Origin of the sequence: Roseovarius sp. D0-M9 (assembly GCF_037083805.1) — a bacterium.
Lineage (GTDB): Bacteria > Pseudomonadota > Alphaproteobacteria > Rhodobacterales > Rhodobacteraceae > Roseovarius.
The window spans coordinates 137,688-195,358 of the sequence record NZ_JBAPKZ010000002.1 but is presented as its reverse complement, the minus strand read 5'-3'; the positions used below and the strand labels follow the sequence as shown (position 1 = coordinate 195,358).

The following is a 57,671-nucleotide window of genomic DNA, read 5'->3' as shown; positions in this document are numbered from 1 at the left end:
CCTGCGGCGATGACCGAATCCACGGCGGCCTCGTCATCTTTGACTGCGGGGCAGCAGTCCATGTCCAATACATGGCCGCAACCGAGGAGGGGCGGCGCGATGGCGCGCTCGACCTGATCATCTCGCATTTGCTCGAAACGATTTTCACGGACCGAAAGTGGTTCAATTTCGGCATTTCGACCACGGACGGGGGCCGCACGCTCAACACCGGACTGACCCGGCAAAAAGAGATGTTCGGCGCGCGCAGCGTGCTGTTCAACCAGTATGAATGGGATCTTGCCGATTGAGAGGCGCAGCTTTTGCTTGGGGCAGTTAGCCTAGCGCTTGCGCATGTCGCGGATCATTTCCGATAGCAGCGCATGGGCCAGCCTCCCTGGTTGTGCCAGATACGGACGACACGCGGCGAGGCTGAACGCATAGTAGATCAGCCGCATTTGCAGAACCGCTGTCCGCTTTGCCAACATCACCCTTATGGGGTCGCTTTCGCCCAGCCCAAAGATCGCGGCATCCGCCTGCCGCTGTTCGAGGACCGCGATCTGGCTCTTCAACACTGCAATGCGTCTTTGCTGATTGGAAAGCTTGCTGACATGGCGCGACAGGTTGCTCGAGATGCCGACTCCCTCCTTGTAGGTGACCAGATCCTTTTCGATGTAATGGGTGCTGCCCTCCAGCGCGGCTCGAAAACCAAGGACAAGGTCTTCGAACGCATCCTTGCGGGGAAAGCCACCGTATTTGCGGTAAAGTTCCCTGTGCCAGGCGGCTGTCGCGCCAAGGTAGAGCTCAAATGACAGCGCAGTATCCTGAAGGGTGTGGGACCGGTAAAATAGGGCATTCTTGTATCCGTCACGCCCCGGCCTCCCATCGCTGGCGACCGTCCGGGCATCGGAAAAGATGAGTTTCGCAGACGTCTGGCGGTAGGCGTCGATGACGCACTGCGCGCGCGTCGGATCGTTTGTGTCGTCTCCTGCGGTCCAGATCATCAGATCCGACGCGGCAAGCTCGATTGCATACTCGATATGGCGGTTCGTGCCGAGGTTCACGTCGTTGCGCCGGGCGACGACGCGGTGAGGTCCGTCATACGCCTTGGCCAAAGCGTCGATGATGTCGAAGGTGCTGTCCGTCGAGGCATCGTCGGACAGAATGATCTCGATCGGCTCGCATGCCTGCGAGAGAACCGATTGAACAGCGCCGCGAATGGTGTCCTCCTGATTGTAGGACAGCAGAATGAAACTGGCTGCGACCCCGTCTTGCGTCTCGATTACCACAACACCCTCTCCTCATGCGCTCGCGGCATTCACACCGATGCGGCCGGTATGGGGCTTCGGCAGCCGTCACTCTTTCCAGCGCGCGGCGCCGACCCCGGTGCGCCCCATATCATTGCCGTTGTAAAAGAGGTAGCGCGTGCCATCCGGCGCAGTGAGATGCGCGGGATAGCAGGTCATCTCGCCATCCCAACTGCCGGGCGCGCCGCGCGGGATCTCGGTCTCGTCTGTCCGGGTGAAGCTGACGCCGTCGGGCGAGGTGAATCGAAAGGCGGCGTATTGCTTGGACAGAGTGTCGGACGTGGCGCGCAGCTCCCAAGTTCCGTCGGGCAGCTGGTTCGCGCGGGGGCGGCCAATCCGGTACTCATCCTCATTCGGCGTGATGATCCGGGTTGCCGAGGCATTCTCGAACCGCAGCCCATCCGCACTGGTCAGCGTCCAGCTGTCGTATTGCGGATACTTCCTTCCGCCCAGCTCCTGCCATCCGCGCCCCCGTGCGATCCACGCGCGATACCCACCCTCGGGCAGCGGCGCGATAGAATGAAGCGCACCGATGAAGCTGCCCTCCGGACAGCGATCCAGAATAGGGGTCGGCGCATATCTTTGAAACGTATCGCCGCGGTCGCGGCTGATCGCAACGCCGGTAAAGGCGAGAAACTTGGCCTTTTCGACCAGTTGAAAGCCAACGTAGTAAAGGCGCAACTCGTCCTGCGACACCTCCAGCACATCACCCAGGATCACGCCATTGTCGTCGAACATGCCCGGCGCGCCCAGATCCAGCACAGGCTGCGCTGACACCCCCTTGATGCGGGCCGGGTTCGAGGCATCGACATCGACCCAGCCGATGCGGCTGATCCCCAGATCATCCCGGACGCCGCCAAAGAGGCGGATCGTGTCACCGTTGCGCAGCCAGGGGGTGGGCGTCATGAAGGAGTGTCGCGCCCATCCCGTATCTGACTGCGGGCAATAAATCAGACCGATCTTGTGCCAGCTCATGCGGGCGGCTTCAGCTTGTAGTAGCGGTAGGACGACACGCGCGACGGCTCTGCCGGGTGGCCATTCAGGATCAAACCGTTATCCGGGAACGACTTGTTGATCACGGCTGCCATCCCGACGAGGCTATCGGCGCCAATCGTGACGCCGTCGGCAAAGGTGGCGTTCACACCCAGAAAGCTGCGCGGGCCGATCGTGCAGTAGCCGGATACCACGACATGAGATGACATGAAGGAAAAGTCGCCAATCCGGCTCTGGTGCCCGATATGGTTGCCGGACCACAGCACGCATCCATCCCCGATGTGCACCCCGTGCTGGACCACGTTGTTTTCAAAGATGAAGACGTTGTCACCAAGGGTTGCGGTGCGCCACACCATCGCGCGAGGGCTTATGAAATTGGCGAGTGTATATCCATGCTCGCGCGCCACGCCGACAAGCCGCTGGCGCACCCGGTTCAACTGCGTCGATGTGATTGCGACATGCGCCTCGGTCGTCGCAGGATCGAAGCGCGCCACCGCATCCTCCAGCGCCACGACGGGCAGCCCGAACTTCTCGTCCTCAGCCAGATGCGCGCGCTCGACGGCAAAGCCAACGACCGTGTAGGGGCTATCGACGGTAAAATACTCGTAAGCGATATCTGCGAATTCGCCCGCGCCGATTATCAATAGCTCTTGTGGCATCGATTGCCTTGCTCCTCTGAACGGAAACGCGGGGGGGGGGGGGGCGCAGACCGATTTTAATGGCACATTAATGCGTTCGAACGGCGAGAGGCAATGGCCGCAACAATGGCCCCCTGGCGTTTTCGATGGGGTTGCAGGCGGGGGCAAGCCCAGGCGCATGCCTTGCGGGATTGAGGGTCGCCTGCTGTCAGAGCATGAAAGCCGCAAGGCCGTCGCCCTCTGCGTGGTCGATTGTCCGTTTACAGGATACGTGCGCCAAGTTGCGAAGAATCGGAAACGTCTGCAACGCGAATGAGTGCTGAAAGCGAACGGGACGCGAAGTCAAATCCCGATAGCGAAATCATTATCATGTTTTTGGGAATTCAAGTGGTGCCCAGGAGAGGACTCGAACCTCCACACCGTTGCCAGTACTAGCACCTGAAGCTAGCGCGTCTACCATTCCGCCACCTGGGCAGGTCACGTGAGGGGCCGTTTAGACGGGGGGCGGGGGCGTGTCAACGGGCTTTTTGATGCGGGTCGCGATGCCGCCTTGCCCGCAAGGCGCAGCGCAGGTAGGACAGTAGGCGCAACAAAACACAGCAATGCGCGCCGGAGGCTGCTCTTATGTCGAAACTGGTCACAATCTTTGGCGGATCGGGCTTTGTCGGTCGGTATGTTGCGTACCGGATGGCGCAGGCCGGATGGCGCGTGCGCGTCGCGTGCCGCCGCCCTGAGGCGGCCGGTTTCGTGCGCACCTACGGCGTCGTTGGCCAGGTCGAGCCGGTGATCTGCAATATCCGCAATGATGAGAGCGTTCGCAGCGTCACGCGCGAGGCAGATGCTGTGGTCAACTGCGTCGGCACCTTCGACCGCAAGGGCAAGAACAACTTCGACGCCGTGCAGGACGACGGTGCGACACGTATTTCGCGGATTGCTGCCGAAGAGGGAGTCGCGCATCTGGTCCACCTTTCGGCGATCGGTGCGGATACGGATGGTGCCAGCCTTTATGCCAAGAGCAAGGGCCGCGGCGAAAAGGGCATTCTCGAGCACTTCCCGAACGCCGTTATCCTGCGCCCGTCGATTGTCTTTGGGCCCGAGGACCAGTTCTTTAACCGTTTTGCCGCGATGACCAAGATGGGCCCTGTGCTGCCCGTGGTCGGCGCCGATACGCGGTTTCAGCCGGTGTATGTGGGCGATGTCGCCGATGCGGCTGCCATGGCGGCGCAGGGCAAGGCGGCGCCCGGCATCTACGAACTGGGCGGGCCAGACGTGCATACCTTCCGCGAGCTGATGCAGATGATGCTCGATATCATTCGGCGCCGCCGCCTTATTATCAACATCCCCTTCCTGCCCGCCAGCGGGCTGGGCGCCGTGATGGAGGCGGGCCAGACGCTGACGCTGGGCCTTGCACCCGCGCAAATCACGCGCGATCAGGTCACGTCGTTGAAGTCTGACAACGTGGTGCCCGAGGGCGCCAAGGGTTTTGCCGAACTGGGACTCGAGCCGACGGCGCTGGAGGCGGTTCTGCCCGATTACCTTTGGCGCTTCCGGCCCTCGGGTCAGTATGCGGCGATGAAGGAGTCGGCCAAGGATGTGTCCGGCAAGCTGGACACGCACTAAAATAGAAGATCGGCCCAGCCGGCGCAGATCGGCGAGCCATGACCACACGAGGCTTCCGCCAGCGCGCGGGCATTTGAAACAGGCAAGAGCGGTGCAGTCATGTCGGACACCACGCTGGTCGCGGCCGCCCTCGGGCTGATCGAGGGCCTGACCGAGTTTATCCCCGTCTCGTCCACGGGGCACTTGCTGCTGATCGGGCACTTCATCGGATTTGATAACCCCGGACGCAGTTTCGAGGTGGTGATCCAGTTAGGTGCGGTGCTGGCCCTTCTGAGTGTCTATTTCACCCGGCTTGCGCAGGTTATCATCGACGCACCCCACAGCCCCGGCGCGCGGCGCTTTCTGGCGACGGTGATCGTCGCCTTTCTGCCCGCGCTGGTCGTGGGCGTTCTGGCACATGACTTCATCAAGATGGTTCTCTTCGAGACGCCCATTCTGGTTGCGGTCATGCTGATCCTGGGGGGCATTGTCCTTATCTTTGTCGACAGGTTCGCACCCGAGCCGCGCTATGACGATGCGGCGCATCTGCCGATATGGGTGACATTCCGCATCGGCCTGTTTCAGTGCCTTGCCATGATTCCGGGCACCAGCCGGTCCGGGGCCACGATTGTTGGCGCGCTGCTTATGGGGGTCAACAAGCGTGCGGCGGCGGAATTCTCGTTCTTTCTGTCGATGCCGACGATGACCGGGGCCGTCGCCTATGACCTCTACCAGAACCGCGCCGTGCTGGATCTGAGCGCCATGAGCGATATCGCCGTCGGCTTTGCCATGGCCTTTGTCAGCGGACTATTCGTGGTTAAATGGCTGCTCGGCTTTGTGTCGCGTAATGGATACGCGCTGTTCGGATGGTGGCGAATCATCGCCGGAACGATTGCATTGGGGCTCCTGCTCGCTGGGTTTTGACATAAAGGTCATAATTATTGACTTAAATTGAGATGAATAGCCTGCCGTATTTCGCCGCACCACCTTATTTCTCATATATAGGACAGTAGTGCTGTCTTTTATACCGTCGCCAGTCGGTCTATCCATCATGCTCTGCTTGGATAGGTGTTCTGATGGCTGACAATGCGATGCTGAAATTCACGACCGTGATGCGCGACATGCCCGAGAAGCGTCCGCCGGACCTTCGCGCACAGGACTTCCGCGAGATCTATGCCGAATACGCATCCGAAAAGGCGCGCGAGCAGTCCAGCCGGTGCAGCCAATGCGGCGTGCCGTACTGTCAGAGCCATTGCCCTCTGCACAACAATATCCCCGACTGGCTGCGCCTGATGGCCGAGGGGCGCTTGCAAGAGGCATATGAGATCAGTCAGGCCACCAATACCTTTCCCGAGATCTGTGGCCGCATCTGCCCGCAGGATCGCCTGTGCGAGGGCAATTGCGTGATCGAGAAATCGGGTCATGGCACCGTCACCATCGGTCAGGTCGAGAAATACATCACCGACACCGCGTGGGAAAAAGGCTGGGTCACGCCCGCCGCGCCCGCGCAGGAGCGCCCCGAGAGTGTCGGCATCATCGGCGCGGGCCCCGGCGGCCTCGCGGCGGCAGATGTATTGCGCCGCGCGGGCGTGCAGGTCACCGTCTATGATCGCTATGACCGTGGCGGCGGCCTGATGACCTACGGCATCCCCGGCTTCAAGCTGGAAAAGGATGTGGTCATGCGCCGCATGGAACAGCTTGAGGCGGGCGGCGTGACCTTCCGGCTCAATTGCAATGTGGGCGAGGACATTACCTTTGCCCAGATGCGGGCCGAGCATGACGCGCTGATCATCGCCACAGGTGTCTATAAATCGCGCGAGTTGCAGGGGCCGGGCGCGGGCGCCAAGGGCATCGTGCGCGCCATCGACTTCCTGACCACCAGCAACCGGCAATCCTTTGGCGATGCGGTGCCCGAATTCGATGACGGCACCCTGAATGCCAAGGGCAAGCGCGTCGTCGTCATCGGCGGCGGCGATACAGCGATGGATTGCGTGCGCACCGCCGTCCGGCAGGGCGCGACCTCGGTGAAATGCCTCTACCGCCGCGACCGCGCCAACATGCCGGGCAGCCAGCGCGAGGTTGCCAATGCCGAGGAAGAGGGTGTGGAGTTTGCATGGCTCAGCCTGCCCAAGGGCTTTTCCGGCGATCCCGTCACCTCTGTCCGCGTCCAGCAGATGCGCCTTGGCGCCCCCGATGCGACGGGCCGCCAAAGCCCCGAGGAAATCGACGGCGCGGTCCATGACGAGCCCGCCGATCTGGTCATCAAGGCGCTCGGCTTCGAGGCCGAAGAGCTGCCGGTGCTCTGGGATCAGCCAGAACTCGCCGTCACGCGCTGGGGCACGATCAAGGCCGAATTCACAACCGGGCGCACATCCCTGCCGGGCGTCTATGCCGTCGGCGATATCGTGCGCGGCGCATCGCTCGTCGTCTGGGCCATCCGCGATGGGCGCGACTGCGCCGATGCGATCCTCAGCGATCTGGCCGCACAGCAGGCTGTCGCCGCAGAATAACAGCCGGGCGCCACTGCTGCCCGGCCCTTCAAGCCTAGCCATTTTACGCCAAGCCGAGGAATTCAGATATGACCAAGTTCGATGATACATGGGCCGCGCAGGAACAGGCCAAGCGTGACTGGCTGGCCGAAAATGGCATGTATGCCCATGACGAGGAACATTCCTCCTGCGGTGTTGGCCTTGTCGTCGCGGTCAGTGGCAAGCGGTCGCGCCGTGTCGTGCAGGCGGGCATCAACGCGCTCAAGGCGATCTGGCATCGCGGCGCCGTGGATGCGGATGGCAAGACGGGCGATGGCGCAGGCATCCACCTGCAAATCCCCGTGCCTTTCTTTTACGATCAGATTCGCCGCACCGGGCATGAGCCGCGCGAAGATCAATTGGTTGCCGTTGGTCAGGTCTTTCTGCCGCGCACCGATTTTGCCGCGCAAGAGGCGTGCCGCACGATTGTCGAGACCGAAGTGCTGCGTTTGGGCCACACGATCTATGGCTGGCGCCACGTGCCGGTCAATGTCGACTGCCTTGGGGAGAAGGCCAACGCGACCCGTCCCGAAATCGAGCAGATCCTGATCTCGAATGCGCGCGGCATCGAGGAGGAGGCGTTCGAGCGCGAGCTATACGTCATCCGCCGCCGCATCGAAAAGGCGGTGATCGCCGCAGGCATCAACAACTTCTATATCGCGTCCCTGTCGTGCCGCAGCATCATCTACAAAGGCATGATGCTGGCCGAAGAGGTCGCGGTCTTCTACCCTGATCTGATGGACGAGCGGTTCAAATCCGCCTTCGCCATCTATCACCAGCGCTATTCGACCAACACCTTTCCGCAGTGGTGGCTGGCGCAGCCGTTTCGCATGCTGGCCCATAACGGCGAGGTCAACACTCTCAAGGGCAACCGCAACTGGATGAAGAGCCACGAGATCCGCATGGCCTCCAGCGCCTTTGGGGATCTGGCCGAGGATATCAAGCCAATCATCCCCGGCGGCGCGTCCGATAGTGCCGCGCTCGATTCGGTGTTCGAGGTGCTGGTGCGCGCCGGTCGCTCGGCCCCGATGGCGAAAACCATGCTGGTGCCCGAGTCCTGGTCGAACCTCGCGCAGGAGTTGCCGCAGGCATGGCGCGACATGTATTCCTACTGCAACTCCGTGATGGAGCCGTGGGATGGCCCCGCCGCGCTGGCCATGACCGATGGCCGCTGGGTCTGCGCGGGCCTCGACCGCAACGGCCTGCGCCCGATGCGCTACGTCGTGACCGGCGACGGCCTGGTCATCGCTGGCAGTGAGGCCGGAATGGTGCCGATCGACGAGGCCACCGTGCGCGAGAAGGGCGCATTGGGTCCGGGCCAGATGCTGGCCATTGACATGAAAGAGGGCAAACTCTTTCATGATGTCGAAATCAAGGACAAGCTTGCCGCGTCGCTGCCCTTTGGGGAGTGGGTTGGCAAGATCAACGAGCTGGACGATGCGCTGGGCGTCGTCAGCGAGGCGCCGATGCACACTGGCACCGATTTGCGCCGCCGCCAGATCGCGGCAGGTTATACCATCGAAGAGCTGGAACAGATCCTTGCGCCCATGGGTGAGGACGGCAAGGAATCCATCGCCTCCATGGGCGACGATACGCCCAGCGCCGTTCTCAGCAAGCAATACCGCCCACTGAGCCATTACTTCCGGCAGAACTTCAGCCAGGTGACGAACCCGCCCATCGACAGTTTGCGCGAATACCGCGTGATGAGCCTCAAGACACGCTTTGGCAACCTGCGCAACGTGCTGGACGAAAGCGGCGCGCAGACGCAGATCCTCGTGCTGGACAGCCCATTTGTCGGCAACGCGCAATGGACCATGCTGATGGAGCAGTTCAACGCCGATGTGGGGCACATCGACTGCACCTTTGCGCCCGGCCCGAACGCCTTGCAAGAGGGGCTGACGCGCATCCGGGCCGAGGCCGAGGATGCCGTGCGCAGCGGCGCGGGCCATCTGGTGCTGACCGATCAGGCCGCGGGCGAAAAGCGCATCGGGATGCCGATGATCTTGGCCACCTCTGCGGTGCACAGCCATCTGACGCAAAAGGGGCTGCGCACATTCTGCTCGCTCAACGTGCGCTCGGCCGAGTGCATCGACCCGCATTATTTCGCCGTGCTGATCGGCGCGGGCGCGACCGTGGTCAACGCCTATCTTGCCGAGGACAGCCTTGCCGACCGGATCGAGCGGAACCTGCTGGACGGCACCCTGACCGAGGCGGTCGCGCGTTACCGCAAGGCCATCGACCAGGGCCTGCTCAAGATCATGTCCAAGATGGGCATCTCCGTCATCTCCTCCTATCGCGGCGGCCTGAACTTCGAGGCCATCGGTCTGTCACGGGCGATGTGCGCCGAGTATTTCCCCGGCCTCGTCAGCCGTATCAGCGGCATCGGTGTCACCGGCATCCAGACCAAGCTGGAGGAAATCCACGCCAAGGCCTATGCCACTGCCGATAACGTTCTGCCCATCGGCGGCTTTTACAAGGCGCGCAAGACGGGCGAGAGCCACGCCTGGGGCGCGCAGAATATGCACATGCTGCAAACCGCCTGCAATACCGCCAGCTTCGATCTGTGGAAGCGGTATTCGGCGGCGATGCAATCGGCCCCGCCCATTCATCTGCGCGACCTCATGGCGATCAAGCCGATGGGCAAGGCGATCCCTCTGGATGAGGTGGAATCCGTCACGGCGATCCGCAAACGCTTTGTCACGCCGGGGATGAGCCTTGGCGCGCTGTCCCCCGAGGCGCACAAAACGCTCAACGTCGCGATGAACCGCATCGGCGCACGCAGTGACAGTGGCGAGGGCGGCGAAGATCCGGCGCATTTCACCCCTGAGTCGAATGGCGATAACCCCTCGGCCAAGATCAAGCAGGTCGCTTCGGGCCGCTTTGGCGTGACAGCCGAGTATTTGAACCAATGTGAAGAGCTGGAGATCAAAGTCGCCCAAGGCGCCAAGCCCGGTGAGGGCGGCCAGTTGCCGGGCATGAAGGTGACCGCGCTGATCGCGCGGCTGCGCCACTCGACCAAGGGTGTGAGCCTGATTTCGCCACCACCGCATCACGACATCTATTCGATCGAGGATCTCGCGCAGCTGATCTACGACCTCAAGCAGATCAATCCGAAGGCGAAGGTCACGGTCAAGCTGGTGGCGCAATCGGGCGTCGGCACCATCGCCGCCGGCGTGGCCAAGGCGAAGGCCGATGTCATCCTCATCTCGGGCCACAACGGCGGCACCGGGGCCAGCCCCGCAACCTCGATAAAATACGCCGGGCTGCCGTGGGAAATGGGCCTGACCGAGGCGCATCAGGTTCTGTCGATGAACAACCTGCGTGGCCGCGTGACCCTGCGCACGGATGGCGGCCTGCGCACCGGGCGCGACATCGTCATGGCCGCCATGATGGGCGCCGAGGAATACGGCATCGGCACGGCGGCGCTGATCGCCATGGGCTGCATCATGGTGCGCCAATGCCAGAGCAATACCTGCCCCGTCGGCGTCTGCACGCAGGACGAGGCGCTGCGCGAGAAGTTCACCGGCAACGCGGACAAGGTCGTGAACCTCATCACATTCTATGCGCAGGAAGTGCGCGAGGTGCTGGCCAGCATCGGCGCGCGCAGCCTCGACGAGGTGATCGGGCGCGCGGACCTTCTGACTCAGGTCAGCCGTGGCTCGGCGCACCTTGATGATCTGGATCTGAACCCGATGCTGATAACTGTCGCCAATCAGAAGATCCCGCTCGACCGTTTGCGCCCGCGCAATGAAGTGCCCGATACGCTGGATGCCGAGATCGTGCGCGATGCCGCCCGTTTCCTCGATGACGGGGAAAAGATGCAGCTGCACTACGCGGTCCAGAACACGCATCGCACCGTCGGCACGCGCCTCAGCAGCCATATCGTGCGCAAGTTCGGCATGCGAAACTCGCTTCAGCCCGATCACCTGACGGTCAAGCTTTCGGGGAGCGCGGGTCAGAGCCTTGGCGCCTTTGCCGCCCCGGGTCTGAAGCTGGAAGTGCAGGGCGATGCCAATGACTACGTGGGCAAGGGCCTCTCGGGCGGTATCATCGTGGTGCGCCCGCCCATGTCGAGCCCGCTGGAGGCCAGCGAGAACACCATCATCGGCAACACGGTCCTTTATGGTGCGACCGCGGGGTATCTCTTTGCCGCCGGGCGCGCGGGCGAGCGGTTTGCGGTGCGCAACTCGGGCGCGCATGTGGTTGTCGAGGGCTGCGGCAGCAACGGGTGCGAGTATATGACCGGCGGCGTCGCTGTCATCCTGGGCCGTCTGGGTGCCAATTTCGGCGCGGGCATGACCGGCGGCATGGCCTATCTCTATGACCCGAACGGCGATGCGGCCCCGTTGATGAACCGCGAGACGATTGTTACCTGCGCGGTCCAGCATCCCCATTGGGAGGCGCAGCTGAAGGGTCTGATCGAGCGCCACGCGGCGGAAACCGGCAGCCTCAAGGCTCAGGACATCCTGCAACATTGGGCCACTGAGCGCGGTCACTTCCTTCAGGTGTGCCCGCGCGAGATGCTCGACAAGTTGCCCCATCCGCTGGGTGACGAGGATATTGCCGTTCCCGCCGAGTAGGGCGCGGCCAGTAACGGAAATCCCCCGGATGCCGTATGCGGGCATCCGGGGGATTTTTGAGTATTGAAAGCGCCGTGCCAAAAGCTGTGACCACGCTTTCGGCGGAACGCCTTAAAGCACAACGAAAGCCCTAGAGGCTGGCCTCGAACATCGCGCGCAGGTTTTCCTTGGTCAGCTTGACGGGGTTGCCACCGCAGCTGGGGTCTTGAACCGCCTCATCGACCAGATCGTCGATGCGCTCGGCTTTGACGCCCAGCTCCGACAGCTTGCGAGGGATGCCGAGCGAATCGTTGAAGTCCTGCACGAAGGCGCAGAAGCCGTCGAAGCCACCTTCTATGTCCAGATATGCCGCCGCGCTGCGGAAGCGGTCCCGGATTTCGGGCGCGTTCAGCTGAAGCACGGCAGGCATGCAGACAGCATTGGTCGTGCCATGGTGCGTGCCAAAGACTGCGCCGATCGGATGGCTCATCGCGTGGATGGCGCCCAGGCCCTTCTGAAAGGCGGTCGCGCCCATCATCGCAGCACTCATCATATGCGCGCGCGCCTCAAGGTCATTGCCGTCCGCATAGGCACGCGGCAGATATTCCTTGACGAGGCGCATCCCCTCAAGCGCCATGCCCTGACTCATCGGGTGGTAATGCGGGCTGCTGAAGGCTTCGACGCAATGAGCGAAGGCATCAAGCCCGGTGCCCGCCGTGATGAACTTGGGCATGCCGGCGGTCAGTTCCGGATCGCAGATGACGACCTCGGGCATGACCTTGGGGTGAAAGATGATCTTCTTCACATGCGTGACCGAGTTGGTGATGACGCTTGCGCGCCCCACTTCGGAGCCGGTGCCGGCGGTGGTGGGCACCGCGATGATCGGCGCAATCGCGTCCGCATCGGCGCGCGTCCACCAGTCATCCACATCCTCATAATCCCAGACGGGCCGCGTCTGATGCGCCATGAAGGCGACCATCTTGCCCAGATCCAGCCCCGAGCCGCCGCCAAAGGCGATCACGCCATCATGCCCGCCTTCGAGGTAGGCGGTGACACCGGCGGCCAGATTGATCTCGTTCGGGTTGGGGTCGACGTCCGAGAACATGCCGCGGCCAAAACCGGAGTTCTCCATGATGTCGAGCACCTGCTTGGTAATCGGCAGGTCGGCCAGCCCCTTGTCGGTGACCAAAAGAGGGCGCGTCATCCCGGCCTGTGCGCAGGCGGCCGGAAGCTCTGCGATGCGGCCCGCGCCGAATTTGATAGCGGTCGGATAGGACCAGTTTCCAATGAGGTTCATTTTGTCACCTTCTTGAGATGGTAGGATTTGGGGCGCGTCAGATTGTGATAGCCGATGATCGACAGCCCGCCGCCCTTACCAGTGTCCTTGCAGCCGGTCCAGCACAGCCCGGGGTCGAGGTAATCGGCGCGGTTCATGAAGACGGTGCCCGTTTCGATCCGGTCGCCTATGGATTGCGCGCGCGCCACGTCAGCTGTCCAAAGGCTGGCAGTGAGGCCAAAGTTGCTGTCGTTCATCAGATCGACAGCCTCTTCGTCCGACGCGACCTTCATGATGCCGACGACGGGGCCAAAGCTTTCGTCGCGCATCACACGCATGTCATGGGTGACATCGGTCAGGATCTGGGGCGTCAGATATGCGCCGCCATCATCCGCGGGCATCGTGGCGATATGCGCCTTGGCCCCGGCGGCGATCGCCTCGTCTATCTGGTCGCGCACCTCGCGGGCAAAGCGCACATGCGCCATCGGCCCGATCGTGGTTTCCGCATCCAAGGGATTGCCCAGGACGTAACCTTCCACGATCTTGACTGCTTTCTCGACGAATTCGTCGTAAAGGTTCTCATGCACATAGATCCGCTCGATCCCGCAGCAGCACTGGCCCGAGTTGAACATCGCGCCGTCGATCAGCGTATCGACTGCGGCGTCCAGATCGGCATCCTCCATGACATAACCGGGATCCTTGCCGCCCAGCTCGGTCGCCACTGGCGTAAAGGTGCCCGCCGCCGCGCGCTCCATCTCGCGGCCCCCGCCGACCGACCCGGTGAAGTTGACAAAATCCACCGCGCCCGCGGCAATCAGGCCCGATGTGGTGTCATGTCCCATGAACACGTTCTGGAAAACATCCTCCGGCACACCCGCCGAATGAAACGCCCGTGCCATCCGCTCGCCCACCAGCAGCGTCTGCGTGGCATGCTTGAGCAGCACCGCGTTTCCCGCGATCAGCGCAGGCGCGACGGTATTGATCGCGGTCATGTAAGGGTAATTCCACGGTGCCACGACCAGGACCACATCATGCGGCAGCCGCTTTATATAGCGCGTGAACGTGGCGTCCTCGCCCACCTCTATATCGGCCAGCGCGTCCTCGGCGATCTTCGCCATATACGACGCGCGTTCGTTGAAGCCGCCGAATTCGCCGCCATAGCGCACGGGCCGCCCCATCATGTGGGCCAGTTCGGGCACGACTTCGTCGTTCATCGCGCCAACGGCGTCTACCCCGTCCATGACCAGCCGGATGCGCTCTGCCAGGGGCCGCGCCGCCCAGTTCACTTGCGCGCTGCGCGCCCGCGCTGCCGCTGCCTGTGCGCCGCCAATGTCAAGCGCCGTGCGCGTGGCATAGACCGATCCGTCGATCGGCGATATGCAGGTAAGTGTCTCGCTCATTCCAAATCCATCCAATTCGTCGCCCAAGGGCATGTCTTTCTTTTTGCCCCAAATATCCCCGCCGGAGGCTCCGGCGCTCTCAACACGCTCCAGCCATCGGCAGCGGCCTAAAGCGTTTCGCAAAACGCTTTAGCAGCGCTCGAACCCGCGCGCGATTTCGTAATCGGTGACGGCGGCCTCGAAATCCTCGATTTCGACTTCGGCGGCGCGGGCGTAGTGATCGACCACATCATCGCCCAGCGTCTTGCGCAGCATGGCCGACCCTTTCAGCGACGTGTAGGCATCGCGCAGGTTCGTCGGGATCATGCCCTCGTTGCCCGAATACGCATCGCCCTTGAAAGGCGCGCCCAACTCCAGCTTTTCTTCGATGCCGGCGATTCCGGCGGCCAGTTGCACGGCCATGGCAAGATATGGGTTGATGTCCGATCCGCCGACACGGCACTCGACGCGCACGGCCTTCGTGCTTTCGCCGCAGAGGCGGAAACCGGCCGTGCGGTTGTCCACCGACCAGATCGTGCGCGTGGGCGCGAATGTGCCCTTCACGAACCGTTTGTAGCTGTTGATGTAGGGCGCGAGGAAATAGGTGTAATCGGGCGCGTATTTCAGCATCCCGGCCATGTAATGCTTCATCAGCTCTGACATGCCCAGATCGTCGGACGCGTCGTGAAACGCGTTCTCGCCATCTTTCCACAGCGACTGATGGACATGGCTCGAACTGCCGACGCGGTGCCGGTTCCATTTCGGCAGGAAGGACACGGCATGGCCCTGCTGCCATGCGATTTCCTTGGTCGCATGCTTGGCGATGGTATGGAAATCGGCCGTGTCGAGGGCTGCGGCGTATTTGATGTTCAGCTCTTCCTGGCCCGCTTCGGCCTCGCCCTTGGTGCATTCGATGGGCAGGCCCGCAGTGCGAAGGTGATTGCGCAAGGGGCGCATCACATGCTCTTCCTTGGTCGTCTGAAAGAGGTTGTAATCCTCGTTGTACCCCGAGATCGGGGCAAGGTCGCGGTAGCCACCCTTGCGGATCTCGTCGAAACTTTTCTCGAAGAGGAAAAACTCCAGTTCGGTCGCCATCATCGCTGTCATGCCCATCTCTTCCAGGCGCGCCAGCTGCTTTTTCAGCATTGCGCGCGGTGAGTGCGGCACAGGTTCGTGGGTGTGGTGGTCCAGCACGTCACACAGCACCAGAACCGTCCCCTCCAGCCACGGCATCGGGCGCAGCGTGTCCAGATCGGGGCGCATGACATAGTCGCCGTATCCTGACGCCCACGATGTGCTTGCAAAGCCCTCGGGCGTTGCCATCTCGAGGTCGGTGGCCAGCAGGTAGTTGCAGCAATGCGTCTCTTCCCAGGCGCTTTCCACAAAATGCTCTGCGTGAAAACGCTTGCCCATGAGGCGGCCCTGCATGTCGACGAGGGCGGCCAGGACGGTGTCGACGGTGCCCTCCTTTACCTGTTTTTTCAGATCGTCAAAGGTAAGAGCGGGAGTTTGGGCAGGCATGGCGCACCTCGGAAATGGGGCAGGGATGAAATAGGGGGCCCGCCCCCGCGCAGTGCGCCGGGACGGGCCAGATGTTCAGCGGATCACTCGAAGGTGTAGGGAGGGCCCGCCTGGCTGATGACGTCGTTGTAGTCGCGGAAGATCTGCACGACTTTGGCGTGGATCTCGCCCTCTTCGGCGATCTCGTCCCAGAATACCACGGCGGCGTCTTCGACCTGCTTCCAATCCGACTGCGGGATGGTGCGCAGCTTCAGTTTGTCGCCCTGCGCACGCAGGCGTGCCTCGCCGCCCCAGTACCACTGGTTGCGGTAGGTGTGGCTGGCCTCGATCCCGGCCATGACGATTTCTTTGAGGTGGTCCGGCAGGTCCGACCACTGCTGCGGATTGACAAAGAACGACCCGATCCACGCACCCGAGATGTTGTTGGTCAGGAAGTAGTCGGTGACATCGGCCCAGCCCACCGTGTAGTCCTCGGTGATGCCCGACCATGCCATGCCGTCCAGCTCGCCGGTCTGCACGGCAACTTCGGCATCCTCGTAGGGGATGCTGACCGGCACGACGCCGAACTGCGACAGGAAGCGGCCCGCCGTCGGGAAGGTATAGAGGCGCAGGCCATCCAAATCGGCAACCGACGTGATCTCCTTGGTGGTGTTGAAGTTGCAAGGATCCTGCCCCGCAGCCGACAGCCACTTGACGCCGACCTTCTCGTATTCTTCCGTCCAGATGTCGGCTAGACCGTATTGGTTGAACAGGACCGGCACGTCGAGGATGTGCTTGGTCGCCAGCGGGAAATATCCGCCAAAGCGTTGGAGCGGCGTGGGCGAGGCCATCGAGTCGTCGTCCGAATGGACGCCGTCGATCGTGCCGCGCTGAAGCGCCTGAAACATCTCGCCGGTGGGAACGATCTGATCCGCGTAGAACAGCTCGATCTCCATTTCGCCGTTGGCGGCGGTGTTGATGTAATCAATGGCGGGCTTGGTCACATGCTCGCCCAGTGCGGCGCCAGCATAGGTCTGAAAACGCCATTTGATCGGCGCCTGTGCGCGCACGATGCTGGGGGCGCCCAGCGCGGTCGCCGCGGTGCCGAGACCGGCGGAGGCCAGAAACTTTCTGCGTGTCGTCATCTTTTCTCTCCTTGATTGGATCATATGTCGCCCCGGTTCCGCCGGGATCGTGATTGGGCCTAGTTATAGACCAGATTTGGCAGCCACAGGGCGATTTGCGGAAAGGCCATGACAGCAGCCAGCGCCACTACCATGACTGCCACGAACGGAATGATCGAGCGATAGATGTCGCGGATCGTAATTTCGGGCGGGGCCATTGCGCGCATCAGGAACAGGTTATAGCCGAAGGGCGGCGTCATATAGGCAATCTGGCAGGTGATCGTGTAAAGCACACCATACCAGATCAGATCGAAGCCCAGCGCGCCGACCAGCGGCACGTAGAGCGGCGCGACGATGACCAGCATGGCCGTGTCATCGAGGAATGTGCCCATCACGATAAAGCTGAGCTGCATCAGGATCAGGATCACCCAAGGGGAAAGGCCCCATTGCGTGGTGAAAAGATCCGAGATCGCCTTGACTGCGCCCAGCCCGTCAAAGATCGCGCCAAAGCCAAGGGCTGCGAGGATTATCCACATGAACATGCACGAGATTCCCAGCGTCTTGCGCACCGAGTTCTCGAACACCTCGCGCGTCATCCGCCCCTTGAGCACGGCGGCAAGGAAGGCCGCCATCGCGCCGATGGCGCTGCTTTCGACCAGCGACGTCCAGCCTTTGACGAAAGGCACCATCATCACCGCAAAGATGAGCAGCGGCAGGAGCCCGGCGGTCAGCAGGCGCAGCTTTTCGCCGGTGCTGACGTTGCGCTCTTCCGGTGGCAGGGGCGGGCCGAGGTGGGGCTGCATCCGGCAGCGCACATAGATGTAGATGATGAACATCGTCGCCATCATCAGGCCGGGGATCACGCCCGCCAGCCACAACTGCCCGACAGGCTGCCGCGCGATCATCGCATAAAGGACCAGCACCACAGAGGGCGGCACCAGAATCCCAAGCGATGAGCCGGCCTGAATGACGCCGGTCACCATGATCTTGTCATAGCCGCGCTTCAGCAGCTCGGGCAGGGCGATGGTCGCACCGATGGCCATGCCCGCGACGCTCAGCCCGTTCATGGCGGAAATCAGCACCATCAAGCCGATCGTCCCGATGGCGAGGCCGCCGCGCACCGGCCCCATCCAGACGTGGAACATCTTGTAGAGGTCGTCGGCGATGCGGCTCTCGCTCAGGACATAGCCCATGAAGATGAACATTGGCAGCGTCAGCAGCGGATACCACTTCATCAGCTTCATCGCGGCCGAAAACGGCATGTCGGCCCCGCCCGTGCCCCACAGCAGCATACCGCCCGCCGCGGCGACAAAGCCGATGGCGCCGAACACGCGCTGGCCCGTCAGCAGCATCAGCATCATCGAGCTGAACATCAGGATGGCGATCATCTCATAGGACATCAGAGCTCCACTCCGCGAATGCGGCCAATATCGCGGAAAAACTCGGCCAGAACCTGCAACAGCATGAGCGTAACCCCGAGTATCATGATTGCCTTGACGGGCCAGACATAGGGCCGCCACGAGGTCGGGCTGCGCTCCATGTAGCCCATCTGCTCCTTGGCCGCGGCGGCGCCTTCGGTGATGAACGTGGTGAACAGCCCCCAGAAGAAACTGAACGGCTCGCCGGTGAAATGCCCCAGCGAATAGGCGGCCGATCCGATTGCGCCGTAAAGGAGCACGCCAAGATAGAACATCAGGAAGAGCACGGTGAAGGCGTCCATCCACGCCTTTCTCTTGACGCTCCAGTCCCCATAAAAGAGGTCCATCCGCACGTTCGATCCCATCTGGATCGCATACGGCCCGCCAAGGACGTAATAGGCGACCATCACGAATTGCGCCGTCTCAAGGGTCCAGAGCGACGGGTCAAAGAACGTTTTGGAGATCGACGACCACATCAGCACGCCGATCAGCGCAAAAATCAGATACATCGTGATCCGCCCGATAAAGCGGTTCATCGCGTCGATCCCGCGCACATAGCCGCGAATGATGCTAGGCATGGGCTGCCCCTTGGGTTTCGAGGCCCAGATGGATCAGCGCCGGGCGGATCATCCCGCACAGCTCGTCGCCAATGGCCGCAATCTGATCGGGCGTTTGCAGCAGATCGTTGCGCACCTCTATCATCACGTTGGGCAGGCCGTGGGCCAGCCCGTGGATTTTCAGGGAATGCGTCACGCCATCCTCTGGGCCGTAGGGACGATTGCGGTGAATGGCGCGGTGGGGCAGCTTCGCCCCCGCCTTCAGCATCGCATCGGCCAGCGCGGTATCGGCATCATGCAGCACGCCGATTTCCGTCTCGCGCGGGGCGCCGTAATAGACCGGGGTAAAGCTGTGGACGGTGATGAGCGCGGTCGGCTGCGTCCGCGCCGCGCGTGCCGTGACCTGCGCTGTCACCGCCTCGCAGAACGGGCGATAGATGGCATCGGTGCGTGCCGCGCGCTGCGCCGCGCTCAGCCCCGCGTTGCCCGGCACTTCGATCATTTCGGATTTGGCAGGCATGGCCGATGCGGCCTCGGGCGGACGATTGCAGTCATAGACCAGCCGCGAAACGGTGCTGGCGACCAGCGTGCCATCGAGGCAGTCCATCAGGTGCAGGGCCAGCGCGCGCGCGCCCGGATCCCATGCCGCATGGCTGATCGCGGCCTCATCGGTCAGGCCAAGGCCGCCGTATTCTGCCGGAACACGGTGGGACGCATGCTCGCACAGGATCAGCGCGGGGCCGGCGGCATCCGGGCCCAACACTTCGACCACGTCCTCATCCTGCGGCAGGCTTGGCATGACATCCCCCAATGCGCTTTGGGCCTCAACGCGCTTCTGGAAAATTGTTTTCACGGGCGTGATTTTCTGTCAATATCTTTCCAGTCACTATTTTGCATCCAGCCCCCTTTTGCCCATTTCCTATGCAAGGCCCGGCACATGAGCGATCCGGCCCCCAGCGGTCCCAAGGCGACGCACAAGACCGTCCGCGAGGCGATCCGCAGCCATTACGCGACCCTTACCGCGTCCGAGCGTAAGTTCGCGCAGGCGCTGCTGGACAATTATCCGGCTGCGGGCCTCGCCTCGATCACCATAGCGGCGACAAATGCGGATGTATCGACGCCAACGCTGGCGCGGCTGGTGCAGAAACTGGGCTTCAAGGGCTATCCCCAGTTCCAGCAGGCACTTCTGTCCGAGCTTGAGGCCAAGGCATCGGGGCCCACGCAGCGGCGCGATCAATGGGCCAGCGAGGTGCCGGCGGCACATCTGCTCAATCGTTTTGCCACGGCCATCGGCAACAATATCCAGCAGACGCTAGCCAATCTCGACAGCGCGCAATTTGACGCTGCCACCGGCCTGCTGGCCGATCCCGAGAGGCGTCTTTACGTCGTTGGCGGGCGGATCAGCCGCGCGCTGGCCGATTATGCCTTTACCCATTTTCAAGCCGTGCGCCGGCGCATCACGCATATGACGTCGAGTTCCGCCACATGGCCGCACTACGTGCTGGACATGGCCGAGGGCGATGTCCTCTTGCTGTTCGATATGCGCCGATACGAGACAAACCTTCTGCGCCTTGCGGAGCTGGCCAGCGCGCGGGGCGTGCATGTGATCCTGATGACCGACCAATGGGAAAGCCCGGCTGCGGCTCATGCCACGCATACGTTTCACTGCTGGACGCAGATCCCCTCGGCCTGGGACAGCAACACGTCCACGATGATGCTGCTCGAAGGGCTGATCGCCGCCGTTCAAGAGGCCAACTGGCCGGAAACGCGGCAAAGGTACGAGCAGCTCGATGCCATCTTTGACGCAGCACGCCTTTTTGAGAAATAGCGCGCCAGCTTGACGTATAAGGGCACGTGACGCGTCGCTTGTGCATGTGCGTTCTGTCTGGCGCCCGGTGGCAAGCAATACCCTCCGCGTCGCATCTGGGCAGTCTCGCCTCACGTGGAGTGGCAAAACCGGCGCATGCGGCATTTGCTCCGATGGCCCGTGCCCATGGAAACGATCCGCCCGGCGCGCGCGTTGTCAGGGCAAACACAAGGAATTTTCATCATGAGCACTTATGACGTCGACGTTGCCATTCTGGGTGCAGGAACCGCTGGCATGGCTGCCTACCGGGCTGCGGCCCAGCATACCGACCGCATTGCATTGCTGGATGGCGGCCCGCTTGGCACCACGTGCGCGCGGGTCGGCTGCATGCCGTCCAAGCTTCTGATCGCGGCGGCGGGCACAGCGCAAGCGGCCCGTGGCACGGATCGGTTTGGCATATATGTGGACGCCCCCCGCATCGACGGCGCCGCAGTGATGCAGCGGCTGCGGGACGAGCGGGACCGCTTTGTCGGTTTTGTCATGGATGCGGTTGAGAGTTTTCCCGACCGGCACGTCATCCGCGAGAAGGCGGTTTTCGTGGACGATCACACGCTCAAGCTGACGTCCGGGCGGACACTCACCGCGCGGGCCGTCGTCATTGCCACAGGCGCGCGCCCGAACATCGTGGCCCCGCTTCAGGGCTTGGGCGACCGTCTCTACACCAGCGAGGGGTTGTTCGACTGGCACGATCTGCCAGCATCTGCCGCCGTCTTTGGCGCTGGTCTCGTCGGGCTGGAACTGGGCCAGGCGCTGCACCGCCTTGGCGTGCGCATGCGCCTCTTTGGCCGCGATCACGCCGTCGGCCCGATCAGCGACCCCGAGGTGCGCCGCCATGCCGCCAAGCTGTTCGAGGCTGAATTTCCGGTGCATTGGCACGCAGATAGCGAGGTGACGCGAGGCGAGGCTGGCGTGACCGTGCGCTGGTCGGATGCAGATGACGACGATGCGCCGCAGCACGAGGAAGAGTTCGACTGCGTTGTGGCCGCGACAGGGCGCACGCCCAACGTCGATCGTCTTGGGCTGGAGGCCACGTCGCTGCCGCTGGATGACAGGGGCGCACCGATCTTCGATGCGCTGTCGATGCGCGTCGCGCAGACCCATGTGTTCATGGCGGGGGATGCCAGCGCCGATTTGCCGCTGCTGCACGAGGCGGCGGATGAGGGCCGCATTGCGGGCGAGAACGCCGCGCTATTGCCGGATGCCTACCGCAAGGCGCGCCGCACGCCGCTGAGTATCGTGTTCAGCGACCCGCAGATCGCCATGGTCGGCGCCAGCCACGCGGAATTGACCGAGGCGGGCACGGATTTCGTGACTGGCGCGGTTGATTTTGCCGATCAGGGACGCGCGCGCGTGATGGGGCAGAATGCTGGATTGCTCCGGCTCTACGCTCAGCGGGACACGGGCTGCCTTCTGGGCGCCGAGATGGCTTGCCCTGCTGCCGAGCATATCGGGCATCTTCTGGCGTGGTCCATCAGCGATGGCGCAACCGTCGATCAGATGCTGGAACGGCCCTTTTATCATCCGACGCTCGAGGAAGGGCTGCGCACCGCACTGCGCAATACGTCTCATGCACTGGGCATGGCGCCAACGCCGCCCCTACGCAGCATTGATTGCGGCCCAGGGGCGTGACGTTTCGTGCCCGGCCCCCTCAACACCGGGGGGACGGGCGATCGTCTTCAGTCGTCTTCTTGGTCCAGACTGACCGCAACGAAGGTGTAGCTGCCCGCGCGATAGACACGCAGCAGAAGGGGCGAACTTGCCTCTGCTGCCGAGGCGACAGCGCTGCGCAGAGCCTCCAGATCGGCTATTTCCTCGCCAGATCCCGCAGTGATGACATCGCCCGGCCGCAGACCGGCCTCTGCCGCAGGGCTGCCGGGCTGAACGCCGGCGATGGCGATACCGCTCAGCTCTTCGGGCAGGTCCAACTGCGCGCGCACCGCAGGATCCAGCGGCGCGATCGACACGCCGAGGCGCGGGGTATTCTCATCCGCAGGGTCGGCGTTCTCGGTTTCAGAGACGCTCTGGCTGGGATGAAGCCCGATCTCGAAGGTCAGATCCTGCGCCTCGCCATCCCTCATGATGGACAGCGTCGCTTCTGATCCGACCTCCAGATCGGCAACGGCAAGAGACAGGGCACGGGGGCCTTCAACCGGCTCGCCGTTCAGCGACACGATCACGTCGCCGGGGGCAAGGCCCGCCTGCGCTGCCGGGCTCTCTCTTGTGACGGACGAGACCAGCGTGCCCTCGGCTTCGTCGAGGCCAAGTGCGGTCGCGATATCCTCGGTGACCGGCTGAATACCGACGCCCAGCCAGCCCCGCTCGACCGTGCCATCCTCTCGCAGGTCGGCCACGATGCGCTGCGCCACAGCCGAGGGCACGGCAAAGCCGATGCCGACGCTGCCGCCTGTAGGTGATGCAATGGCGGTATTCACACCCACCACGTCGCCGTCGATGTTGAACAGCGGCCCGCCTGAGTTGCCCCGGTTGATCGCGGCGTCCGTCTGAAGGAAATCGTCATAAGGCCCCGCATTGATATTGCGCGAGCGCGCCGAAAGGATCCCCGCCGTGACAGTGCCGCCAAGGCCGAAGGGATTGCCGATCGCGATGGTCCAGTCGCCGATCTCCAGATCGTCGGACTCGCCCCATTCGACATGCGGCAGGTCCTCATCACTTTCGATCTTGAGCAGGGCGATGTCGGTCGCGGGGTCGGAGCCGACCAGCGTGGCGTCAAACCGGCGCTCGTCCTCCAGCACGACCTCGATGCCGGAGGCATCTGCAATCACGTGGTTGTTGGTGACGACATACCCGTCGCCTGTGATGATAAAGCCCGAGCCTTGGGCCTGTGCCTGTCGCTGCTCCGGTGCCTCCTGCCCGCGCGGCGCGCCAAACAGATCACCCATGCCGGGCGGCAGTTGTGGCTGCGCGCCGCTCTGGGGGGTCGGTGCGTTTACCGTGCTGACAATGCCGACGACCGCCGGGAGCTTTTGCTTGACGATCTCGGAAAAACTGACGGGCGCGCCCGCGATGGGTGCGAGGGATGTTGTAGGCGTCTCTTGCTGTGCGATGCCGACCATTGGCACCGACATTGCAAGCCCGATGGCGGTGGCAGCGCCGATCAAGGCACGCGGTTTGCCGGGGAGTCGAGAGCGAGTGGTCATGGATCATGTTCCTTTGTTGGTGATGAGCCGCAAATGTGAAGTGCTGCGTGCCTATTCAACCGCGTCAAGAGTGCGGGCCGGTCACATCTGCATCTCATTCGCGTGACTACTGCGGCACGACGACGGGACCCAGTGGGCGCCTTGCCGGGGAACATTGAGTGCCCAAAGGTTGTTGGGTCGATGACTACCGCGCGACGACTACGAGCCGCGCCTTGAACTCGAAAGGAGACGCAGATGCCACAGACTGGCAATGAAACCTCCACACCAAAGCACTCAAATAATGGCCCCGAGATCGCGCCACATGGCCGTGAACAGATGATGGAGTCGCACAAGGACCGGCGTCGGGGAGAGCCTGCTGCCGCCTCTCTCGAGACGGACGCCGAGAGTGGCGGCGCCTCTGCCGTGGCGGGCCTGCCCGAAGACGAAGCGCCGCGTGATCCGGCCAAGCCTTACCTCGATGGGGGCGCCACGACATACGAGAACGCGGATGGATCCGGAGGCGGTGCATGGATCAAATGGGCAATAGCCGCACTCTTGGCGCTGGCGCTTTTCTATGCGGCACTGACAATCTAGGGCTTGGCCAATCTAGGGCTTGGCACGGGGCGCGTAGCCCGGCGTTGAGGTCAGATCATCGCGCAGCAATCTGGCATTGCGCAGATTTGCTTTGAAACCGATATCGAAAATATCCCCCACCAGCGGAATTGCACCGATGATCAAATCAATTCCGCTGTTGGTCGTCATGCGCACCAAGGTGCGTTTGCGCGCCCCAAGGTGCCATCCCCGCTGGAGCATCCAGACCGATGGCAGGAATGTGACCGCATCGCCTATTCCGGGGATTAGGCCTATCAACCCGTCAAGGCCGATGCGTACCGGGATCAAAGGCAAGCGAAACTGCGCATCGAGCAAGCGTGCCACGCTGTCGATGCGGTCCAACTCCCGTTCGACCGGGGTCGCACCCGCAGAGGGTGCGGCGGGCGAAGTATCACCCGCCAGTTCGTCAGGTTCACGCACGGCCGGGGCCTCGTGATGCGATGATGTAGACAGCATGAACGATACCGGGGATGTATCCCAGGATCGTCAGCAGGATGTTCAGCCAGAAATGCTTGCCGATGCCCACCTGAAGGAAAACACCAAGGGGCGGCAGAAGGATGGCGATGAGAATGCGTAGCAGGTCCATGGGGGGTTCCTTTTGCTCTGGGCGCGCCGAAAGCGCGGGCGCGCACAAGGTTTTAAACGCAGGCGCTGCCAAGATTGTTCCCGAATAGTGCTGCGGACCACCTCGCATCGGGGGTGGTCCCTCAGGATCGGCCATATGACTCGACGGGGGTGCATGGTGTCCGCAGCCGCCTGCACGACAGTGATCAACGTCACGATCCGCTCTGAAGTTCCTGAAAGAATTTGCCTCAATCTTTGCAACGAAAACCACTGGCGACGAATTGTCTCACCATGAAGTAGGCACGACCTGCCGGAACGAAACAAGGAGCAATTCACATGAAACGCTTTATGATGACCACAGCCCTCGTAATGGCAACCGCAACCCCCGCAGCCGTCTTGGCTGCCAGCGACGACAACGCGTCGATGTTCGAGGCGCAGTCGCCCGCAGGTGAGACGATGGAGATGAAGGCGTCCAACCTGATTGGTCACCGTGTCTACATCCCCGAAGGCGGCGAAGACATCAGCGCAATGGGCGAGATCACCGATGCGCCGGACAACTGGGAAATGGCGGGCGAAATCGATGACGTCGTGATCGGCCAGGACGGACAGGTCAAGGATGTGCTGATTGACGCCGGTGGCTTCCTCGGGATGGGTGAAACTCAGCGCCGCGTCGCACTCGACACCATCCGCTTTCAGCCCGATGCCGATGACGAAGGCGAATTCTTTGCCGTCTACACCGGCGACCGAGCGATGCTGGAAGAGACCGAGAACTATGATGAGGCAACCTCGACTGAGGCTGGCGAAACGCTGGGCACCAACAACTGGGACGGCTACAGCAACAGAGATGCCGACATGCAGACCGTCTCTTATGACGAGCTGACAACCGAAGAGCTGCTGGGCACCACAGTCTACGGCTCGAACGACGAATGGGTCGGCGAAGTCAGTGAGCTGGCACTGGGTGACGACGGCAACGTGACGGCCGTCATCCTCGACATCGGCGGTTTCCTCGGAATTGGTGAACGCCCCGTTTCCATGCCGATGGATCAGGTCGAACTGCGCCGCATGGGCGACACCAGCGACATTTCCGCCCATGTCTCGGCGACCGAAGAAGAGCTTGAGAATATGGAAGAGTGGACCGGCGAACAGTCGTAACCCGCGGATACCACGCGAGAAAACGGGGGCGGGCCATTTGGCCCGCTCTACGCGTGTCTGGGGGCGCTTCGCCAAACTATCGGGCGCGGCTCGGGCAACACCCCGCCCTCAAACCATTGCGTGCGGAATGCCCGGCAAGCGCCGGCCGAACTTCTCGGCGGGGCGCACGTCATAGGGCACGAGGAAGCCGCGCCGCTTGTCGGGAGCGACTTCGGCGTTGCGGTGCGCGCGCTCGGCCCAGAGGGCAACGGCGCTATCAGCGGCAAAGAATTCCGGCCCCGCGTCCTTGCCCAGCCAATGGTGAAAGATGCGCTCGCGCAGATTGCTGACCTGGTCCTTGTCGCTCAGCATGACACCGGCCTCGGTATCCCATTGCAGGGAGCGCCCGTTCAGGTTTGCCGACGATACAATGGCCCGGTCGCAGTCAAAGATCGAGACCTTGGAATGAACATAGATGATGGGTGACCCGCAGAGCGTGTCGCGCCCGCCTGTATCCAGTGACTTGGGCCGCACCGGCGAGCAGATCACCATGCGCTCGCCAAAGGCGGCGCGCAGTGTCTTGACGCATTTGGCTTGCAGGAACTCGCCGAACCGCGCGTCCGACCCTGTCTCTCCGTCAAAGGCGACGGATTCGGGGGCGCCGGGCACCACGACGATCAGCGACAGCGATGAATTGTCATGTGCTGCATGGGCCAGACGGTTGCACAAGGGCAGGTCACGCAGAAACTGTGTTTCAAGGTAAATGAGGCCGCGCGCGCGCTGCACCAGCTGATGATGATCGTCGGCAATCGTCTGCACCAGCGGTTTGGGCCCCAGAAAGGGCCAGTCGTGCTTGCGCCGCCGCGACAGCGTGCGCAGCAGGCGGCCCTCGGCGGTGGGCGCACGCACCCCCGCGACGACGTCCAGAAACTCTTCCAGATGGGTGTGAACATCTTGGGCGATCGGCCCGGTGCAGAGCAACTGCACATCCTGCCACGTTTCGCTGCGTTCACGGTCGTGGCGCTTGGTATCATAGCGCCGCTCATCCAGATCAAGGCCGCCGACAAAGGCGACGCGCCGGTCGATCACGCAGACCTTCTGGTGATGCGTGCCGGGAATGAGGGTTGGAATGGGCCAGCGGCGGGCGGCATATTCGCCCGTCTTGGTCTGGCGCAACATCAACCGCACACCCGGACTGCATTCAAGGACGCTCTCGGCCTCATCGCGGCTCATCTGGTTCAGCTTGTCCGCAGTCTTGCCCAACCGCTTAACGAGGCGTGGCCAGAGCACGATGCGTGGCAGGATGCCGACCCTTGCTGAATGGGCCGCATTCATGACGGTCAGATCCGCCTCCGATCCTGCAAGTTCGCGCGCGGCGACGAAGGCGCGGCGCGCCTTCCAAGAGTGCCAGTGCAACTCGGGCGCCATGACCGCATCGAAATCAGAGATGATGAAATTTACCTTCACGCCGCGCCGCAGGACATGCACGATCAGGTCAAACCAATCGACACCGATGGCGCGGCCCTCGTCGCTGCGCAGTTTGGTGGCAAGGTCAAAGACGCGATATCCGGCCGAAATCTCGCGCTCGGCCGCAAGGAACGCGCGCTCCATCTCGGGATAGACTTCCTGCGCCGTCAACAGAACCTTGACGGTATCGGGGGTGTCGGAGGTATTCTGAGGTTCGGTCAAATGGGTCACCGCCTGAAAATAATCGCGGCGCATGTTAACAGCGCCGACGAACAGCAACCCCCAGACCGCGCGGCTGGTTCCAACAAAACGGGACAGGGCTGCATTAGATCTGTTGCCGCCACTATCGTTTCACTCGGCCGGCGGCCTGTCCTGTTCCTGTAGCTTGCGCAAAAGCTCCGCCATCTCGGGCGGCATATCTTGCGGTGCGGATTCGCGGTAGGCGCGTTTCAGATTTTTGATTACAGGATTCATCACAGGATCACTCGCTATTTTGGGTTTTGAGGCCCCACTCCGTCGTTTAGGATGGATGTTTTGCCCACCGGCACGCGGTCGACACGTATTCAACAGCGCCAAGCGCACTTCGGTTCCCGGCGCGGTTCCGCAAGGGCCGCGCATGTTGTATAAATATCAAGGTGCTCATTTCGGAACCCGCCTGATTGGGCTGCGTTGTCAGGCTATCGCGCGTGATAGCTGGGCGCGCGTGATGGCCGGGCCGAGGAGAGTGACGCAGAATGACCGAACGCCCTGCCGTCCCCCCCAAGACCGAGGGCACCGCGGGCAACAGCCGTCCCGGCTGGACAGATCGTCTGTCGCGCAGCAAGATCGGGCTTGCCCTGCTGTCCTTTGCCGAAAGCACGGCGTTACCCATCCCGCTGGAGGCTGTTGTGGTGCCCCTGATGGTGGGCCATCCCAAACGGGCGCTGCGCATCGCGCTGATCATCTGGCTGGGATGCATCTTGGGGGCCTCTCTCTTCTACATTGTGGGCTTCGCGCTGGCCGATCCGGTGGTAGAGCCGGTGATACGGATGCTGGGCCTTGAGGCGAATTTCAATGACATGGCCAATCGGCTGGAAGGCGATGGCCTCTTCTGGTCGGTCTTTCTGGTGTCGCTCCTGCCGGCGCCGCTTCAGCTGGCCACGCTGGGTGCGGGGGCAGTCGGTGGCAATTTTCTGGTATTTCTTGCCGCCGTCGTCCTGTCGCGCGGGCTACGCTATTTCGGGATGGCGATCCTCGCGCAATTCATCGGCGAACGGATCGCGCATCTGAACATTCCGAGGCGCTACCTCGTCCTTGGGCTGGCCGCGATGTTGCTGACCGTCTGGGGGATCGCGCAGCTCTTTGTGGGGTCTTAGCCGCGTCATCTCAGCGCTATACATTCACGCGCCGAGGGTATAGACGGCGCAGATTGTTGTGCTGCCATATGTTTGGCGCGCGCACCTCCCCTGATACAGCAGAAAATCGAGATCCGTGAAACAAGCTCTTGTCGACGCCATCGCCGCACGTGGATACGCCACACTCACCCCCGTCCAGGAGGCCGTGACAAATCCGGACCTCATCGGCGCCGACATGCTCGTGTCGGCCCAGACCGGATCGGGCAAGACGCTGGGCTTTGGCCTGGCCATCGCACCGACGCTGCTGGACGAGGCCGAGAGCTTTGGCAATGCCGCCGCACCGCTTGCCCTGATCATCGCACCCACGCGCGAATTGGCACTCCAGGTGAAACGCGAATTGTCGTGGCTTTATGCCGGGGCCAATGCCGTTCTGGCCTCTTGCGTCGGCGGCATGGACATGCGCGATGAAAAGCGCGCCTTGGCACGCGGCGCGCATATTGTCGTCGCAACGCCCGGCCGCCTGCGCGATCATATCATGCGCGGCTCGATCAACCTTGGCTCGATTCGCGCCGTGGTGCTGGACGAGGCCGACGAGATGCTCGACCTCGGCTTCCGCGAGGATCTGGAATTCATCCTCGGCGATGCGCCCGAGACGCGCCAGACGCTGCTGTTTTCGGCCACAGTGCCAGCCGCCATCGCCAAGCTGGCAGAGGGCTATCAGCAGGATGCCGTGCGCGTGAGCACGGCAAGCGCCGAAAAGGGCCAGCACGCCGACATCGAATACCGCGCGATGAACGTATCGCCCCGCGATGGCGACAACGCGATCATCAATGTGCTGCGCTATTACGAGGCGCCCAACGCCATCGTTTTCTGCAACACGCGCGCGATGGTTGCCCGCCTGACCACGCGCCTGTCCAACCGGGGCTTTGCCGTCGTGGCGCTGTCGGGCGAGCTATCGCAATCCGAGCGGACCCATGCCTTGCAGGCGATGCGCGATGGCCGCGCCCGCGTGTGCGTGGCCACCGATGTGGCCGCGCGCGGGATCGACCTGCCCAACCTTGATCTGGTCGTCCATGCCGAACTGCCGGGCAGTCACGAGACGTTGCTGCACCGGTCGGGCCGCACGGGCCGCGCGGGCCGCAAGGGGGTCAGTGCCCTCATCGTGCCCCCCGCCGCCCGCAAAAAGGCCGTGCGCATTCTCAACTGGGCCAAGCTGCGCGCCGAATGGGGCCCGGCCCCTTCCGCTGACGAGGTAACGGCCCGCGACGAAGAGCGGATGCTGGGCGACGAGGCATGGTCCGAGGCGATCACCGAAAGCGAAGCGCCCGCCGTGGCCAAGCTGCTCGAGCGGTTCAACCCCGAGCAGATCGCCGCCGCCTACCTGCGCTTCTACCATGCGCGCCATTCCGCGCCCGAGGATCTGGGCGATCCGGGCGAGAAGCCCGCGCCCCGTGCCGCATTCGGCCCATCGGTGTGGTTCTCGATTTCGGGCGGCCGCGCCAAGGGCGCCGAGCCACGGCGCCTCTTGCCGATGCTCTGTAAGGCGGGCGGCGTCACCCGCGAAGATATCGGGGCGATCCGCGTCGGTGATGACGAAAGCTATGTGGAGCTGCGCCAAAGCGCCGTTGCAGGCTTCAAGGCGTCCGTCGGTGATGCCATGCGTGTCGAGGAAGGCGCCGAGGTCAAGGAACTCAGCCAGCCGCCCGCCATCGCGCAGCGCCAAGGCGGCAAGCCCGGCGGGCCGGGCGGTAAGCCGCGCAGCGGACCCAAGCCGGAGTGGAAGAAACCGGTCCCCAAGGGGCCGCCCCCGGCCAGCCAGATGGATGATCTGCCCCCCATCCTGCCGCAGGCCGACGCGCCCAAACCCGCGCCCCGTGCGCCGTCCAGCAAACCGGTGCAGTTCGATGACGCCCCCGCGCCGCGCCACAAGAAGCCCAAGAGCGACGCTCCCTCCAAACCCCACCGCAAAGGGCCAAAGCCCGATTATACCCGTGACGGTGCGGTGACCGGTGCCGGTGACAAGCCGAAATACAAGGGCAAGACCGGCGGCTTTGCCAAGCCCACCGGCCCCGGCGGCGCCCCTGCCGTGGGCAAGCCCAGCAGCAAGAAGAACCGCGCGCGCACGGCTGCCAAGGCCGCCGAGGGATATGCTGGAAAATCCGCCAAGCCCGGTGGCAAGCCGGGCGGCAAACCCGCGGGCAAGCCCTTTGGCAAACCGCGCAGCGGCGGCCCCAAGGGTGGCAAGGACTAGTCAGGGTAGAAAAGGTCGGGCCAGAGTTAGTCTGGCCCGATGCACTCAGGCAGGGATCAGGCTGGCATGGATGCGACTGGAACTGCCGCCTTGACCGTCTCGCGCCAGCCGGGATGCATCCACGGCTTTTGGTTCGAGGCGGGCAGGGGGTCTTTGCCCAGGATATGATCGGCGGCCTTTTCGCCGGTCATGATGCTGGGTCCGTTCAGATTGCCGTTGGGGATGCGCGGAAAGATCGAGCTGTCGGCAACGCGCAGCCCCTCCACTCCGATCACCCGGCACTCCGGATCGACCACGGCATCCGGATCATGCGCCGCGCCCATCTTGCAGGTGCCGCAGGGGTGATAGGCACTTTCGGCGTGTTCGGCGATGAAGGCATCCAGATCAGCGTCGCTCTGCACTGCCTCACCCGGCTGGATCTCCTTGCCGCGATAGGGATCGAACGCGGCCTGTCCAAAAATCTCGCGCGTAAGGCGGATGCAGCGGCGGAAATCCTCCCAGTCGCTGGCTTTTGACATGTAGTTAAACGCGATCTCAGGTGCCGCCAGCGGATCGGCGGACGCCAGGCTGACACGCCCCCGCGAGGCCGAGCGCATCGGCCCCACATGCGCCTGATAGCCATGACCTTCGGCTGCGGCCTGCCCGTCATACCGCACTGCCATGGGCAGGAAGTGATACTGGATATCGGGGTATTCGACACCCGGCTTGGAGCGTAGAAACGCCGCGCTTTCGAATTGGTTTGACGCGCCGAGGCCGGTCTTGCCAAAGAGCCATTGCGCGCCGATCATACCCTTGGACCAGATGTTCCAATGCTTGAAAAGCGTGATCGGCTGCGTGCAGGCCTGCTGGATATAGAGTTCCAGATGGTCCTGCAGATTGCCGCCCACGCCGGGGCGGTCCGCCACGACGTCGATGCCGTGCTCGGCCAGATGCGCGGCAGGGCCGATACCCGAGTGCATCAGGATCTTGGGTGAATTGAACGCGGATGCCGCCAGAATCACCTCACGGTTGGCCTTCACGACCTCGATCCGGCCCCCACGCTCGATCTCGACGCCGGTCGCGCGGCCCTCTTCGATGATGACGCGCCGAACGTAGCAGCGCAGCATGTCGCAATTGGGACGCTTCAGCGCAGGTTTCAGATAGGCATTGGCGGCGGACCAGCGGCGGCCCTTGTAAACCGTCTGCTCCATCGGGCCAAATCCCTCCTGCTTTTCGCCGTTGTAATCCTCGGTCAGCTCATAGCCCGCTTGCCGCCCCCCCTGCACAAAGGCGTCAAAGAGCGGGTTGTGGCGCGGCCCGCGCGTCACATGCAATGGCCCGTCCGTGCCGCGCCACGCGGGATCGCCGCCATGGCCGCCATCGGTCCAATTCTCCATCCGCTTGTAATAGGGCAGCACGTGGCGAAAGCCCCAGCCGGTCGCGCCGCTCTCTTCCCAATGGTCGAAATCGCCCGCATGGCCGCGCACATAGACCATCCCGTTGATCGAGGATGACCCGCCCACCACCTTGCCGCGCGGCGCAGCAAGACGGCGATTGTTCAGATGCGGCTCGGGCTGGGTTTTGTAGCCCCAGTCATAGCGCTTCATGTTCATCGGATAGCTCAGCGCGGCAGGCATCTGGATGAACGGCCCCGCATCGGTGCCGCCATATTCCAGCACCAGAACACTGTGCTTGCCATCCTCGGACAGCCGATAGGCCATGGCCGACCCTGCCGAACCCGACCCGATAATCACGAAATCCGCCTGCATGATCTACCTCCATACCTTCATCTTGGCTAGAATACTTACCAATGGTCAGTTTATAAGTCAAAAGGTAAATATTGTGGCGCTGCGCTGGCCACGCTAGGGTTTCCGCGCAGCAGATCGGCAGGCATATGGCACGCAAGAGCATTGGGGATATCAGGCGCGCGGAGTTGTCTCAGGCCGCTTTCGACGCATTGGTCCAGCATGGAATCCGGGGCACCACGCTCGAGCGTGTGGCGCGCATCGCAGGCGTGTCCAAGGGCGTTGTCCTGCACCATTTCAAGGATAAGGACGTTCTCTTCGAGGGGGTCCAGCGCAAGGCCAACACCGTCCTGCGCGAATGCGTCACCGAGCTGCTGCGCCACGCGGACACCCCTCTTGAGCGGCTCTATGCGATCATCGTCGGAAATTTCGCCGCGCCCGTCTTTCAGCAGGAGATTTGCCACGCGTGGATTTCGCTCTGCTCGGACGTGCCGCACAACCGGCAGAGCCAGCGGATCCAGACGGCGGTGCATGCGCGTATGCGCAGCAATCTGCTCAGCGCGCTCCGACCCCTCGGGGCCGAGGACGCGCCGCGCATCGCGTTTCAGCTGCGCACGGTGATGGACGGCATCTGGCTGCGCGCCAGCTTCCAGATCGCCCCGATGACCGGAGAAGAGGGTGTGGCCGAGGTGGATTACGCTGCGCGCAGCCTGCTGGCCGGATCGGGCATCGCGCCGGACGAGATGGATGCGGCGCTGGCCAAGATGCAGACGCTTGCCAGCCTCATCCTGACCACCCGCGCCTTTCGGGATCGCGCCCTGATGACCAGCTGAGGCAGCCTGCTATTTGTAGACCGCGCGCCGGTCCGCAGGACCCGCGCGACTTCGCGCAGCACCTTGTCCAGATCTTCCACATGCTCCAGCACGTCGACGCAGACCACCGCATCGAAGGCGGCGTCCTCGTATGGCAGCGCCTCGGCCATGAAACCACCGGCGCAGCCCAGATTCAGCACCTACCCCAAACCTCTCGCTGAAACTAAAATACATGGCGACGACTATGGACAGGACTGCAACGGCAAAGACCGCAGGGCCGCCGCCATCAGTGTGATGAGGTGCGCGATGTGCGCATCATGGATCATCCCAGACGCTCCAGCAGATCCTCGGCAATGGCCGTGCCGCTGGTCCAGGCCGCCTCGACGCGCGCGCCAAGGCACCAGTCACCGCCCAAGTAGAGCGTGCCACCCTCGCCCCGCGCAAAGGGCTGTCCCAGCGGCGTCGTCACCCGTGCATAGAGCCAGCGATGCGCGGCGGCGTGCTGGACGCGATCCTGCGAGACGCCAAGGCGCTCGCACAAAAGGGGCAGCATCCGCTCGGCCAACTGGGGGCGGTCCTCCTCCAAGTGCGCGCGTGTGAACTCCAGACTAGCCTGCGCGACCCACGCGGTCGCTGTGCCCTCGGGTCTGCCGGGTTTGCTGCTGTCCTGAATGATCGACGCGAACGGGCCATAATCATCGCGCTGGCTGACGAAGGGCGCAGGCGCGTCGATGGCCGCCATCAGCGTCAGGCAGGGCGCCATCCGCACGTCCGTGATCTGCTGCACCAGAGGATGCTCTGCACCGATCAGCTCGGCCACCTGCGGCGCGGGCACGGTGATGACCACATGCCCGGAGCGGTGCACCTCGCCCTCCGTATGGATGGACCAGCCGCCATTATCGCGCATGATGGATGTCACGCGCTGCCCCTGCCGGATGTCCAGACCGGCTCCCAGCGCCTTGGGGATCGACGACATGCCGGGCGTGCCGACGAAGTGGGTGCGCGCTGCGCCGTCATCCCATTTTGCGGCGGCGCCTGCCTTGGCAAGATCGCTCAGCACGGCGGCAAAACCCGCCTGCTTGGCTGTCACATATTGCGCGCCATGGTCAAATCGCAGCGCGCCGGCCCGGCGCGTTGCCATGCGACCGCCGATCCCGCGCCCCTTGTCGAAAAGGATGGGCTGGTGCCCGGCCTCGGCAAGACGCCTCGCGCAAGCCAGCCCGGCCATGCCCGCGCCAATGATCGCAACCCGGCTCATGCCATCACCATCTGGTCGAGGATCCGGGGGATCTGCTTTTTCACCTTGAAAAAGCCCGCCGTCGCATGGGGCCAGATCGCTTCGTCCCACTCGCGGTGCAACTCGCAGAATGCGATGCTGTTCTGCGCCAGATAGGGCGCGGCCTCGTTCAGCCAGTCACGCAGCGGCCCGCGCGGAACAAAGGGCGTGACGATCTGCGCAGCGCCCGTCGCAGCCGCCCATTTGGCCAGCGTGTCCGGGTGATCGGCGCTCAGGGCGGTGGCGGCCAGCTTCATCCGCATGGCGGCATCAGCCAGCGCGCCCTTCTCGAAGGCCGTCACGCACCCGGCCACCGGCAGGGGTGAGCGCAGGTGACTGCCGCGCAGTGTTGCGGCGCCGCAGATGTCATGGCCTGTCAGATCAAACGCCTCCATGCTGCAATCGTCCTCGGTCAGCAGCAGCGCGGTGGCTGCGCCCGCCTGCGGCGCGCGCACCTTGCGGACGGGCTGAACGGACGGCAGGCCGTCCGGCTCGGTCGTCTCCAGCCCCTCGGTCACCTCGGCCAGATCGCTCTGGCGGGGTGCAAACCTGCCGCCGGTAAAGGCGTTGATATTCTGGGCCGTTGCGGGATAGGCCTTGCCGCGCGTGTGCAGCCCCGCAACCCAGCGCCAGCCCAGAGTGTTAGAGGCAGCATCGCCATCCAGCAGATGACGGTAGAAGAAATCAGCGCCCAGACGCCAAGGCAGCTCGAGCGTGAAGATCCAGATCGAGGCGAACCACATGCGCGCGTGGTTGTGCAGATATCCGGTCTCGACCAGCTCCTCGGCCCATGCGTCAAAGCAGGCCATGCCGGTCTGCCCATCCTGGGCGCGCGTCACGCCGCGGCGCAGGCGCCTGTCCCGCTCCAGCGTTTCCAGATCTTCTTGCAGCCCGGCGACGTAGCTGTCCCAGACCTGCGGACGCCGTTCCAGCCAGCCCTTGAAGTAGCCGCGCCAGATGACTTCCTGCACAAATTTTTCCGCGTTCTCGAACCCATGCGCGTCAATCGCGGCCGTCACCACCTCTCGCTCGGTCACGAGGCGGCGGCGCAAATAGGGCGAGAGGGTGGATACCGCCTTGTGATGGCCCGGCCCGCGATCATGGTTGCGCCCATTGGCATAGCGGCGCCCCATGGCGGGGATGAAATCACGCATGACCGCAAGGCCAGCAGCACGGGTCGGGGTAAATGGGCTCATCTTGGCACGCCTTTGAAACTTTGGCGCTTGAAGGTGGTCCGCAACGGCATGATTTCAACGACATGCGGCGTATTGTTCGCCGCGTTTGCGGCAGGGCCCGGCCCCGGCGCGTCAGATCACGCGGATCACATCCTTGTCGATGGCCAGAACATAGCCCTGCCGCGCGATGTTTCGCACCAGCAGTTCACTGACCATCTGGTTGCCCAGCGTGTCACGCAGGCGCTTGATGCGGGTGGCGCCCGCCGCCTCTTCGCAGTCGGACGCGTCGCGGCCCGAAACGATCCCCTCGATCTCGGCCCCGGTCAGGATGTCGCCATCCATGCGCGCCTCGGCCAGCACCGAAAGCGTCTCCATCGCTGCATCGGTCAGCTTGAACCCCATGTTGTTCAGATAGACCGACTTCTCGGCCCGGCTGATCAAAAGCGAGCTGACCTGAATGCCCGACTGCTCGATCTGTGCCATGCGGCGGTTGAGCAACGTCAGCATCACCAAAAAGGTAAGCGCCGCGATCAGCAGGGCGGTGCTGAAGACCAGCAGAACGAAGATTACCATCCGGTAGCTGACCAGCGTTTCGCTGAAGGCGGTGCCCGACAGGGCGAGTATCTCGAGCAGCTTGATCTCGGCGTCGCTGGTCAGCGCATCATTCTCGACAAAGATCTGTTCGACCCGCGCGTTGAACGCGCCCGCATCGGGCAGCGAGACGAACAGGAGGATCGCCGCCAGCGACAGGATCGCGACGATAGCCGCGACGCCGAACAACACCACGCGGCTGCCGGACCGGCGCGCATCGGCGGCAAGAATGATATCGCCCTTCATTTCTCGTGCCCCCTCATTGCTGGCGCACCGAAAGCACCTTGAGCAAGGTCAGGCCCTGCGCGGCCAATTGGTCGCGCAGTTGCGCATTGGCCTCGGCCATGGTGCAGGCGCCGCTGATCTGCGCCGTCCCGTAGAACAGCTCCAGCGGATTGTCTCGCTTGGCCTTGTATTCGGCAAGGCAGGCGGCGCTGGCGGGCGCCGCGATCAGGGTCGCAAGGACCAGGGGGAGGAGCGTTTTCATCATGGAGCCGACCATGGCGAAGCGCCGAGCGCTATACAATATCCCATGCGCCTGCGCCCGGTGGTTATCCGATAGCAGCGGCGTGTTATTGCGATGGGGCAGGGTCGGCGGCCATTATGAAAGGGTATTTCACCTCAGCCATCCCGAAAGGATTTCACAATGGCACGCAAATTCATGTCCCTCGTCATCGCGGCCTCGATTGCCGTCACCGGCCTGACCGCCGCCCCCGCGCAGGCCTTGGACCGCGATCTGGCCCGCGCTTTGGCCGCCATCGCGGGTGTCGCCATAGTCGGTGCCGCCATCAACGAAGCGCAAAAGGACAAGCGCCGGTCCATCCAGCGCAACTCGGTGCAGCGCCAATACCATCAGCCGCAGTATCAGCAGCGGTATCAGCCAAAGCGCCACGTCTATCAGCAGCCTGGCTACCGCTTTCAAAAACCCCGGCACCGCAAGGTCGAGCGCGTCCATCGCCACGGTCATCCCCAACGCCACATACAGCGCCACGGATATGGTCAGCAGCGCTATAGCGCGCGCCCCTATTACTAAGACGCGCCGCGCGCGGCGTGACCCAAGATGTAGCAGGGCCCCCACCGCGGGGCCCTTTGCCGTCGTGGCTGGTCATTTTACGCGCGGCGTGCTTTGCCTTTTGTCATGAGCAACCCCGACTACTCTTTCGAGACGGCGGCACTGGCGGGCGGCGCGCGCATCATCGCGGGTGTCGATGAGGTCGGGCGCGGTCCGCTTGCCGGGCCGGTAACGGCGGCGGCCGTCGTGCTGGATGCCGCGAACATCCCCGAGGGGCTGAACGACTCCAAGAAACTGACCAGGGTGCGCCGCCTCGCGCTGCGCGATCTTATCGTCGCCACCGCCGAGGTCAGCATCGCCCACGCGAGCGTGGAGGAGATCGACGCGCTGAACATCCTGCGCGCCTCGCATCTGGCGATGGAGCGCGCCATCGCCGGCCTGCCGCGCCAGCCCGATCTGGCCCTGATTGACGGCAACATGATCCCGCGCGGTCTGACCGTCCCGGCGCGGGCGATTATCGGCGGCGATGCCCTGTCGGTTTCGATTTCGGCGGCCTCAATCGTGGCCAAAATATGTCGAGATCATGTCATGTGGGATTTGGCGCAACACTGCCCCGGATATGGCTGGGAAACGAACGCAGGATATCCGTCAAAGAGCCACAAACAGGCCCTCCGAGATATGGGCGTGACCCCACACCATAGACGTTCGTTCAAGCCAGTGCACAATATCTTGTATCAAGATAAATAACTAACCTCCTGATTCAAAAAAGAAATTGACCGCGAATCGCCTTTAGAGCAACTTTGTCCACAAGCAGACAGAGCGCAAAAACGCGCCGGGACAGAGGCAAGACATGACAAAGATGACGAAAATCGAGGGCGCACCCGCGCTTCCTCTCAACACGATTATGCCGGGCGATTGCATCGAGGTGATGAACGCGCTCCCGGCCAATTCGGTCGATCTGATCTTTGCCGATCCACCCTATAACTTGCAGCTGCGCGGCGATCTGCATCGCCCCGACAACAGCCAGGTCGATGCGGTCGATGACGCCTGGGACCAGTTCGACAGCTTTGCCGTCTATGACAAGTTCACGCGCGAATGGCTGGCTGCCGCGCGCCGCTTGCTGAAACCGAGTGGCGCGATCTGGGTCATCGGCTCTTATCACAACATCTTTCGCGTCGGTGCTGCGCTTCAGGATGCAGGCTACTGGATCCTCAATGACGTGGTCTGGCGCAAATCCAACCCGATGCCCAACTTTCGCGGCAAACGCCTGACCAACGCGCATGAGACGATGATCTGGGCCTCGAAATCCGAAGGCGCGAAATACACGTTCAACTACGAAGCGCTCAAATCGCTCAATGATGGCGTGCAGATGCGCAGCGACTGGGTGCTGCCGATCTGCACCGGGCACGAGCGGCTCAAGGACGAGGCGGGCGACAAGGCCCATCCAACACAAAAACCGCAAAGCCTGCTGCACCGCGTCATCGTGGGCAGCACCAATCCCGGCGACGTGGTGCTCGACCCGTTCTTTGGCACTGGCACCACCGGCGCCGTGGCCAAGATGCTGGGCCGCGACTACATCGGGATCGAGCGTGACGAGGGCTATCGCACCGTCGCGGAAAAGCGCCTCAAGGGTATTCGCAAATTCGACCGCGAGGCGCTACAGGTCAGCACCTCCAAACGCGCCGAGCCGCGCGTGCCCTTCGGCCAGCTGGTAGAACGCGGAATGCTGCGCCCCGGCGAGGAGCTCTATTCGCTCAACCAACGCCACAAGGCCAAGGTGCGCGCCGATGGCACGCTGATCGGCGACGACATCAAGGGCTCGATCCATCAGGTCGGCGCCCATCTCGAAGGCGCGCCCAGCTGCAATGGCTGGACCTATTGGCACTTCAAGAAGGACGGCAAGCGCGTGCCCATCGACCTTCTGCGCCAGCAGATCCGCGCCGAGATGGCCGAGCGCCCGAACTAAGGGCCTCCCAGAGATAAACAAGAATACCGCCGGTGCCTGTGGTCTGACGCTAGGCACCACCTCAACTGCGCCCTGCCGAGGTTTCGGTGGGGTGTTTTTTTTTTCGTGAAACGCGGCGCTGGTGGCGCGCGTGAGAATGAGTATTTTTACCAAGATGAAGCAGCGGCGGCAGGGCTTCATCTTGGCGGAAATACTCAATCTTCGCTATGTCTCGTCAGACCGCCCAAGCCGCTTTCAGCCCGTCCAGCACGGCTTCTTCGGCGGTGCGCGGTGCCATGCAGTCGCCGATGCCGATGACCTGCCCGGCATAGCTGTCCAGCGTGTTCAGCAGGCCATCGCGGCTGGACGTGCCTTGGGCCAGCACCAGCGTTTCGGTCTCTTCTACCAGGATCGGCTCGCCGTTTGCCGTATTGAGGAAATATGCGGTGCTTTCGTCAGCGCCAAAGAGCTGCGCGTAGGGGATGATCTCGACCCCCAGTTTCTGGATGCGGCCCACCATGCTGTCGCGCACATAGCTTTGCAGCATCTCGCCCGCATGGGTTCCATTGACGCAAAGGCGCACGCGGCGGCCCGCGCTGGCCAGCAGTTCGGCCACGCCGAGGCCGACCCAATCGGCCCGCCAGTCGGCAATCGTGACGCTGCCGCCGACATTCGCGTGGCTGCGCAGGACATCCCAAGCGGTAACGATATGGGCGTCCTCGCCGAATTCCATCCCTTGGGGCAGGCGGGCGGTGCCGCCGGTGGCGACGATGACAGCGCCCGGCGCGGCGCGTGTGACGCTTTCGGCCGTCACTTCGCTGTTGAGATGCACCGATACGCCCGCGCGCTCCATCTCGGAGCGCAGGTTCGTGACGATGCCGCCGAACTCGGCCCGGCCCGGCAGCATCTGTGCCAGAAGCGCCTGACCGCCCAGCTGTGCGGTGGCCTCGTGCAGCTCGACGTGGTGGCCCATGGCCGCGGCGGTCGCGGCGGCTTTCATGCCTGCAGGGCCGCCGCCGATCACCATGATGCGTTTCGGCGTCTCGGCGCGGCGCAGCGCGCCATAGATCAGCTCCCGGCCCGATTCGGGATACTGGATGCAGGAGATCGGCACGCCCTTGTGAAAATGCCCGATGCACGCCTGATTGCATCCGATGCAGGCGCGGATGTCGTCTGCCTGCCCATCCCGCGCCTTGGCCGGCATCATCGGGTCGCAGATCATCGCGCGCGTCATGCCGCACATGTCGGCCTGGCGCGAGGCGATGATGCCTTCGGCCTCCTGCGGCTGGTTGATGCGTCCCGCGACCATGACGGGAATGTCCACGCTCTGCTTGACCGCATGGGCGAAGGGGGCGACGTACCCCGTCTCCTGAGACATGGGCGGCACGATATGGATGGAGCCGCCAAGGCTGGCTGAGGTGCCGGCGATGACGTTGACGTAATTCAGCAGCGGCGCCAGCGCCTGGATCACCTCGAGGCTGTCGGCATCGCGCATCCCGCCCTCGACATGCTCATCGCCAGAAATGCGCAGGCCGATCGCGAAATCCTCTCCGGTGGCTGCGCGGACGGCCTTGATCGCCTCGAGCGCAAAGCGGATGCGGTTCTCGAAGCTGCCGCCGTAGGCGTCCTCGCGCTGGTTGATCTGCGGGCTGAGGAATTGCGCGGGCAGGTAGCCGTGGCTGGCCACGATCTCGACCCCGTCCATGCCCGCCTCCTGCATCCGGCGGGCGGCCGCGCCGTAGCCCTCGACGACTTCGCCGATCATGGCCACGCTCATCGCGCGCGGGATCACGTGAAAGCGGTCGGATGGCGTGGCGGAGGACGAATAGGCCACCGGCGCGGTGCCGTCCGCGACCTCCATGATCTCGCGCCCCGGATGGAAAAGCTGGGCAAAGATGCGCGTGCCATGCGCGTGGACGGTTTCGGCCAACCGGCGAAATCCCGGTAGGCAGCTGTCGTCGGTGCCCATCAGCACATGCGAGGTATAGCGCGCCGTTTCATGCACCCCGACGACCTGGCTGACGATCAAGCCCGCGCCGCCGCGCGCCCGCGCCTCGTGATAGGCGATCATCGCGTCCGTGACATGGCCCGCATGGGCCATCGACGTGTCGTGCCCGGTCGACAGGATCCTGTTCGACACCTCGACACCGCCGATTCTGAGCGGAGTAAAGAGATGCGGGAAGGGCTGCGATGTATCTGGCATGACGGTCTCCGGTCTGAGGTTTGCGCCACGCTAGCCGCGCGCCCGTCCCGCTTCAAGCGGGGGGCGGATTGGTTGCCTTGTTGTAGGGCTGCCAGTCGGTGATGCCGGGGTAATTAGCGCGGCGCCACGCCCGAACGCGCGGGTTCATCGCGCGCCGCCAGAGGGGCGGCACCATCGCGGCCATGGTCATGATCGGATAGCCATAGGGCAGTTGCGGCGCCTCGTCCTCGGTATAGTTTTGCAGCAGGGGAAACCGGCGGTCGGGTTTGTAATGGTGATCGGAGTGGCGTTGCAGGTTGATCAGCAGCCAGTTCGAGGCCTTATGCGCCGCATTCCAGCTGTGGCGCGGTTTGACATGCTCGTATTTGCCCCCTCCCAGATGCTCGCGCGTCAGGCCGTAATGTTCGACGTAGTTGACCAGCTCAAGTTGCCAGATCGCGATCAGCGCCTGCCAGAGGAAGAGCGCAAGGCCCGTCCAGCCGCCCAGGACCAGCGCCAGCGCCAGCATCGCTGCCTGCAGCGCCCAGTAGCGCCAGAAGGGGTTGGTGCGGTGTGTCCACCGCTTTCCGCGCCGGGCCAGCATCGCCGCCTCGGCGCGAAAGGCCGAGGTCAGGCTGCCGCGCAGGACGCGCGCGAAAAAGCGATGAAACCCCTCGTTGTAGCGCGCCGTCACCGTGTCGCGCGGGGTGGCGACATGGCGGTGGTGAACCTGCAAATGCTCGGACCGGAAATGCGAGTAAAGGACCATGGCCAAGAGCAGATCGGCCATCATGCGCTCGGATTTCGGTTTCTGGTGCATCAACTCATGCGCGTAGTTGATGCCGACCGTGCCGGTGATGACGCCGACGCCAAAGAAAAGGACGATCTTTTCCAGCGCCCCCAGATGCGCCGCTTGGGGAACATACCAGATCAGCCAGAAGAGAAGAGCGAACTGCACCGGCGCCCAGATCAGCGTGATGGCGCGATACCAGCTTGTATCGCTGTCCTCGGGATCGAGATTCTCGAGGTTGAGGCCCAGAAACGCGTCCAGCAGGGAAAAGAAATACCAGGTGAAGATCGGCAGCAGGACCACCGTCCAGCCCCCGTGAAGCGCGCCCAGCACCGCAATGGGGACGAGCAGAAGCGACATCCAAAAGGGGATGGCGCGGCGGATCTGGGCGAGGGTGGACATCGGGGGGGCTCCGGAATGATCTCGGCGCAATCTAGCCGATTTTGCGCAGAACGCCACGCGACAGATCATACACTTTGCGCATGACTGTGGGCAGCTGCGCGGGCTGAAATTCGGCCAATGGGGCAAAGGTGCCTCGGGCGGGCGCGGCATCCATCGGCACATGCGCGACCATGATGGTCAGCCGCAGATGAAAGTGCGTGAAGGTGTGGCGGGCCTCCTCGCCGACGGGCTGCCAATCGGCCTCGAGCGGCGGTGCTGGCGCGGGCGCTTCCTCGGACCAGTCACTGCCGGGCCAGCCCAGCATTCCGCCCAGAAGGCCGCGGCCCTCGCGCCGCTCCAGAAGGAGCGCGCCGTCGCTGCGCTGCGCGACATAGGCGATGCCGAGGCGCGTCGGCTTGGTCTTTTTCGGTGTCTTTTTCGGCAGCTCGCTGGCGGTGCCGCTGGCGCGCGCCGCGCAAGGATCGCGCCACGGGCAGATGCCGCAAGCAGGGCTGCGCGGTGTGCAGATTGTCGCGCCCAGATCCATCACCGCCTGCGCATAGTCGCCGGGGCGCCGGGCGGGCGTCAGCGCGGTCGCGGCTGCGACCAGCTCGGGCTTGGCGGCGGGCAAGGGGGTATGGATGTCGTGCAGGCGCGCCATCACACGCTCGACATTGCCGTCGACGACGACATTGGGCTGATCGAAGGCGATGGCCGAGATCGCGGCGGCTGTATAGGGGCCGATGCCGGGCAGCCCGAGCAACTGGGCGTGATCGCACGGAAACTGCCCGTCATGCTCGGCCACGACTGCGCGCGCGCATTTCAGCAGGTTGCGCGCGCGGGCGTAATACCCAAGTCCCGCCCATGCGCCCATCACCTCGCCGTCTTCGGCAGCGGCCAGATCCGCGACGGTGGGCCAGCGGGTAGTAAACCGGTTGAAATACTGCGTGGCGGCGGCAACGGTCGTCTGCTGGAGCATCACCTCGGACAGCCAGATGCGATAGGGGTCGGGCGCCGCACCGGCCAGACGCGCGGCGGGCGGCACACGCCACGGCATTGCGCGGGCATGGCGGTCATACCAGTCCAGCAGATCGGCGGCGCGCGGCAGGCTTGTCTCACGCATTGTTTATAACGCCCTTCGTGTTTTCTGCGGGTTATCTGCTGGCATGCCCAGCACCATGCCCTAGAATGGCGCGCACCGACAGGAGGTCAACGCATGTCGCCCCGCCGTCCCACCACCAAGGGTTTCGCCCGCTCCAGCACACTTTTGCAGGAGCGCATCCGCAAGGTGTCGGAAAGTCGCGGGTTTGCCGAATCGCGCCTTTTGACCCAATGGGCCGAGATCGTCGGCGAGGACATCGCCGCCATTGCGCGCCCGGTCAAGGTGGGCCATGGGCGCGGCGGCATGGGCGCGACACTGACCTTGCTGACAACCGGCGCGCAGGCGCCGGTGCTGGAGATGCAAAAGGAGGGGCTGCGCGCCCGCGTCAACGCCGTCTACGGCTATAACGCGATCAGTCGCATCACAATCACGCAGACCGCGCCCACCGGCTTTGCCGAGGGGCAGGTGAGCTTTCAGCACCGCGCGGCCAAACCCGCACCGCGCGCACCCGATCCCGCCGCCATCGAAGAGGCGCGCCGGATGGCCGCGCCCGTGGTCGACGATGGCCTGAGGGCCGCGCTTGAAGCTCTTGCGCAAAACGTATTATCCAAGTCAAAACGCTGATCCGAAAAGGAATAACGCAATGAACCGCAAAATACTCATCGGGGCGGCCATTCTGGCCATCGTCGGAGGCGTGCTCTGGTGGCAACTGGGCGGTCGTCAGGGGCCCGATGTCACCACCGTGCCCGAGACCACCGAGACCACTGACGCCCCCGAAGTCGCGGATGTCGACACCTCCTCGATCTCTGAGATGACCATGGGTCCCGAGGATGCCGCGGTGACGATTACCGAATACGCGTCCTTTACCTGCCCACATTGCGCGACGTTCCACCAGACGACATTCCAAGAGCTCAAGCGTGATTACATCGACACTGGCAAGGTCCATTTCATCTATCGCGATGTCTATTTTGATCGTCCCGGCCTCTGGGCGTCGATGCTGGCGCGTTGCGCGGGGCCGGTCCGGTTCTTTGGCATTTCCGACATGCTCTACGAGCAGCAGAGTGACTGGCTCAATGCCGACGACGCCGTTGCCATCTCGAACAATCTGCGCCGCATCGGCAAGGTCGCGGGACTGGAAGAGGATCAGATCAACGCCTGCCTCGAGGATGCGGACAAGGCCGAGACGTTGCTGGCGTGGTTCAATCAGAATGCCGAAGCCGACGACATCTCGTCGACGCCGACCCTGATGATCAACGGCGAGCAATACGGCAACATGCCCTACGCCGAACTGCAGGAAATCATCGAAGAGAAGCTGGCCGAATGAGCGGCGCGCCTCTTGCTGGTCTGAAGGTTGTCGAACTGGCACGCATCCTGGCCGGCCCCTGGGCTGGCCAGACGCTGGCCGATCTGGGCGCCGAAGTCATCAAGGTGGAAAGCCCAGAAGGCGACGACACACGCCGCTGGGGCCCGCCCTTTGTCGAGCGCGAGGGCGACCGGAGCGCGGCCTATTTTCATGGCTGCAACCGGGGCAAGACGAGCGTTGCCATTGACTTCCGCACGCCGGAGGGGCAGGCAGAGGTGCGGGCGCTGGTTGCGGACGCCGACATCGTGATCGAGAATTTCAAGGTCGGCGGGCTTGCCAAATACGGGCTGGATTATGCCAGCCTCGCAGCGCTGAACCCCGGCCTGATCTATTGCTCGGTCACCGGGTTCGGTCAGGATGGTCCCTATGCGCATCGCGCGGGCTATGACTACATCATTCAGGGCATGTCGGGCCTGATGTCGATCACCGGCGCGCCCGAGGGCCAGCCGCAGCGCGTGGGCGTTGCCATCACCGATCTTTTCACTGGCGTTTATGCAACCACCGCGATCCTCGCGGCGGTGCACCAGCGCAGCGTGACAGGCAAGGGTCAGCAGATCGACATGGCGCTTTTGGATGTGGCGGTCGCCGTTACGGCCAACCAGTCGATGAACTACCTGACCACGGGCGAGGCACCGGGGCGCATCGGGAATTTCCATCCCAATCTGGCGCCCTATCAGGTCTTTGACTGCTCGGACGGGTATATCATCATCGCGGTCGGCAACGACGCGCAATACCAGCGCCTTTGCGCTGCGCTGGGCGCGCCCGAACTGGCGACAGCCCCCGAATATGCAACCAACGAGAGCCGCGTAGCGCTGCGGGACCAGCTGAGCGCCCTTTTGACGGCGCGCACGGCGGGCTTCACCAAGGAGGGGCTGCTGGCGGCTTGCGAGGCGGCGGGCGTGCCTGCCGGTCCGATCAACACGCTGGACGAGGTCTATGCCGATCCGCAGATCATCGCGCGCGGTATGCAGATCGCGCCGGATGGTGTGCCGGGGGTCAGAACTCCGATCCGTTTTTCGGACGCCGAGCTATCGCTGGCAAAGGCGTCGCCGAAACTGCCTGCCAAGGGCTGAGGCAGACGCGGTGCGGTGACTCACAGACCCAAGGCGTTCAGCCGCGCATCCACTTCGGTCCAATCCTCGATCTCGAGGCGGACTGGAACCGTCAGCACCTTGCCGCGGAATGCAGCTGGCAGGCGCACCGCGTCCTTTTCGGTGGTGACCATTTGCGCGCCCAACTTTGTGGCTTCGGCCTCGAGCCGGCTCAGGAGGGCGGGGGTGAAGGGCTGGTGATCGTCCAACGCCTCGGTCGCGGCCAGATCAGCCCCCAGACCGCGCAACGTGGCAAAGAATTTCTCGGGGTGCCCGATCCCGGCAAAGGCCAGACACCGCGTGCCGTGCCAGTCCATTCCGGTCTGCAAGGGCGCCAGCGCGCCGCGCAAGCGCGGCACCGCCAGAGCATCGCCCCACGTCTCGGAGAAGGCGCGCTGCGCCCCCGCGCCCCCGATCGAGAGCAGCAGATCCGCGCGGGCAAGGCCCACGTCCACCGGCTCGCGCAGCGGCCCGGCGGGCAGGCAGCGGCCATTGCCGAAACCTGCCACCGCATCGACCACGATCAGCGACATATCCTTGTGCACGCCGGGGTTCTGAAACCCGTCGTCCATCACGATGACCTCGGCGCCCGCCGCGCTTGCAGCCAGCGCCCCCAGTGCCCGGTCACGCGCCACCCATGCCGGCGCAAAGGCCGCGATGAGCAGCGGCTCGTCCCCGACATCGGCGGCGTCATGCGTCGTGGGGTCGACCTGCACAGGCCCCTCCAGCCGCCCGCCGTGACCGCGGCTGACCACATGCACAGCGCGCCCGCGCGCCGTCAGGTGCTGAACCAGCGCGATCACGGTGGGCGTCTTGCCCGTGCCGCCCGCGTTGAGATTGCCGACGCAGATCACCGGCACCGGCGCGTGCACCGCCGTGCCGCCTGACAGCCGCCGAGCGGTGGCGTGGGCATAGAGCGCGCCCAGCGGCGCAAGTAGGCGCGCGCGCAGGCCCGGCGCCTCGGGCGGGTTCAGCCAGAAGGCGGGCGCGCGCATCAGCGCGCCTCCAGATCGTCGAGCATATCCTGCAGCATGTCGAGGATATGGTCTGTCACCTCAGCGCCTGCCGTTGCGACCTCCCACGCGGCATGGGCCATGGTCGCGCTGCGGTCGGCGGCAATCAGATGCGCCAGCGCGCCCGCCAGCGTGCCTGCATCACGCACGATCCGCGCGCCGCCCGCGCCCGCGTAGCGCTTGTAGCTGGGCAGGTAGCGCGGGACGTTGGGGCCATAGACGATCGCGGTGCCATGCGCGGCAGGTTCGTTCGGGTCGCTGCCCGTCATGCCGGGCAGCAGCGAATTGCCCATGAACGCAATCGTGGCAAGGCGATACCACAGCCCCATTTCGCCGCGCGTATCGGCCAGCAAGACTTGCGTCGCCTCGCCGGGCATTCCGCCCTGCGACCAGACGGCATGGCGCCAGTTGCCCTTGCGCAGGGTCGCGCGAAAGGCCTCGGTTTCGGTTTCATCCTCGGGCACGAGGATCAGGAACAAGCGGTGCGCCAGACGGCTGGCCTGCCTGTGCGCGGTCAGGATCACCTCAAGCTCCGAGTGGCACACCATCGCGGCCAGCCAGATGGGCCGCCCGCGCAGGGAAGTCGCCATTTCCTCGCGCAGGGGCTCGTCATATGGCAGGGCGATGGCACCCTCCTGAAAGAGGCCCGTGACGCTGAGTTTGTCCTCGGGCACACCGAGGCTGCGCAAATGGCGCGCGGCCCCGTCCGAGCGTGCCATGATGCGGCGAAACCGCGTCAGAAGGGCAGGCGTCATATCGGGCAGCCAACGCCAGCTCGACCGCTCGAGCATCGTGGCATCGGCATCAACAAGGATCAGGGGCACGCCCGCCGTATCCGCAGAGGTCAGCAGCGCCGGCATCAGATCACCGCCGGTCCAGAGGCAGATATCGGGCCGCCAATGGGCCAGAAACGCCGCGGCGTTGGCGGCAGTGTCGGCGCGCAGCGTTTGGTGGCAAGTCAGCGCGCGCTTGTGATGGGGCAGCTCGACGCCCTGCGCAGTCGTCAGCAGCAGATGCAGGCCGCCACCCGCGACCCCCGCTGCGCCGCCGCGTGCCACCGCAAGGCGCTGGATCATCTGCACCAGCGCATTCGCGTGCTCAAGGCTGGTCGCATGGCCCCAGATCACCGCGCCCTCGGGGCGCGGCTCGCTCGGCTCGAACGCGTCATCGGGCGCGGCCGAACCGCGCCGGGCCAGCGCCATATAGGCCGCAAGGCTGAGCGACCGGGCCATGAGGTATGCCTCAGCCCAGCTCTTCGGTCGGCGAGGCAGGCGCCTCTTCGTCGCGCAGGCGGTGCAGATGGGCGATGAAATAGCGCATATGCGCGTTGTCCACCGTGCGCTGCGCCTCGCCCTTCCAGGCGTTATGTGCGCTTTGGTAATCTGGGAAAATGCCGACGATGTGCAGATCGTCCACGTTCTTGAACACGTTCTTGGACGGGTCGATCAATTCGCCGCCAAAAACGAGGTGAAGACGTTGGGTCATGGAATGGCTCCTTGGTGGATGTCTGTCCTCGGGTAAGTAAACCTTGGTCACAGGCCAAATGATATGGCTTATAGCTATGGGTTGGGGCGCGTAGGGGCAAGGGCGCAGCGGCCCTAGACCTTCTTGTCATAGCCCTGTTTCTGCGCGCTGTAGAGCTGCGCATAAAGCCGGTTTTGCTCCAGCAACTGCTCATGCCGCCCCTCTTCGACCAGCTGTCCGGCCTCCAGCACGAATATCCGGTCGGCATCCGCGATGGACGACAGCCGGTGCGCGACGATGATCGTCGTCTTGCCGCGCGTCAGGCGGTCCAGCGCGCTTTTGATCCGTGCCTCGGTCGCCTGATCCAGCGCGCTTGTTGCCTCGTCCAGCAGGATGATGGGCGCGTCGCTGAGAAAGGCGCGGGCGATGGCGATGCGCTGCTTCTGGCCGCCCGACAACTGCGCGCCCTTGGGGCCGACCGCCGCGCCGCCCCGCGCGCGGATCACATCGGCGATTTCCGCATTCTCGGCGGCTTGCCAGACCTCTGCATCGCTGGCGCCGGGTTTGACGTAGCGGATATTCTCCCAGATCGAGTTGTTGAAGATCACGATGTCCTGCGCGACCACCGAATAGGCGCTGCGCAGGGCGGTTACCTTCAGTTGGTCGATGGGTTGGCCGCCGATGGTGATGCGCCCGCCCTTGGTGTCATAAAGCCGCGTCAGCAGCGACAGCACCGTCGTCTTGCCCGACCCGGTCGAGCCGACGATGGCCGAGACTTCGCCGCCCTTGAATGTCATGTCGAGGCCGGCAAAGAGGGGCTGATCCTCGGAATAGGAGAAATGCACATCCTCCAGCACGATGTCGCCGCGCGTGTCGAATTCGGCGACGGCGCCCTCCTTGTCGGTGATGCTGGGCACCTCGTCATGCAGGCGGCGGATGCGGTCCAGCAGAACGAGGTTCGAGGGCAGATTGCCAAAGAAGAGCGCAAGCAGGCGCGCGGGGTCAAAGACCATGACCATCCCCAGAAGGAAGGTGATGATGCCCGCGCCGTCCATGTCAAACTCGGGCGACAGCACCATGTAGCCGCCACCACCGATGACCAGCACATAGACGAACGCCGAACTGAGATCGATCGACGGCATGGACAACGCCTGCGTGATCTGGACCCGGTTCATCAGATCGCGGATCGACCCGGTGCCTTTCATCAGGCGGTCCGTCTCGACGCCCTCCTGGCCCGCGATCTTGACCGTGCGCATCCCGGCCGTCGTTTCCTCGATGCCGTTCATATACTCGCCCAGCGCAGTCTCGGCCTCGCCCTGCACGATTTTCACGCGGTCCGAGACGTAATTCATCACCCAGATGATGAAGGGCAGGACGACGACGGCCGTCGAAAAGAGGATCGGGTTTTTCCAGATCAGATAGCCCGACACGATCATGACAGTCACCGCGTCGCGCACCGCATTGGCTGTGGCCTGCCCGACGAAGACGCCCAAGGCCTGGGTCTGCGTCACCAGCCGCTGGATGATCTCGCCCGACTTGGTCCGCTCGAAATAGGCCAGATCGAGGCGCATCATGTGCTCGATCAGGTCGCGCCGCATCTGGAATATGGCGTCATTGCTGATCCAGACCGTGACGCGCGGCACGAGGTAGGACATCAGCGCGCGCACCGCAAAAAGCACAAAGACCACAATGCACACCTGCACCAGGTCCGCCACGCTGCCGCTCTCAAAGATCACGCGCAGGCCGCTTTCGGTCATCGACAGGAACTGCTGATAGACGACGCCCTGCACCAGGATCATGCCCAGCACCACAAAGAGCCACGGCGCCTTCTGGCGCAGATACCGCACCCAGAGCCAGCGCAGATTATCGCGGTCCCGCTCGGAATAGAGGGGCGCGCGCTTGGATTTCGGGGGCTTGCTCATCAGGGGGCGGGCCTTTGGAGTTTTGACGGTTGGCCCGTTCCTTACAGTGTCTCGGCGGCAAGGTCACCTGCCGCCGATTGCCTTTTCAGGGCCCGTATGTTCCCGGCGGGCTATTCCCAGCAGCTGACCAGCACGGTCATGCCCGCCGCGCGGTCCGACATTTGCGCCGGTGCCAGCGGGCTGCCGGGGGCAGCTGTGGCGGTCGTGGTGCCCGCCTCGCTCAGCAGCCGTGACAGGGCCTGTGCATCTGCGGCGAAGGCGACATCCTCGGGTAACATGCGGCCACCCTGCTGGCGCGGCAGCAGCATCCCCAGAACGGCGCCGCCTGCATCCATCACCGGGCCGCCCACATCGCCCTCAAGCGTATTGAGCGCGAGGCGCGCGACATTGTCCTGCCCGTCGAGCCCGCGAATATCCGACACTGTGCCGAAGGTCAGCGAAGGCGCGCCCAGAACGCCGCCATAGGAATAGCCCGCAACGGTCACTTCCGATTGCAGGCGCGGCTCGCCTTGGGCCAGTGACGCCACCCCGATCGGAGCGATGCTGCCCTTGGGGCGCAGGACAGCCACGCCAAGCGCCGCGTCCGAGGTGGCGATCTCGGCTTCCTGACCGTTCTCGATGGTGATCTGTCCGCACGCGTCGACCAGCTCGGACGTGGTGACGACCGTGCCGCGCTCATCGACGTAAAAGCCCGAGCGCGTAAAGAGCGGCTTGCGGATCTCGAGCCCCGAGACCAGATCAATGCTCTGCGCGTCATTGGCCCCTGCGGCGGGGTCGAGCACGCCGTCCGTGCGGGTAAAGCTGTCCTGCATGAGCCCGAGAACGCGCGCGCGCCGATCCTCATCGCCGGCCGGCCATATCAGGGTGAAACCCTTGATCTGGCCATCTTGCAACTGCGCCTCGGTGTGCGAGATCATGCGGGCGTTTTCCCCGACGAGCGTAAAGCCGTCGCCGCGCCGCTCCCGCGGGCCATCCTGCGGCACGATTTCAAGCGTCTGCATGATGTCATAAAGGCCATAGAGCGTATCTTGCGTGCCCTCCTGGCTGATCATAAGGACGCGCGCGGGCAGATCACCTGAGGCGTCGAACTGTACGAAAGGCGGCTCATAGCGGGCAAAGCTGACCACACGCAGCGGCACCTGCATCTCGATCCCGGCCTTGGCCTCGACGACGCGCTCCATGCCCATGCCATCGAGCACGGCGTTGTATTGGCGCAACAGCTCTTCGCGCTGCATCGTGGTCAGAACGCCTGTCATCTCGTATCCGTTGGCATCCTGCCAGTTCGACATCGACCTGCGCGTGCCCGGTCCAAAGGCGGCATCAATCCGCCCATCGTAGTAGCCAGCCCATTGCAGGGCGACCTGCAAATCGGCCCGCGCTTCGCGGCTGAGCGTCGCCTCGCTTGCGCGCGCTTCGCGTGGGGTCTCGTCCCGGATTTCGGGCTCGGGCTCGACCAGAGGTATTGTGTCAGGCTCGCTGATCGGGTCTGCCAATGCGGCAATCCCGTCAATCGCCTCCCGGAGGGCCTCTGGCTGCGGCTGGGGCTCGGGGGCGGGTGCGGCGCGCTCGGTCAGCAGATTGGTGCCCACGGGCCAGATCTGGCGCGCGTAATCGCTGCTTTCGGCGATATAGCTGTCGCGGGGGATGCGCCCTTCGCGGCGCAGACGGTTCAGGATTTCGGTTGCATTTTCCGCCTCATAGGGCCCCAACGCCACGACATACCAGCCCGATCCACCAAGATCGAAGCCGTTCACGTCGTTCAGCACGGCGCTGCGACGGCGCAGCGCCTCGTTGATGGCAGCAAGGTTCGGCTGCGCCTCGATCTGGACCCAGACCAGTGGTGCAGCGCCATCGCCAACATCGCCTGATTGTTGCGCGAGCGCCCCAGTGGTGCCTGCAACCAAGATGGCGACAGCCGCCAGAAAACTCCGTATCATTTCGTATCTAACCCTTGAGCCAATCGCGCTTTCCAGCGTGTTACTGGGCTTCTATCAAAAAACCAGCCTCATGCATCTAAAATATACACGACACCGCCTGTTCTGCGCCACCTGTTCGGCCCCGCCGCGCCCGCGTCAAATTACCTCCCGGCGCGTGATTGACCCCTCGCACGGCGCGCCGTAGGTAGAGGGCGCGATTTCAGGGGCCATACGTGCCCCGATGCCGTCCTAGAGGGGCCTCCATGACCGATTTGCCAGCCAAGCCGCGCAGTTTTCAGGAGATCATCCTGAGGCTTCAGACCTATTGGGCCACCCAAGGGTGCGCCGTGATGCAACCCTACGACATGGAGGTCGGGGCTGGCACGTTTCACCCCGCAACCACGCTGCGCAGCCTCGGCACGCGCCCTTGGGCGGCCGCCTATGTGCAACCCTCGCGCCGGCCCACGGATGGGCGCTATGGCGAAAATCCGAACCGTTTGCAGCATTATTACCAGTATCAGGTGCTGATCAAGCCAAGCCCGCCCAACTTGCAAGATCTCTATCTGGGCAGCCTTGAGGCGATCGGCGTCGACGCTGGCCTGCACGACATCCGTTTTGTCGAGGACGACTGGGAGTCGCCCACCTTGGGCGCCTGGGGTCTCGGCTGGGAGGTCTGGTGCGACGGGATGGAAGTCAGCCAGTTCACATATTTCCAGCAGGTCGGCGGCCATGACTGCGTGCCCGTCTCGGGCGAGCTGACTTACGGGCTGGAGCGTCTCGCGATGTATGTCCTGGGCGTGGATCACGTGATGGACATGCCCTACAACGATCCCGCCGCGCCCATCCCGCTGAGCTATGGCGATGTCTTTCGCCAGACCGAAGAGGAATACTCGCGCTGGAATTTCGACGTGGCCAATACTGAAACCCTCCTGCGTCATTTCGAAGAGGCCGAGGCCGAGTGCCGCGCAATTCTGGATGCGCCGCAGGATGACCCCAAGACGGGCAAGCGGATCGTCATGGCCCATCCCGCCTATGACCAGTGCATCAAGGCCAGCCACATCTTCAACCTTCTGGATGCGCGCGGGGTGATCTCCGTGACCGAGCGTCAGGCCTACATCGGCCGCGTGCGGGCGCTGGCCAAGCAATGCGCCGATGCCTTCGTGCAGACCACTGCCGGCGGCTGGGCTGCCTGAGCATGGGGAAATTCCTGACAGTGCTTTTGGTCGTGTGCGCGCTGGGCGGCGGCGCCCTCATGTATTACCAGCAGGTCTATGCCTACTACGACGAGGTTGTGCCCAACGGCGAGACGGATGTGCAGATCACCTCACTCATCACCGATGCGCCCGAGCCTGTGGTCTATGATGATTTCCGGGCGATTGATGCCGACAGCTCGCCCATCCGCTATCGCGCCTGCTTTGCGACCACGATGAGCCACGCGACGCTGACCGAAACCTACGTGCTGGACGAAGAGGCCGAACCGTTGACCGCGCCCGGCTGGTTCGACTGCTTTGACGCGCAAGAGATTGGCGAGGCGATCGAGGACGGCCGCGCGCTGGCCTTTACGGGCACCAAGAATGTCGAATACGGCATCGACCGCATCGTCGCCATTCACGAGGATGGGCGCGGCTGGGTCTGGGACCAGCTCAACCGCTGCGGCGAGATCGTCTTTGACGGCAATGCGGCGCCCGAGGATTGCCCCGCCCCGCCCGAAGGCTACTGAGGCGCACGGCGTCTGAAAACGTCCCCGGTACCATTCCCTGCGGAACGAAACTCACTGCAAAACGCTTTCTTCCTCAGAGCAAAGGGAGAAAGCGGATGGCAGACAAAGCACCCGGATGGGTCGTGCCGGTGATGCGCGCGGGATATGGCGCACGCGCGCTGGTTTATCTGGTGGTGGGCGGCCTGGCCCTCTCGGCGGTGTTTTGGGGCGGCGCGGCGCAAGGCACCCAGAACGCGCTTGCCGATCTCAAGCAGGTCGCGTTCGGTGATCTTCTGCTCTGGGTCATCGGCCTTGGTTTGGTCGCCTACATGGTCTGGCGGCTAATCGACGCGTTCATGGATCTTGAGGATTACGGCAGCGATGCCAAGGGCATATTCGCGCGGCTTGCGCAGGCCGTGACCGGCCTCATTCACGGGTTTCTTGGTCTGTCGGTCATTGGCCTTGGCATGGGCCAAAGCGGTGGCGGCGGTGGCGGCGCAGAAAACTGGACTGCCAAGCTGATGGCGCTGCCCTATGGCCCAACTTTGGTTGCCGTGCTTGGCGGGGTCATCATCGCTGCTGGGATTTACTACGTTCAGAAGGGCGTGCGCGGAAAATACAAGGAAGACATCCGCGTCACCGCCACCACCCAGCGATTGGACCCCTTGATGAAGGCTGGGCTGATCGCCCAGGGCGTCATCGTCGCAATCGTCGGGGCCTTCTTGCTTTATGCGGGCATCGTCTCGGATCCGGGCGAAGCGGGCGGCGTCGGTCAGGCGCTGGGCTATGTGCGCTCGCTCAGCTACGGTGCTGTGCTCTTTGCGGTGCTCGCGGTCGGACTTTTGTGCTTTGCCGTCGAAAACGCGGTCGAGGCGGTTTATCGCATCGTGCCACGTCATGCGGGCAGCGATGTGCGCACCCTCGCCACCATGGCCAAGCAGAAGGCCAAGGCGCACGCCCCCTCCTGACGCCATCTTGATGCAGTAACGCGCAAAGACAACGCCCGCTATTCGCTGGACCTTGCCCCGGCGCGAGGGTATCCCCCTCACCGAATTGCCGCCCATCCGGCGGCGCGACGACGGTGAGACCATGCCTGATCTCTTGATCGAACTTTTCTCCGAGGAAATTCCTGCGCGGATGCAGACCCGCGCCGCCGAAGACCTCAAGGCGCGCGTGACGGACGGTCTTGTCGAGGCCGGGCTGACCTACGCCGGGGCCGCTGCCTTTTCGACGCCGCGCCGCCTTGCGCTGACGCTGAGCGGTCTGACCGCATCGTCGCCTGCGCAGCGCGAAGAGCGCAAGGGCCCCCGCACCGACGCGCCCGAAAAGGCGATCGAGGGCTTCCTGCGCGGTGCCGGTGTGGCCCGCGAAGACCTCGAAGTCCGCGACGAGAAGAAGGGCCAGGTCTATTACGCCACCATCATCCGTCCGGGCCGCGATGCCGATGTGATCGTCGCCGAGGTGCTGGAAGCCGTAATTCGGGGCTTCCCCTGGCCTAAATCCATGCGCTGGGGCAGTGGCACCCTGCGCTGGGTGCGCCCGCTCCATTCGATCCTCTGCATCCTCACCGATGATGCAGGCGAGGCGCATGTGGTCGATCTGGACGTCGACGGCATCACCGCCGGCAACACGACCGAGGGTCACCGCTTCATGGCGCCGGGGCGTTTTGCGGTCAGCAGTTTCGACGATTACGCGGCCAAGCTGAAAAAACGCCATGTCGTGCTGGACGCGGCCGAGCGCGCCGATGCGATCTGGCAGGACGCCACCAATCAGGCCTTTGCCGCCGGTCTGGAAGTGGTCAAGGACCGGGGCCTTCTGGCTGAGGTGGCCGGGCTGGTCGAATGGCCCGTCGTCCTGATGGGCACGATTGACGAGGCGTTTCTGGGCTTGCCGCCCGAGGTGCTGCAAACCTCGATGAAGGAACATCAGAAGTTCTTTTCCGTGCGCAACGCGAAAACGGGCCGGATCGAGCGGTTTGTGACTGTCGCCAACCGCGAGACGACGGACGATGGCGCGACCATCCTTGCGGGCAACCAAAAGGTGCTCTTTGCCCGCCTGTCGGACGCCAAGTTCTTTTGGGAGAATGACCTGCGTCTGGTGCAGGAGCGCGGGCTGGAAGGCATGGCGGCCGGACTTGCCAATGTCACCTTCCACAACAAGCTGGGATCACAGGCGGACCGGATCGAACGCATCGCGGCGCTGGCACGTGAAATCGCCCCCATGGTCGGCGCCAAGCCCGATCTGGCCGCCGAGGCCGCGCGCGTGGCCAAGGCCGATCTGCAATCGGAAATGGTGGGCGAATTCCCAGAGTTGCAGGGCCTGATGGGCCGCTATTACGCCGAGGCCGCAGGCCACAATGACGGCGTGCCCGAGGCCTGCGAAGAGCATTACAAACCGCTGGGGCCGGGCGATGCCGTGCCCTCGGCGCCGGTATCGGTCGCCGTGGCACTGGCCGACAAGATCGACACGCTGACGGGCTTCTGGGCGATTGACGAGAAGCCGACGGGGTCGAAAGACCCCTATGCGCTGCGGCGTGCGGCGCTTGGGGTTATTCGGTTGTTGGTTGAGAATGGTAGTTCCATGCAAGTGACTAAACTAACAAAAATATGGTTGGAAAATCATGATGAAGCTTGCCAAAAAGCAAAGATGGCAAGCCAAGAAGCACAAAAGCGTCTCGACGAGACGATGCCTGATAGCCCGATGGAAACACACGAGCGGATTGCAATCGCAACGTTTCAACAGGATATCGCAAGAAGATATGGCGAACTCGGCGATGACCTCCTCGCCTTCTTCCACGACCGCCTCAAGGTCTACCTGCGCGATCAGGGCGTGCGTCATGACGTGATCGACGCCTGCATCGCGATGGAGGGCAATGACGATCTCGCCCTTCTGGTCAAGCGCGCCACGGCGCTCAGCGACTTCCTCAAGACCGAGGACGGGGGCAACCTGCTGCAAGGCTTCAAGCGGGCCAACAACATCCTCAGCCAAGCCGAGGA

49 protein-coding genes, 1 tRNA gene and 1 pseudogene (2 of these 51 cut by a window edge) are annotated in these 57,671 nt (G+C 63.6%); 22 read left to right on the top strand and 29 right to left on the bottom strand.

What is annotated here, in order from left to right; genetic code table 11:
* Positions 1-287: the final stretch of a GNAT family N-acetyltransferase gene (locus V8352_RS02640; RefSeq protein WP_336422697.1), read on the top strand. 664 nt of this gene lie to the left of the window's left edge; 287 of the gene's 951 nt are visible here — the last part of the coding sequence; its start codon lies beyond the left edge, outside the window; its stop codon occupies positions 285-287.
* A gap of 30 nt (positions 288-317) precedes the next feature.
* Here V8352_RS02640 and V8352_RS02635 read toward each other — a convergent pair whose 3' ends face one another.
* The 4 genes from V8352_RS02635 to V8352_RS02620 all read right to left on the bottom strand — a co-directional run bounded on the left by V8352_RS02635 (position 318) and on the right by V8352_RS02620 (position 3,388).
* On the bottom strand, positions 318-1,265 hold the full coding sequence (locus V8352_RS02635) for a glycosyltransferase family 2 protein (RefSeq protein WP_336422696.1): 948 nt from the start codon (positions 1,263-1,265) through the stop codon (positions 318-320).
* Positions 1,266-1,331: 66 nt separating this feature from the next.
* Positions 1,332-2,189, bottom strand: a complete 858-nt coding sequence (locus tag V8352_RS02630; RefSeq protein WP_336422695.1) for a hypothetical protein — start codon at positions 2,187-2,189, stop codon at positions 1,332-1,334.
* 65 nt (positions 2,190-2,254) lie between these two features.
* Positions 2,255-2,935, bottom strand: a complete 681-nt coding sequence (locus V8352_RS02625; RefSeq protein ID WP_336422694.1) for an acetyltransferase — start codon at positions 2,933-2,935, stop codon at positions 2,255-2,257.
* A gap of 367 nt (positions 2,936-3,302) precedes the next feature.
* A tRNA-Leu gene (locus tag V8352_RS02620) sits at positions 3,303-3,388 on the bottom strand.
* Between the two features lie 150 nt (positions 3,389-3,538).
* On the opposite strand from V8352_RS02620, the gene V8352_RS02615 reads away from it, so the two are divergent.
* The 4 genes from V8352_RS02615 to gltB all read left to right on the top strand — a co-directional run bounded on the left by V8352_RS02615 (position 3,539) and on the right by gltB (position 11,621).
* Complete coding sequence (locus tag V8352_RS02615; RefSeq protein ID WP_336422693.1) at positions 3,539-4,534, top strand: complex I NDUFA9 subunit family protein; 996 nt, start codon at positions 3,539-3,541, stop codon at positions 4,532-4,534.
* 99 nt (positions 4,535-4,633) lie between these two features.
* Positions 4,634-5,437, top strand: a complete 804-nt coding sequence (locus tag V8352_RS02610; protein WP_336422692.1) for an undecaprenyl-diphosphate phosphatase — start codon at positions 4,634-4,636, stop codon at positions 5,435-5,437.
* A gap of 152 nt (positions 5,438-5,589) precedes the next feature.
* The gene (locus V8352_RS02605) at positions 5,590-7,023 is read left to right on the top strand and encodes an NAD(P)-dependent oxidoreductase (RefSeq protein WP_336422691.1); all 1,434 of its coding nucleotides are present in this window, start codon (positions 5,590-5,592) and stop codon (positions 7,021-7,023) included.
* Between the two features lie 68 nt (positions 7,024-7,091).
* A complete protein-coding gene (gene gltB, locus V8352_RS02600; RefSeq protein ID WP_336422690.1) occupies positions 7,092-11,621 on the top strand; it encodes a glutamate synthase large subunit in 4,530 nt (1,509 codons plus the stop codon).
* Between the two features lie 130 nt (positions 11,622-11,751).
* Here gltB and V8352_RS02595 read toward each other — a convergent pair whose 3' ends face one another.
* The 7 genes from V8352_RS02595 to V8352_RS02565 form a co-directional block, all read right to left on the bottom strand.
* On the bottom strand, positions 11,752-12,897 hold the full coding sequence (locus tag V8352_RS02595) for an iron-containing alcohol dehydrogenase (RefSeq protein ID WP_336422689.1): 1,146 nt from the start codon (positions 12,895-12,897) through the stop codon (positions 11,752-11,754).
* The gene (locus tag V8352_RS02590; protein ID WP_336422688.1) at positions 12,894-14,276 is read right to left on the bottom strand and encodes an aldehyde dehydrogenase family protein; all 1,383 of its coding nucleotides are present in this window, start codon (positions 14,274-14,276) and stop codon (positions 12,894-12,896) included. Before V8352_RS02590 ends, V8352_RS02595 begins: the two co-directional genes overlap by 4 nt.
* A gap of 129 nt (positions 14,277-14,405) precedes the next feature.
* The gene (locus tag V8352_RS02585; protein ID WP_336422687.1) at positions 14,406-15,776 is read right to left on the bottom strand and encodes a glutamine synthetase family protein; all 1,371 of its coding nucleotides are present in this window, start codon (positions 15,774-15,776) and stop codon (positions 14,406-14,408) included.
* An 83-nt stretch (positions 15,777-15,859) separates the two neighbouring features.
* Positions 15,860-16,900, bottom strand: coding sequence for a TRAP transporter substrate-binding protein (locus V8352_RS02580; RefSeq protein ID WP_336422686.1), 1,041 nt, complete (start codon positions 16,898-16,900; stop codon positions 15,860-15,862).
* 59 nt (positions 16,901-16,959) lie between these two features.
* Positions 16,960-18,279 carry a TRAP transporter large permease gene (locus V8352_RS02575; protein WP_336422685.1) on the bottom strand — a complete coding sequence of 440 codons (1,320 nt, stop codon included), beginning with the start codon at positions 18,277-18,279 and terminating at the stop codon, positions 16,960-16,962.
* Positions 18,279-18,875: a TRAP transporter small permease subunit gene (locus V8352_RS02570; protein ID WP_336422684.1), complete on the bottom strand. Its 597-nt coding sequence runs from the start codon at positions 18,873-18,875 to the stop codon at positions 18,279-18,281. The genes V8352_RS02575 and V8352_RS02570 overlap by 1 nt, the downstream gene beginning before the upstream one ends.
* Complete coding sequence (locus V8352_RS02565) at positions 18,868-19,653, bottom strand: N-formylglutamate amidohydrolase (RefSeq protein ID WP_336422787.1); 786 nt, start codon at positions 19,651-19,653, stop codon at positions 18,868-18,870. Before V8352_RS02565 ends, V8352_RS02570 begins: the two co-directional genes overlap by 8 nt.
* Before the next feature lie 138 nt (positions 19,654-19,791).
* Here V8352_RS02565 and V8352_RS02560 point away from each other — a divergent pair, with 138 nt between their 5' ends.
* Both V8352_RS02560 and V8352_RS02555 read left to right on the top strand, forming a co-directional pair.
* On the top strand, positions 19,792-20,682 hold the full coding sequence (locus V8352_RS02560; RefSeq protein WP_336422683.1) for a MurR/RpiR family transcriptional regulator: 891 nt from the start codon (positions 19,792-19,794) through the stop codon (positions 20,680-20,682).
* A gap of 222 nt (positions 20,683-20,904) precedes the next feature.
* Positions 20,905-22,350 carry a dihydrolipoyl dehydrogenase gene (locus tag V8352_RS02555; protein WP_336422682.1) on the top strand — a complete coding sequence of 482 codons (1,446 nt, stop codon included), beginning with the start codon at positions 20,905-20,907 and terminating at the stop codon, positions 22,348-22,350.
* Between the two features lie 47 nt (positions 22,351-22,397).
* Here the strand turns inward: V8352_RS02555 and V8352_RS02550 are convergent, their stop codons facing one another.
* Complete coding sequence (locus V8352_RS02550) at positions 22,398-23,879, bottom strand: Do family serine endopeptidase (protein ID WP_336422681.1); 1,482 nt, start codon at positions 23,877-23,879, stop codon at positions 22,398-22,400.
* A 234-nt stretch (positions 23,880-24,113) separates the two neighbouring features.
* On the opposite strand from V8352_RS02550, the gene V8352_RS02545 reads away from it, so the two are divergent.
* Positions 24,114-24,452: a hypothetical protein gene (locus V8352_RS02545; protein ID WP_336422680.1), complete on the top strand. Its 339-nt coding sequence runs from the start codon at positions 24,114-24,116 to the stop codon at positions 24,450-24,452.
* Positions 24,453-24,464: 12 nt separating this feature from the next.
* Here V8352_RS02545 and V8352_RS02540 read toward each other — a convergent pair whose 3' ends face one another.
* Positions 24,465-24,890 carry a DUF4112 domain-containing protein gene (locus V8352_RS02540; RefSeq protein WP_336422679.1) on the bottom strand — a complete coding sequence of 142 codons (426 nt, stop codon included), beginning with the start codon at positions 24,888-24,890 and terminating at the stop codon, positions 24,465-24,467.
* Complete coding sequence (locus V8352_RS02535) at positions 24,883-25,056, bottom strand: YqaE/Pmp3 family membrane protein (protein ID WP_336422678.1); 174 nt, start codon at positions 25,054-25,056, stop codon at positions 24,883-24,885. Before V8352_RS02535 ends, V8352_RS02540 begins: the two co-directional genes overlap by 8 nt.
* A 314-nt stretch (positions 25,057-25,370) precedes the next feature.
* Here V8352_RS02535 and V8352_RS02530 point away from each other — a divergent pair, with 314 nt between their 5' ends.
* A complete protein-coding gene (locus V8352_RS02530) occupies positions 25,371-26,186 on the top strand; it encodes a PRC-barrel domain-containing protein (protein ID WP_336422677.1) in 816 nt (271 codons plus the stop codon).
* A 108-nt stretch (positions 26,187-26,294) separates the two neighbouring features.
* On the opposite strand, the gene V8352_RS02525 is transcribed toward V8352_RS02530, so the two are convergent.
* Positions 26,295-27,887, bottom strand: a complete 1,593-nt coding sequence (locus tag V8352_RS02525; RefSeq protein WP_336422676.1) for a phospholipase D family protein — start codon at positions 27,885-27,887, stop codon at positions 26,295-26,297.
* A 479-nt stretch (positions 27,888-28,366) separates the two neighbouring features.
* Here V8352_RS02525 and V8352_RS02520 point away from each other — a divergent pair, with 479 nt between their 5' ends.
* Together V8352_RS02520 and V8352_RS02515 are read left to right on the top strand one after the other, a co-directional pair.
* Positions 28,367-28,987, top strand: coding sequence for a YqaA family protein (locus V8352_RS02520; RefSeq protein ID WP_336422675.1), 621 nt, complete (start codon positions 28,367-28,369; stop codon positions 28,985-28,987).
* Positions 28,988-29,102: 115 nt separating this feature from the next.
* Complete coding sequence (locus tag V8352_RS02515; protein WP_336422674.1) at positions 29,103-31,217, top strand: DEAD/DEAH box helicase; 2,115 nt, start codon at positions 29,103-29,105, stop codon at positions 31,215-31,217.
* A gap of 56 nt (positions 31,218-31,273) precedes the next feature.
* On the opposite strand, the gene betA is transcribed toward V8352_RS02515, so the two are convergent.
* Positions 31,274-32,965: a choline dehydrogenase gene (betA, locus tag V8352_RS02510; RefSeq protein ID WP_336422673.1), complete on the bottom strand. Its 1,692-nt coding sequence runs from the start codon at positions 32,963-32,965 to the stop codon at positions 31,274-31,276.
* A 125-nt stretch (positions 32,966-33,090) separates the two neighbouring features.
* Here betA and betI point away from each other — a divergent pair, with 125 nt between their 5' ends.
* On the top strand, positions 33,091-33,774 hold the full coding sequence (gene betI / locus V8352_RS02505) for a transcriptional regulator BetI (protein ID WP_336422672.1): 684 nt from the start codon (positions 33,091-33,093) through the stop codon (positions 33,772-33,774).
* 26 nt (positions 33,775-33,800) lie between these two features.
* On the opposite strand, the pseudogene V8352_RS02500 reads toward betI, so the two are convergent.
* The 5 genes and pseudogenes from V8352_RS02500 to V8352_RS02480 form a co-directional block, all read right to left on the bottom strand.
* A pseudogene (locus V8352_RS02500) lies at positions 33,801-33,953 on the bottom strand (class I SAM-dependent methyltransferase); the annotation flags it as partial.
* A gap of 122 nt (positions 33,954-34,075) precedes the next feature.
* A complete protein-coding gene (locus V8352_RS02495; protein WP_336422671.1) occupies positions 34,076-35,011 on the bottom strand; it encodes an NAD(P)/FAD-dependent oxidoreductase in 936 nt (311 codons plus the stop codon).
* The gene (locus V8352_RS02490) at positions 35,008-36,225 is read right to left on the bottom strand and encodes an FAD-binding domain-containing protein (protein WP_336422670.1); all 1,218 of its coding nucleotides are present in this window, start codon (positions 36,223-36,225) and stop codon (positions 35,008-35,010) included. Before V8352_RS02490 ends, V8352_RS02495 begins: the two co-directional genes overlap by 4 nt.
* Positions 36,226-36,336: 111 nt before the next feature.
* Positions 36,337-37,041, bottom strand: coding sequence for a hypothetical protein (locus tag V8352_RS02485; protein ID WP_336422669.1), 705 nt, complete (start codon positions 37,039-37,041; stop codon positions 36,337-36,339).
* A 13-nt stretch (positions 37,042-37,054) separates the two neighbouring features.
* On the bottom strand, positions 37,055-37,282 hold the full coding sequence (locus V8352_RS02480) for a hypothetical protein (protein WP_336422668.1): 228 nt from the start codon (positions 37,280-37,282) through the stop codon (positions 37,055-37,057).
* 159 nt (positions 37,283-37,441) lie between these two features.
* On the opposite strand from V8352_RS02480, the gene V8352_RS02475 reads away from it, so the two are divergent.
* From V8352_RS02475 to V8352_RS02465, 3 genes are all read left to right on the top strand, one after another.
* On the top strand, positions 37,442-37,828 hold the full coding sequence (locus V8352_RS02475; RefSeq protein WP_336422667.1) for a hypothetical protein: 387 nt from the start codon (positions 37,442-37,444) through the stop codon (positions 37,826-37,828).
* Positions 37,829-37,933: 105 nt separating this feature from the next.
* Positions 37,934-38,554 (top strand): ribonuclease HII, encoded by a 621-nt coding sequence (locus V8352_RS02470; protein WP_336422666.1) that lies wholly within the window; start codon positions 37,934-37,936, stop codon positions 38,552-38,554.
* Positions 38,555-38,657: 103 nt separating this feature from the next.
* A complete protein-coding gene (locus V8352_RS02465) occupies positions 38,658-39,773 on the top strand; it encodes a site-specific DNA-methyltransferase (protein ID WP_336422665.1) in 1,116 nt (371 codons plus the stop codon).
* A gap of 214 nt (positions 39,774-39,987) precedes the next feature.
* Here V8352_RS02465 and V8352_RS02460 read toward each other — a convergent pair whose 3' ends face one another.
* The 3 genes from V8352_RS02460 to mutY are packed head-to-tail and all read right to left on the bottom strand — an operon-like array spanning position 39,988 to position 44,228.
* The gene (locus V8352_RS02460) at positions 39,988-41,955 is read right to left on the bottom strand and encodes an oxidoreductase (RefSeq protein ID WP_336422664.1); all 1,968 of its coding nucleotides are present in this window, start codon (positions 41,953-41,955) and stop codon (positions 39,988-39,990) included.
* Between the two features lie 52 nt (positions 41,956-42,007).
* On the bottom strand, positions 42,008-43,126 hold the full coding sequence (locus V8352_RS02455; RefSeq protein ID WP_336422663.1) for an alkane 1-monooxygenase: 1,119 nt from the start codon (positions 43,124-43,126) through the stop codon (positions 42,008-42,010).
* A 31-nt stretch (positions 43,127-43,157) separates the two neighbouring features.
* Positions 43,158-44,228 (bottom strand): A/G-specific adenine glycosylase, encoded by a 1,071-nt coding sequence (gene mutY, locus V8352_RS02450; protein WP_336422662.1) that lies wholly within the window; start codon positions 44,226-44,228, stop codon positions 43,158-43,160.
* 93 nt (positions 44,229-44,321) lie between these two features.
* Here mutY and V8352_RS02445 point away from each other — a divergent pair, with 93 nt between their 5' ends.
* The 3 genes from V8352_RS02445 to V8352_RS02435 are packed head-to-tail and all read left to right on the top strand — an operon-like array spanning position 44,322 to position 46,643.
* Positions 44,322-44,831, top strand: a complete 510-nt coding sequence (locus tag V8352_RS02445; protein WP_336422661.1) for a DUF721 domain-containing protein — start codon at positions 44,322-44,324, stop codon at positions 44,829-44,831.
* A gap of 19 nt (positions 44,832-44,850) precedes the next feature.
* Complete coding sequence (locus tag V8352_RS02440; RefSeq protein ID WP_336422660.1) at positions 44,851-45,531, top strand: DsbA family protein; 681 nt, start codon at positions 44,851-44,853, stop codon at positions 45,529-45,531.
* Positions 45,528-46,643, top strand: coding sequence for a CaiB/BaiF CoA transferase family protein (locus V8352_RS02435; protein ID WP_336422659.1), 1,116 nt, complete (start codon positions 45,528-45,530; stop codon positions 46,641-46,643). The genes V8352_RS02440 and V8352_RS02435 overlap by 4 nt, the downstream gene beginning before the upstream one ends.
* 20 nt (positions 46,644-46,663) lie before the next feature.
* On the opposite strand, the gene lpxK is transcribed toward V8352_RS02435, so the two are convergent.
* The 5 genes from lpxK to V8352_RS02410 form a co-directional block, all read right to left on the bottom strand.
* Positions 46,664-47,656 (bottom strand): tetraacyldisaccharide 4'-kinase, encoded by a 993-nt coding sequence (lpxK, locus tag V8352_RS02430; RefSeq protein ID WP_336422658.1) that lies wholly within the window; start codon positions 47,654-47,656, stop codon positions 46,664-46,666.
* Positions 47,656-48,906: a 3-deoxy-D-manno-octulosonic acid transferase gene (locus V8352_RS02425; RefSeq protein ID WP_336422657.1), complete on the bottom strand. Its 1,251-nt coding sequence runs from the start codon at positions 48,904-48,906 to the stop codon at positions 47,656-47,658. The genes lpxK and V8352_RS02425 overlap by 1 nt, the downstream gene beginning before the upstream one ends.
* 10 nt (positions 48,907-48,916) lie before the next feature.
* Positions 48,917-49,159: a DUF4170 domain-containing protein gene (locus tag V8352_RS02420; protein ID WP_336422656.1), complete on the bottom strand. Its 243-nt coding sequence runs from the start codon at positions 49,157-49,159 to the stop codon at positions 48,917-48,919.
* A 113-nt stretch (positions 49,160-49,272) separates the two neighbouring features.
* Positions 49,273-51,060, bottom strand: a complete 1,788-nt coding sequence (locus V8352_RS02415) for an ABC transporter ATP-binding protein (RefSeq protein ID WP_336422655.1) — start codon at positions 51,058-51,060, stop codon at positions 49,273-49,275.
* Between the two features lie 110 nt (positions 51,061-51,170).
* A complete protein-coding gene (locus tag V8352_RS02410) occupies positions 51,171-52,997 on the bottom strand; it encodes a trypsin-like peptidase domain-containing protein (protein WP_336422654.1) in 1,827 nt (608 codons plus the stop codon).
* Positions 52,998-53,239: 242 nt separating this feature from the next.
* Between V8352_RS02410 and V8352_RS02405 the strand changes: the two genes are divergently transcribed.
* The 4 genes from V8352_RS02405 to glyS form a co-directional block, all read left to right on the top strand.
* Positions 53,240-54,169, top strand: a complete 930-nt coding sequence (locus tag V8352_RS02405; RefSeq protein WP_336422653.1) for a glycine--tRNA ligase subunit alpha — start codon at positions 53,240-53,242, stop codon at positions 54,167-54,169.
* A gap of 2 nt (positions 54,170-54,171) precedes the next feature.
* Positions 54,172-54,696, top strand: a complete 525-nt coding sequence (locus V8352_RS02400) for a DUF6446 family protein (protein WP_336422652.1) — start codon at positions 54,172-54,174, stop codon at positions 54,694-54,696.
* 95 nt (positions 54,697-54,791) lie between these two features.
* Positions 54,792-55,643 (top strand): DUF1206 domain-containing protein, encoded by an 852-nt coding sequence (locus V8352_RS02395; protein ID WP_336422651.1) that lies wholly within the window; start codon positions 54,792-54,794, stop codon positions 55,641-55,643.
* Between the two features lie 121 nt (positions 55,644-55,764).
* On the top strand, positions 55,765-57,671 hold the 5' portion of the coding sequence (gene glyS / locus V8352_RS02390; protein ID WP_336422650.1) for a glycine--tRNA ligase subunit beta. The gene runs 301 nt beyond the window's last position; only the first 1,907 of its 2,208 coding nucleotides appear in the window; the start codon lies at positions 55,765-55,767; its stop codon lies off the right edge, out of view.

Bases quoted from the DNA above. Each gene is read 5' to 3' on its own strand.
- V8352_RS02490 (WP_336422670.1), bottom strand. From the start codon at position 36,225: ATGAGCCCATTTACCCCGACCCGTGCTGCTGGCCTTGCGGTCATGCGT.
- V8352_RS02460 (WP_336422664.1), bottom strand. From the start codon at position 41,955: ATGCCAGATACATCGCAGCCCTTCCCGCATCTCTTTACTCCGCTCAGA.
- V8352_RS02575 (WP_336422685.1), bottom strand. From the start codon at position 18,279: ATGTCCTATGAGATGATCGCCATCCTGATGTTCAGCTCGATGATGCTG.
- V8352_RS02615 (WP_336422693.1), top strand. From the start codon at position 3,539: ATGTCGAAACTGGTCACAATCTTTGGCGGATCGGGCTTTGTCGGTCGG.
- mutY (WP_336422662.1), bottom strand. From the start codon at position 44,228: ATGCGTGAGACAAGCCTGCCGCGCGCCGCCGATCTGCTGGACTGGTAT.
- V8352_RS02480 (WP_336422668.1), bottom strand. From the start codon at position 37,282: ATGAAAACGCTCCTCCCCCTGGTCCTTGCGACCCTGATCGCGGCGCCC.
- V8352_RS02425 (WP_336422657.1), bottom strand. From the start codon at position 48,906: ATGGCCCGGTCGCTCAGCCTTGCGGCCTATATGGCGCTGGCCCGGCGC.
- V8352_RS02535 (WP_336422678.1), bottom strand. From the start codon at position 25,056: ATGGACCTGCTACGCATTCTCATCGCCATCCTTCTGCCGCCCCTTGGT.
- V8352_RS02555 (WP_336422682.1), top strand. From the start codon at position 20,905: ATGAGCACTTATGACGTCGACGTTGCCATTCTGGGTGCAGGAACCGCT.
- V8352_RS02420 (WP_336422656.1), bottom strand. From the start codon at position 49,159: ATGACCCAACGTCTTCACCTCGTTTTTGGCGGCGAATTGATCGACCCG.
- V8352_RS02440 (WP_336422660.1), top strand. From the start codon at position 44,851: ATGAACCGCAAAATACTCATCGGGGCGGCCATTCTGGCCATCGTCGGA.
- V8352_RS02410 (WP_336422654.1), bottom strand. From the start codon at position 52,997: ATGATACGGAGTTTTCTGGCGGCTGTCGCCATCTTGGTTGCAGGCACC.
- V8352_RS02395 (WP_336422651.1), top strand. From the start codon at position 54,792: ATGGCAGACAAAGCACCCGGATGGGTCGTGCCGGTGATGCGCGCGGGA.
- V8352_RS02405 (WP_336422653.1), top strand. From the start codon at position 53,240: ATGACCGATTTGCCAGCCAAGCCGCGCAGTTTTCAGGAGATCATCCTG.
- V8352_RS02550 (WP_336422681.1), bottom strand. From the start codon at position 23,879: ATGACCACTCGCTCTCGACTCCCCGGCAAACCGCGTGCCTTGATCGGC.
- V8352_RS02435 (WP_336422659.1), top strand. From the start codon at position 45,528: ATGAGCGGCGCGCCTCTTGCTGGTCTGAAGGTTGTCGAACTGGCACGC.
- V8352_RS02560 (WP_336422683.1), top strand. From the start codon at position 19,792: ATGAGCGATCCGGCCCCCAGCGGTCCCAAGGCGACGCACAAGACCGTC.
- V8352_RS02465 (WP_336422665.1), top strand. From the start codon at position 38,658: ATGACAAAGATGACGAAAATCGAGGGCGCACCCGCGCTTCCTCTCAAC.
- V8352_RS02475 (WP_336422667.1), top strand. From the start codon at position 37,442: ATGGCACGCAAATTCATGTCCCTCGTCATCGCGGCCTCGATTGCCGTC.
- V8352_RS02495 (WP_336422671.1), bottom strand. From the start codon at position 35,011: ATGAGCCGGGTTGCGATCATTGGCGCGGGCATGGCCGGGCTGGCTTGC.
- V8352_RS02590 (WP_336422688.1), bottom strand. From the start codon at position 14,276: ATGAGCGAGACACTTACCTGCATATCGCCGATCGACGGATCGGTCTAT.
- gltB (WP_336422690.1), top strand. From the start codon at position 7,092: ATGACCAAGTTCGATGATACATGGGCCGCGCAGGAACAGGCCAAGCGT.
- V8352_RS02520 (WP_336422675.1), top strand. From the start codon at position 28,367: ATGACCGAACGCCCTGCCGTCCCCCCCAAGACCGAGGGCACCGCGGGC.
- betI (WP_336422672.1), top strand. From the start codon at position 33,091: ATGGCACGCAAGAGCATTGGGGATATCAGGCGCGCGGAGTTGTCTCAG.
- V8352_RS02585 (WP_336422687.1), bottom strand. From the start codon at position 15,776: ATGCCTGCCCAAACTCCCGCTCTTACCTTTGACGATCTGAAAAAACAG.
- V8352_RS02415 (WP_336422655.1), bottom strand. From the start codon at position 51,060: ATGAGCAAGCCCCCGAAATCCAAGCGCGCGCCCCTCTATTCCGAGCGG.
- V8352_RS02455 (WP_336422663.1), bottom strand. From the start codon at position 43,126: ATGTCCACCCTCGCCCAGATCCGCCGCGCCATCCCCTTTTGGATGTCG.
- lpxK (WP_336422658.1), bottom strand. From the start codon at position 47,656: ATGCGCGCGCCCGCCTTCTGGCTGAACCCGCCCGAGGCGCCGGGCCTG.
- V8352_RS02485 (WP_336422669.1), bottom strand. From the start codon at position 37,041: ATGAAGGGCGATATCATTCTTGCCGCCGATGCGCGCCGGTCCGGCAGC.
- V8352_RS02630 (WP_336422695.1), bottom strand. From the start codon at position 2,189: ATGACGCCCACCCCCTGGCTGCGCAACGGTGACACGATCCGCCTCTTT.
- V8352_RS02470 (WP_336422666.1), top strand. From the start codon at position 37,934: ATGAGCAACCCCGACTACTCTTTCGAGACGGCGGCACTGGCGGGCGGC.
- V8352_RS02625 (WP_336422694.1), bottom strand. From the start codon at position 2,935: ATGCCACAAGAGCTATTGATAATCGGCGCGGGCGAATTCGCAGATATC.
- V8352_RS02595 (WP_336422689.1), bottom strand. From the start codon at position 12,897: ATGAACCTCATTGGAAACTGGTCCTATCCGACCGCTATCAAATTCGGC.
- V8352_RS02570 (WP_336422684.1), bottom strand. From the start codon at position 18,875: ATGCCTAGCATCATTCGCGGCTATGTGCGCGGGATCGACGCGATGAAC.
- V8352_RS02580 (WP_336422686.1), bottom strand. From the start codon at position 16,900: ATGACGACACGCAGAAAGTTTCTGGCCTCCGCCGGTCTCGGCACCGCG.
- V8352_RS02605 (WP_336422691.1), top strand. From the start codon at position 5,590: ATGGCTGACAATGCGATGCTGAAATTCACGACCGTGATGCGCGACATG.
- V8352_RS02530 (WP_336422677.1), top strand. From the start codon at position 25,371: ATGAAACGCTTTATGATGACCACAGCCCTCGTAATGGCAACCGCAACC.
- V8352_RS02445 (WP_336422661.1), top strand. From the start codon at position 44,322: ATGTCGCCCCGCCGTCCCACCACCAAGGGTTTCGCCCGCTCCAGCACA.
- V8352_RS02525 (WP_336422676.1), bottom strand. From the start codon at position 27,887: ATGCGCCGCGATTATTTTCAGGCGGTGACCCATTTGACCGAACCTCAG.
- V8352_RS02400 (WP_336422652.1), top strand. From the start codon at position 54,172: ATGGGGAAATTCCTGACAGTGCTTTTGGTCGTGTGCGCGCTGGGCGGC.
- V8352_RS02545 (WP_336422680.1), top strand. From the start codon at position 24,114: ATGCCACAGACTGGCAATGAAACCTCCACACCAAAGCACTCAAATAAT.
- V8352_RS02610 (WP_336422692.1), top strand. From the start codon at position 4,634: ATGTCGGACACCACGCTGGTCGCGGCCGCCCTCGGGCTGATCGAGGGC.
- V8352_RS02565 (WP_336422787.1), bottom strand. From the start codon at position 19,653: ATGCCAAGCCTGCCGCAGGATGAGGACGTGGTCGAAGTGTTGGGCCCG.
- betA (WP_336422673.1), bottom strand. From the start codon at position 32,965: ATGCAGGCGGATTTCGTGATTATCGGGTCGGGTTCGGCAGGGTCGGCC.